Here is a 54,230-nt window from a genome sequence, read left to right on the forward strand (position 1 = left end):
GATCTTTCATAGGGTGGGCTCATGGCGGTGACGGACGACGCGATCAGCAAGATCAAGCAGATGATCCAGCAGGGCGAGCTGCGCCCCGGCGACCGGCTCCCGCCGGAGCAGGAGCTCGCCGAGCGGCTCGGCCTCTCGCGCTCGTCGATGCGCGAGGCGGTGAAGGCGCTCGAGGCGATGCGCATCCTCGACGTGCGGCGCGGCGACGGCACCTACGTCACGAGCCTGCAGCCGAGCCTGCTGCTCGAGGCGATGTCGTTCGTGCTCGACTTCCACGAGTCGCACGCGGTGCTCGAGGTCTTCGAGGTGCGGCGCATCGTCGAGCCCGCCTCCGCCGCCCTCGCCGCGCGCCGGGCGACGCCCGAGCAGGTCGCCGCGATGCGCGAGCACCTCACCGCGGTGCACGGCGAGACCCCGAGCGACGAGCTCGTGGAGCACGACGTCGCCTTCCATCGGATGATCGCGGCCGCGACGGGCAACGACTACCTCGTCAGCCTGCTCGAGACGATCTCGAGCCAGACAGCCAGGGCGCGCGTGTGGCGCGCGCTCACGCAGGACAACGCGGTGCCGCGCACGCTGCAGGAGCACGAGCGCATCCTCGACGCGATCGCCGCCGGCGACGCCGATGTGGCCCGCGCGGCGATGATCGTGCACATCGCGGGCGTCGAGCACTGGCTGCACGACGCCGCCGAGCGCGAGAGCGAGGCGCTCGCGCAGGCCGACGAGGCGTAGCGGGCCGCGCCGTCGAGGCGCAGCCCGCCGCGCCTTCGGGCGTCAGTCGCCGCCGAAGCCGACGACGCCCTTCCGCAGCAGCGCGTTGCCGTACTTGCGCGCCTCGGCCGTGCGCACGACGCAGAACGCGCTCCGCGCCAGGTCGTAGAACGCGAAGCGCTCGACCTGCGCCAGCCGCCCCTCCGGGCAACGGGCGGCCGCGCGCAGTTCCGCGCCGACCTCGACGCCCTCGCCCGGCTCCGCCTCCATGAGCAGCACCGACGGCCCCTCGTACTCGTCGTACGGCACGACCGAGCGGATGGCCTCGAGCACGCGCGGGGCCGATGCCTGCACCGTCACGACCGGCTGGCCGGCGGCGTACGAGGGGTAGTGGGCGTCGGCGACGAGCACGCGGTCGCCGTGCCCCATGTGGTCGAGCAGGCGCAGCAGCTCGCCGTCGAGCAGCGGATCGATCCCGTTCAGCATGGTTCCTCCAGTCGGTACACGCGGCGGGCCGTCCCCGCCTCGATCGCGCGGCGCTCGTCCTCCGACAGCGCCGAGAGCACCCCGTCGATGGGCGCCATGAGCGGGCCGAGCCCGTCGGCGAGCAGCGGCATCGGCCAGTCGGAGCCCAGCAGCATCCGCCCCGGCCCGAACGCGTCGAGCGCCGTGCGCCAGGCGTCGGCGAACGCATCCGCCGGCAGGCCGCGGCCCGCGTGGTGCAGGCCCGAGACCTTCGCGACGGTCGTCGGCACGGCCGCGAACGCGCGCACCCCGGCTCGCCACGCGTCGCGCGCGCCGGCATCGACCGGCGGCTTGCCGAGGTGGTCGAGCACGACGACGAGCCCGTCGACCTCGGCGGCGGCGCGGGTCGCGGCGGCGAGCTGGTGCGGCCAAGCGTCGGGCACGTCGAGCGGCAGCTCGCGCTCGGCGAGCAGCGCGAGCGTGCGCCGCACCTCGGGCCGGTCGAGCAGGTGCGGGTCGGGCTGGTCGTGGATGAGCGCGCGCACGCCGACGAGCGGGCGGCCGCGCAGCTGGTCGAGCCGCTCCTGCGCGCGCTCAGGGTCCTCGAGCGGCACCCAGCCGACGGCGCCCGCGATCCAGTCGTGCGCCTCCGCGAGTGCGAGGAGGTGCTCGGTGTCGGCGTCGGTGTCGGCCGCCTGCACGAGCACCGCGGCGTCGAAGCCCGCGGCGCCGATCGCCGCTCGGCCCTCCGCGGCGTCGAAGCCGCGGTCGATGGGCGCGAGCGACGCGTCGAGCCACCCGTAGCCCTCGACCGTCGGCCAGAGGTGCAGGTGCGCGTCGATCCTCACGCGCACTCCGCGGGGATGAGGCCCGCGTCGGCGAGCTCGGCCCACACCGCATCGGGAACGGGGGTCGCGGCGCGCGCGCCGGTCTCGGCCATCTGGGCGGGGCGGCTCGCGCTCACGGCGCGCGCGACCACCGTCGGCATGCGCAGCGGGAAGGCGATCGCCGCCGTCGGCAGGTCGACGCCGTGCGCCTCGCACACGTCGGCGATCGCGTGCGCGCGTGCGAGCAGCTCGCGGTCGGCGGCGCCGTAGTCGTAGCGGGCGTCGGATGCGGGCCGCGGCTTCGCGAGCAGGCCGGAGTTGAAGATCGACACGGCGATGGCCTCCACGCCGTGCGCCGCGCAGGCGGGCACGACCCGCTCGATCGCGGAGTGGTCGAGCAGCGTGATGCGGCTCGAGACCATCAGCACGTCGGCGAGCCCGCTCGTGGCGGCCGCCTCGAGCGCCGTGAGCGACTTCGAGCCGATGCCCACCGCATCCGCCATGCCCTCGCGCCGCAGCGCCGCGAGCGCGGCCAGCCCGGCGTCGAGCGCCGCCCGCTCGCCCTCGGGCGCCACGTCGGGGTCGTGGAGGTAGAGCACGTCGACGCGGTCGAGGCCGAGCCGCTCGAGCGACTCGTCGAGGCTGCGGCGCACCCCCGCCTCGGAGGCGTCGTAGCGGCGCTCGTGCGTGCGCGGCACCGCGAAGTCGTGCGCCATGTCGTCGCCGTCGGCGCCGCCCGGCACGGGCTCGAGCAGCCGGCCGACCTTCGTCGAGACGATGAACTCGTCGCGCGGCTTCGAGCGCAGGAAGGCGCCGAGGCGCCGCTCCGACAGGCCGAGCCCGTAGTGCGGCGCCGTGTCGAAGTGGCGGATGCCCGCGTCCCACGCCGCCTGGAGGGTCGCCTCCGCGTCGGCGTCGCTGAGCGCGCGGTAGAGGTTGCCGACCGTGGCGGCGCCGAAGGCGAGCGGGTGGTCGGCCAGGATCGACATGCCCCTACCCTGCCGCAGTCGCGACTCGGTGCGCACCCGTCCACGTGTAGTCGCGCACCGACTCGGCGAGCATCTCGGCGCCGGCGCCCGGGGTGAGCGGCGCGCGGTAGGCGCCGCCCTCGATGACGGTGGGCGTCACGAAGTGCTCGTGCAGGTGGTCGACGAACTCGATCACCCTGCCCTCGCGCGTGCCGGAGACGGCGATGAAGTCGAGCATCGACAGGTGCTGCACGGCCTCGCACAGGCCCACGCCGCCCGCGTGCGGGCACACGGGCAGCCCGAACTTCGCCGCGAGCAGCAGGATCGCGACGTTCTCGTTCACGCCGCCGACGCGGGTCGCGTCGATCTGCACGTAGCTGATGGCGTCGGCCTGCATGAGCTGCTTGAAGACGACGCGGTTCTGCACGTGCTCGCCGGTAGCGACCGGGATGGGCGCGATGCCGCGGGCGATGGCCGCGTGGCCGAGCACGTCGTCGGGGCTCGTCGGCTCCTCGACCCAGTGGGGCCGGAACTCGGCGAGCGCCTGCACCCAGTCGATCGCCGCCTGCACGTCCCAGCGCTGGTTCGCGTCGATCGCGATCGGGAAGTCGGGCCCGCACACCTCGCGCGCGATGCGGAAGCGGCGGATGTCGTCGTCGAGGTCGGCGCCGACCTTGAGCTTGATCTGGGTGAAGCCGTCGGCCATCGCCTCGCGGCACAGCCGCGCGAGCTTCTCGTCGGAGTAGCCGAGCCACCCGGGCGTGGTCGTGTAGGCCGGGAAGCCGCTCTCGAGCAGCTGCGCCTCGCGCTCGGCCTTCCCGGGCTCGGCGGCGCGCAGGATCGCGAGCGCCTCGTCGCGCGTGAGCGCGTCGCTGAGGTAGCGGAAGTCGACGAGCGAGACGAGCTCCTCGGGGCTCATGCGGGCGAGCAGCTGCCACAGCGGCATGCCGGCGCGCTTGGCCTTCAGGTCCCACAGCGCGTTGACGACGGCGCCGATCGCCATGTGCATGACGCCCTTCTCGGGCCCGAGCCAGCGCAGCTGCGAGTCGCCGATCAGCTCGGCCGAGGCGGCGCCCATGTCGTCGAGCAGCGGCTCGACCTCGCGCCCCACGATGTGCTCGGCGACCGCGCCGATCGCGGCGAGCTGCACGTCGTTGCCGCGGCCGATGGTGAAGACGAAGCCGTGCCCCTCGTGGCCGTCGCCGGCGTCGGTGCGCACCACGAGGTAGGCGGCCGAGTAGTCGGGATCGGGGTTCATCGCGTCGGAGCCGTCGAGGCTCTGCGAGGTGGGGAAACGGACGTCCGAGACGTCGACGCTGACGATGGTGCTCATGGCGGGGCTCCTCTGACTGGCCATTGCAGACTATAGATCGGATGTTTGGACGGCAAGTGCTGTCGCCGAGCGGCACGATCGCCTAGGATCGCTCCGAGACTTCGGATGTTCGACATCCGACCGCGCGATGACGACGGAAGGAGCGCACATGCGTCTGGCACGACTGGGAGCAGCCGGCGAGGAGGTGCCCGTCGCCCTCGTCGACGAGCGGGCCTACGACCTGCGGTCGATCGCGGCCGACATCGACGGCGCCTTCCTCGAGCACGGCCTCGATCGCGCCCGCGCGGCGCTGGAGGCCGGCGAGCTGCCGGAGCTGCCCCGCGACGGCCTGCGCGTCGGCGCCCCGGTCGCCCGCCCCGGCGCCGTGGTGTGCGTCGGCATGAACTACGCGGCCCACGCCGCCGAGTCGGGCAGCGAGCCGCCGACGCAGCCGGTCATCTTCCTGAAGCACCCCAACACCGTCGGCGGCCCCGACGACGACGTGCCTCTCGCCGCGCACGCGCAGAAGATGGACTGGGAGGTCGAGCTCGCGCTCGTCATCGGCCGCCCCGCGTGGAACCTCGGCTCGCGGGAGGAGGCGGCCGCGTGCATCGCCGGCGCCACCGTCGCCGACGACCTCTCCGAGCGCACGTGGCAGCTCGAGGTCTCGGGCGGCCAGTGGTCGAAGGGCAAGTGCGCGCCCGGCTCGACGCCGCTCGGGCCCGAGCTCGTCACCGCCGACGAGCTCGACCTGGGCCGCCTGCACCTGACGAGCCGCGTCAACGGCGAGCCGCGACAGGACTCCTCGACCGCCGACCTCATCTTCGACGCCGCGACCGTCGTGCAGGACCTCAGCCGCTACATGCGCCTCGACCCGGGCGACGTCGTGCTCACCGGCACGCCCGAGGGCGTGGCGCTCTCCGGCCGCTTCCCCTACCTCGTCGACGGCGACGTCGTCGAGGTGGCGATCGACGGCATCGGCACGCAGCGCCACCGCATGGTCGCCGAGGCGTCGGCATGAGCGAGTTCGACGGTCTCGTCGCGATCGTCACCGGCGGCGGCAGCGGCATCGGCGCCGCGATCGCCGACGAGCTCGCCGACCGCGGCGCGCGCGTCGCCGTGCTCGACCTGCGCCCCGGCGACGCGCACCTCGGCGTCGAGTGCGACATCGCCGACGACGCCTCCGTGCGCGCGGCGGTCGCGCGGGTCGCCGACGAGCTCGGCGGCATCGACGTGCTGATCAACAACGCGGGCATCGGGGCGACCGGCGCGATCGACGACAACGACGAGGCCGAGTGGCACCGCGTGTGGGATGTCAACGTCGTCGGCATCATGCGCGTCACCCGTGCGGCGCTGCCGCACCTGCGCGCCTCGACGGCGGCCGCGATCGTCAACACCTCGTCGATCGGCGCCACCGCGGGGCTGCCGCAGCGCGCCCTCTACTCCGCGTCGAAGGGCGCCGTGCTCTCGCTCACCCGCGCGATGGCCGCCGACCACCTGCGCGAGGGCATCCGCGTCAACGCGGTCAGCCCCGGCACCGCCGACACCCCCTGGGTGGGGCGCCTGCTCGCCGCGGCGCCCGACCCGGCGCACGAGCGCGCCCAGCTCGAGGCGCGGCAGCCGCACGGGCGGCTCGTCGCACCCGCCGAGATCGCGCACGCCGTCGCCTACCTCGCGAGCCCTCGGGCCGGCTCGACGACCGGCGTCAGCCTCGCCGTCGACGGCGGCATGCAGGAGCTGCGCCTGCGCAAGGACTGAGCGGCGTCAGGACGCGAGCGACGGCGACGCCTCGAAGACCGCGGCCGCGTCGTCGGTCGCCGGATGCGCGAGGGCGGCCCAGAGCACGTCGGGGGCGGCCGTGAAGGTGGGCACGCCCGCCTCCGCGAGCGCCACGATGTCGTCGGGGGTGCGCAGGCTCGCCGCGAGCACCTCGGTCGCAGAGTCGCCGCACGCGGCCTGCATGCGCGCGATGTCGCCGACCGCGTCGAAGCCGGCATCGCGCATCCGCCCCAGGTACGCCGCGATGTAGCGGATGCCGCACGAGGCGGCGGCGAGCGCCTGCGCGGGCGTGAAGACCGCCGTCAGCAGCACGGGCGCGCCCTCGCGCGCCAGCCGGGCGGCGACGCCGAAGCCGACGCGCGTCGCGGGCACCTTCACCACCGCGAGCTCGCCGAGCGCGAGGATCTCGCGGGCGCGCCGCTCGAGGGCCGCCTCGTCGTCGCCCCAGGCCTGGAAGAAGATCTCGCGCGCGCCCTCGCCGGCCCACCGGGCGTAGAGCTCGGGGATGTCGGCGACGGTGCGGCCCGCGCGCTCGAGGATCGTCGGGTTGGTCGTCACGCCGTGCACGAGCGAGCCGGAGAGCAGGGGCGACACGGCGTCGACGTCGGCCGAGTCGACGTACAGGCGGGGCGCGGGCATGGGTGCTCCTCACGAGCGCTGGGGATGGTGCCCGGCAGGACGTCACGGGTCGCCGCTAATGTAATGACAGGCGCGCGCGGACGTCAATGAGGATCGCGCGAGGATGCGAGGAGCAGTGACCGACGTGCAGGATCTCGACGCAGAGCGGGCAGGCGTGCTGGTGGTCGGCTCGATCACCGCCGATGTGACGACCTTCTCGAGCCGGCTGCCGCGGCCGGGCGAGACGTTCCTCGGGGACGCGTTCACGCTCGTGCTCGGCGGCAAGGGCGCCAACCAGGCGGTCGCCGCGGGCCGGGCGGGCGCCGACGCGCAGATGGTCGGATGCGTCGGCGACGACCTGTTCCGCGACCTCGTGCGCGAGGGGCTGCGCGACGCGGGCGTCGACATCCGCCACGTGCGCGTCGTGCCCGACCAGACCGGCATCGCGCACATCCGCGTCGACGCGAGCGGCGAGAACGACATCGTCATGGTGCCGCTCGCGAACGCGCACCTCGACGAGGCGCAGATCGACCGCGCCTTCGCCGAGCTCGGCCCGAGCACGCGCGTGATGCTCACGCAGCTCGAGATCCCCTTCCAGCTCACGATGCACGCGATCCGCCGCGCGCACGAGGCCGGCCTCACCGTCGTGCTCGACCCCGCGCCCGCGCACGAGCTGCCCGACGAGATCTGGCCGCTCGTCGACCTCGTCACGCCCAACGAGACCGAGGCGACGCTGCTCACCGGCACCGACGTCGACTCCCGTGAGGCGGCCGTCGCCGCCGGGCGCTGGTTCGTCGACCGCGGCGTGGGCGCCGCCCTCATCACGATGGCGGGCGCCGGCAGCGTGCTCGTCGACGCCGACGGCGTGAGCGACCACGCGCCCATCCGCGTCGAGGTCGTCGACACGACCGCCGCGGGCGACGCCTTCGCGGGCTTCCTCGCCGCCGCGCTCGCCGCCGGGCTCTCGCGCGACGAGGCCATCCGCCGGGCCGGGGCCGCCGGCGCGCTCGCCGTCACCAAGCGCGGCGCCTCCCCCAGCCTGCCCACCGCCGCCGAGGTCGACGCCTTGCTCGCGTCGCAGCTCGAGCCGGCGACCGAGTCCGCGAGAGAGGACGCCTGATGCGCAAGAGCGCCACGACCATCCACCCCCAGCTGAGCCGCATCATCTCGGAGCTCGGCCACTACGACGAGCTCTTCGTCACCGACGCGGGCCTGCCCATCCCGCAGGACGCCGAGCGCGTCGACCTCGCCTACCGCAAGGGCGAGCCGCCGTTCCTCGACGTGCTCGACACGATCCTCGCCGAGATCGTCGTCGAGGGCGCCGTGATGCCCGCCGAGGTCGCCGAGGCGAGCCCGCACGTGCTCGCGGCGGTGCGCGAGCGGCTCGAGCCCTTCGGCATCGACGTGCAGCTCATCCCCCACGTCGACTACAAGCGCCGCTCGCACGGCGCGCGCGCCTTCGTGCGCTCGGGCGAGTACACGCCCTACGCCAACGTCGCGCTCATCGCGGGCGTCGACTACTGACGATGGCCGTCGACGCCGCCCCGAGACGTCGCCGCAGCACCGCCTCGCTGCCGTCGATCACGATCGACCGCCGCTCGGCGCTGCCGATGTACGACCAGCTGCGCCGGCAGATCCTCGAGACGATCTCCGATGAGGGGCTCGAGCCGGGCGACCTGCTGCCGGGCGAGCTGCGCATGTGCGAGCTCTACGGCGTCTCGCGCACGGTCGTGCGCCAGGCGCTCGGCCAGCTCGAGCACGACGGCATCATCACGCGCGTGAAGGGCAAGGGCACCTTCGTCGCGCCGCAGAAGACCACCGAGACGCTCGCGAGCGGCCTCGCGGGCCTCTTCGAGGAGGTCGCCGCGCGCGGCGGCCACGTGCACAGCGAGGTGCTGCGGCTCGAGCGCGAGCCCGCCGACGAGCGCGTCGCCGAGCAGCTGCGCTGCGCCCCCGGCACCGTCGTGGTGGCGCTCGAGCGGCTGCGCTTCGTCGACGGCGAGCCCTGGTCGCTCTCGACCACGTGGATGCCCGAGCACATCGGCGCGCACATCTTCGGCGCCGACCTCGCCGAGGGCTCCCTCTACGCGCTGCTCGCCGACCGCGGCATCCGCGCCGCGAGCGGCGTGCGCTCGGTCGAGGCGTCGGTGACGGATGCGCGCGAGGGCCAGCTGCTCGGCATCGGCCCCGGCAAGCCCGTGCTGCTGCTGCGCAGCGCCATGGTCGACGCGGCGGATCGGCCGATCGAGTACTTCCAGGCGCTGCACCGCGGCGACCGCACGCGCTTCGAGTTCCACCTCACGGCCGACGACGCGCGCGGACCGGTGTTCCTGACGCGCTGAGGCACGGCGACGCCGGGCCGACCCGAGGACGCCTGGCGCAAACCTGTAATGACAGGTAGAGTCGTGGCGCGCCCGACGGAGCGCGCCATCGACCGAGGAGACGCCGTGCCCGACTTCGCCACGCCCCCCATCAGCCCCTTCGCCATCCGCTTCGACGCCGAGGCGGCGACCCTCTCGCCCGAGGGCCCCACGCTCGAGCGGCGCATGAGCGACCTCGAGGGCCTCTTCGCCGACCACGACGCGTGGCAGGCGGCCGTCGCCGACGGCGACCCGATCGTCTACCGCGTGCAGTCGTCGCCCGTGCCGGAGGCCGACCGCGAGCTGCCGCAGTCGATCACGACCATCGAGCCCGGCGCGACCGCAGGCGAGTGCTGGATGACGAAGGGCCACCAGCACCCGAACCACCAGGGCGAGATCTACCTCGCCCTGCACGGCACGGGGGGCCTGCTCATGTTCGACGGCGACCGCGTCGAGTGGCTCGACATGACGCCCGGCACCATCGGCTACATCCCGCCGGGCTGGGCGCACCGCTCGGTCAACGTCGGCGACGAGCCCTACTCGTTCCTCGCCGTCTACCCGGGCGGCGCCGGCCACGACTACGGCTGGGTGCTCGAGCACGGCATGGGCAACCGCATCCACCGCACCGGCGACGGCTTCGAGCTGCGCCCCTACAGCGCCTGACCCATGCTGATCGCGCACGACCTCGGCACGACCGGCAACAAGGCCTCCCTGCACGACGACGACGGCCGGCTGCGCGCATCCGTCACGGTCGCCTACCCCGTGCGCTTCGCCGACGGCGGCATCGCCGAGCAGGATCCGCGCGACTGGGAGCGGGCGGTCGTCGAGGCGACCCGCTCGCTGCTCGAGCGCACCGGCACCGACCCCGCGACGGTCACCGGCCTCGTCGTCAGCGGCCAGATGATGGGCGCCGTGCTGCTCGACGAGCACTACGAGCCGGTGCGCCCGGCGATCATCTGGGCCGACACGCGCGCGCAGGCGCAGACCGAGCAGCTCGTCGACCGGCTCGGCGAGCGCGAGGCGTACGCGCTCCTCGGCCACCGGCTGAACCCGACGTACTCGATCGCCAAGGTCATGTGGGTGCGCGACCACGAGCCCGACGTCTACGACCGCGTGCGGTGGTTCTGCGTGGCGAAGGACTTCGTCGTGCACCGCCTCACGGGGCGTCTCGCGACCGAGCCGAGCGACGCATCCGCCACCAACGCCTTCGACCAGCAGGCGGGCACCTGGTCGCGCGCCGTCATCGACGCGGCCGGGCTCGACATCTCGATCTTCCCCGACATCGTGGCCTCGACCGAGGTCGTCGGCACGCTCACCGACGACGCCGCGGCCGCGACGGGGCTCCCGAAGGGCACCCGCGTCGTGATGGGCGGCGGCGACGGCCCGATCGCCGCCGTCGGCGCCGGCGTCGTCGCGCCCGAGGACGGCGCGTACGTGTGCCTCGGCACGTCGTCGTGGATCTCGTTCTCGGCCGAGCAGCCGGTGCTCGACCCGAGCATGCGCACCTTCACCTTCGACCACGTCGTGCCCGGCCAGTACGTGCCGACCGCCACCATGCAGGCGGCGGGCGCGTCGGTGACCTGGATCAACGAGGTGCTCTCGCCCGAGCCCGACGGGCGCTCGCTCTCGGAGCTCGTCGCGCAGGCCGACACCGACGACGCGGCCACCGGCGGCCTCTACTTCCTCCCCTACCTCCTCGGCGAGCGCGCCCCGCGCTGGAACCCCGACGCGCGCGGCGCCTTCGTCGGCATCGGCAGGCACCACGGCAGGGCGCACCTCGTGCGCGCCGTGCTCGAGGGCGTCGCCTTCAACCTCGCCGTCTGCATCGACGCGTTCCGCGAGTCGGGGTCGACGATCGACCGCATCGACGCGGTCGGCGGCGGCGCCGCGAGCGACGCCTGGCTGCAGATCATGGCGGATGTGTGGGGCGTGCCCGTGCGCCGCCGCTCGGTGGTCGAGGAGGCCAACAGCCTCGGCGCAGCCGTGGTGGGTGCGGTGGGCCTGGGGCTCGTCGACTCCTTCGCGGCGGCCCGCGACCTGTCGGAGGTCACCGCCGAGTTCGTGCCCGACGCCGGGCGCCACGACCAGTACCGGCAGCGGCTCGGGCGCTTCGATGAGGCCTACGCGGCCCTCGAGCCGTGGTTCGGCGCGCACTGATGGCGACGATCCTCGCGACGAGCCGCTCCTTCGGCGACGGCAGCCGCGACCTCGTCGGCGAGCTCGAGCGCGCCGGCCACACCGTGCTGCGCGGGCCGAGCGACCACGGGCTCGACGCGCTGCGCGAGGCGCTCGCGACCGCCGACGCGTGGATCGCCGGCACCGGCCCCGTGACGGCCGAGCTCCTCGACGCCGCGCCGCGGCTGCGCGTGGTCGCCCGCTACGGCGTCGGCACGGAGGCGGTCGACGTCGCCGCGGCGACCGCGCGCGGCATCCTCGTCACCAACACCCCGGGCGCGAACTCCGACGCGGTCGCCGACCACGCGGTCGCCCTCATGCTCGCCGCGCTGCGCTCGATCGCGCACGGCGACCGGCAGGTGCGGCGCGGTGACTGGCGCGCGGTGCGCGGGCGCGAGCTCGGCGCCCTGACGGTCGGCATCGTGGGCTTCGGCCGCATCGGCCGGGGCGTCGCGCGCCGGCTCGGCGGCTTCGGCTCGCGCATCGTCGCGACCGATCCCATGCTCACCGACGAGCAGGTGCGGGACGGTGGCGCCGAGCCGCTCGACCTGGAGGCCATGGCCCGGGAGTGCGACCTCATCACCCTCCACGCACCCGGCGGCCAGACGCTCGTCGACGGCGACTGGCTCGCCGGGGTCGCGCGGCCGCTCGTGCTCGTGAACACCGCGCGCGCCGACCTCGTCGACGAGGCCGCGCTCGCCGAGGCGCTCCGCGACGGGCGCGTCGCCGCCTTCGCGGCAGACACGCTCGCCGGCGACACGGCGGCCACCGCCTCCCCGCTGCTCGCCGACGACCTCGCCGACCGCGTCACCGTCACGCCGCACCTCGGGGCGCAGACCGTCGAGGCGGTCGACGGCATGGGCTCGATCGCCGTCGCCAACGCGCTCGCCGCGCTCGAGGGCATCGCCCCGCCGAACCCCGTGAACGACCCCGACCCCGCCGCGCTCGCCGCGCGGCGCCGAGAGGAGCAGGCATGAGCGTCCATGCCCCCACCGACCGCCTCGAAGCCGTGCGCAGCGCCGGCGTGCTCGCCGTGCTGCGCGCGCCCGACGCCGAGCGCGCGGTGCAGGCCGCCGATGCCCTCGTCCGCGGCGGCGTCACCGGCATCGAGGTCACGTACTCGACGCCCGACGCGGCGGCCGTCATCGCCGAGCTGCGGCGCCGCCACGGCGACACCGCGCTCATCGGCGCCGGCACCGTCACGACCCCGGCGCAGGCCGAGGAGTCGGCCGCTGCCGGGGCGCAGTTCCTCGTCGCCCCCGGCACGCTGCCCGACCTCGCGCGGGCGATGCTCGGCACGGGGCTGACGACCATGACGGGCGCCATGACGCCCACCGAGGTCATGGGCGCGATGGCGCTCGGCGTCGACGTCGTGAAGGTCTTCCCCGCCTCGCTCGGCGGCCCGGGGTTCCTCAAGGCGCTCCGCGAGCCGTTCGCCGACGCGGTGCTCATGCCCACGGGCGGCGTCACCGCCGAGAACCTCGCCGCGTTCCTCGCCGCCGGGGCGATCGCGGTGGGGGCGGGCGGCGACCTGCTGGCCCGCGACGCCCTCGCGGCGCAGGACTGGGACGCGATCGAGGCGCGCGCCCGCGACTACGCGTCGGCGCTCGAGGCGGCGAGGCGCGCATGAGCGGCCGCATGGGGTTCGTCGGCGTCTCGACCCGGTCGTCGTCGATCATGGCGATCTTCCCCGTCTGGGCCGACATCCTCGGGCTCCCCACGCGCGAGCTCGACGGGCACGACCTCCCGCTCGACGCGAGCCGCGAGCAGTACCGCGCGCTCGTGGAGGCCATCCGCGACGACCCCGAGCACCGGGGGGCGCTCGTGACGACGCACAAGATGGCGCTCTACGCGGCCGCCCACGACCTCTTCGACGAGCTCGACGACTTCGCGCGCGCGTGCGGCGAGGTCTCGAGCATCGCCAAGCGCGACGGGCGACTGCTCGGGCACGCGAAGGATCCGATCACCGCCGGCCTCGCGCTCGACGAGTTCCTGGCCCCGGATGCGTTCGGCGGCGTCCGCGACGCCGTCGTGCTCGGGGCGGGCGGTGCGGGCCTGGCCCTCACCTGGCGCCTCGCCGAGCGCGACGACCGGCCGCGGCGCATCCTCGTCACCGACACGAGCCGCGAGCGGCGCGACCACCTGGCCGCCGTGCACGCCTCGCGCGGCACCGACCCGGCGCTCCTGACCCTGCTCGAGGCCGCGCCCGACGCGACCCGCGCGGCGCTCGCCGAGGCGCCGGAGGGCAGCCTCGTCGTGAACGCGTCCGGGCTCGGGAAGGACCGGCCGGGCTCGCCCGTGCCCGACGGAGCGGTCTTCCCGCGGCGGGCGGTCGTCTGGGAGTTCAACTACCGCGGCAGCCTCGAGTTCCTGCACCAGGCGCGCGCGCAGCAGGCCGAGCGCGAGCTGACGGTGGTCGACGGCTGGCGCTACTTCATCCACGGCTGGACCCAGGTGATCGGCGAGGTCTTCGCGATCGAGATGACGCCGGCGCTCGTCGAGCGCCTCGCGGTCGCCGCCGAGCCGTTCCGCGCATGACCGTCGTCCGCACCGTGCTCGGCGACGTCGAGCCGGCGGCCCTCGGCGCGGTCGACGCGCACGAGCACCTCTTCCAGGTCTCGCCGCTCCTGCCGGGCGACGAGCTCGACGACCCGGAGCGCTCCCGCCAGGAGGCGGCGAGCCTGCGCGGCAGCGGCTTCGCAGCGATGATCGACGCGACGCCCATCGGGCTCGGGCGCCGGCCGGCCGAGGTCGCGGCCATCAGCGCGGCGACCGGCCTCGGCGTCGTCGCGAGCACGGGCATCCACCGCGAGGCCCACTACGGCGCCGAGCACCCGCTGCGCGGCTGGGACGCCGAGCGCCGCGCCGCGGCGTTCGTGCGCGATCTCGTGGAGGGGATGCCCGAGCACGACGGGCCGGACGCGGGCCCCGCGCTCCACGAGGGCGAGCCCGTGCGCGCCGGCCTCATCAAGACCGGCATCGGCTACTGGTCGATCGCGCCCTTCGAGCGCGCCACGCTCGTGGCGGCCGCGATCGCGCACGCGGAGACGAGCGCGGCGATCATGGTGCACCTCGAGCACGGCAGCGCGGGCCACGAGGTGCTCGACCTGCTCGAGCGCCTCGGCGTCGCACCGGCGCGCGTCATGCTCGCGCACGCCGACCGGCTCATCGACCCCGGCCACCACGCCGAGCTGCTCGCGCGCGGCTGCGCGCTCGGCTACGACGGCATGGCGCGGTGGCGCGACCGCAGCGACCACGAGCTGCTCGAGCTCACCGCGGCGGTCGTCGAGCGCGGCTTCGACCGCATCCTGCTCGGCGGCGACGTCGCCCGCGCGTCGCGCTACGTCGCCTACGGCGGCATGCCCGGCCTCGCCTACCTCGGCGCGCGCTACCTGCCGCGGCTGCGCGAGCGCATCGGCGACGAGGCCGTCGAGCGGATGCTCGTGGCCCACCCGCGCGCGCTGCTGGCGATCCGCGGCTGAGCCGCTCCCGCGGCCCGCGCGGCCCGCGCACGCGGAAGCCCCCGGCCTGGCGGCCGGGGGCTCCTGCGTCTGCGGTCGTGGACGACCGTCAGCCGATCACTCGTAGAGGACGGCTGCGATCTCCGGGTCCTCGAGGTTCTCGGCGTCGTACCAGTACGAGCCGGTGTCGGTGAAGTCCTCGAGCTCCTCGCCGTTGATGGCGGCGACGGCGTTCTCGACCACCGTGCGGCCGATGCCGATCGGGTCCTGCGTGATCGCGCCGGCCATGACGCCGTTGCGGATCGCGTCGACCTGGGCGGCGCCCGAGTCGAAGCCGATGATGGTGAGCTCGCCGGCCGGCAGGCCCAGCTCGGTCACGGCGTTCACGATGCCGATCGCCGAGCCCTCGTTCGTGCCGTAGAGGCCGACGAGGTCGGGGTGCGCGGCGATCATCGCCTTGGCGATGTCGGCCGAGCGGAGGTGGTCGCCATCGCCGTACTGGATGTCGACGATCTCGATGTCCGGGTAGTTCGCCTCGATCTCCTCGACGAAGCCGTCGCGGCGCTCGACACCGGTCGAGTTGATCTGGCTGTGGCCGACGATGCCGACCTGGCCCTCGCCGCCGATCAGCTCGGCCATGTTCTGCGCGGCGAGCGCGCCCGCGGCCATCGAGTCGGTCGCGGCCAGGTTCTGGCCGTACTCGCTCTCGCAGCCGGCGTCGAACTCGACGATGGGGATGCCGGCGCTCTCGGCCGCCTCGTAGAGCGGGATGCACGCCTGCGGGTCGAGCGCGGCGTAGCCGATCGCGTCGGGGCCGCGGTCGATCGCCGCCTGCAGCATCTGCAGCTGCGCGTCGATCTCGGTCTCGGCGGCGGGGCCCTCGAAGGTGACCTCGACGCCGAGCTCCTCAGCGGCCTCCTCGGCACCCGTGCGCACGGCCTGCCAGAACTGGTGCTGGAAGCCCTTCGACACCAGCGCGATCTGCAGCGTCTCGCCGTCGCCGCCCGCCTCGGGCTCGCCCGACGTTGCCGGGGCGCCTCCGCCCGAGCAGCCGGCGAGCGCGAGCGCGAACGTGGCCGCGCCGGCGACGAGCGCCGTCCTCTTGCTGAACCTCATGGAAACTCCGTTGTCTCTGCGCCGATCGCTCGGCGTCCTGTCACTGCTGGCTGTGCCTGGTGCTGGCCGCCCGGCTGGGCGGTCGGGGTGGTGCCGGAGTGCTCCGGCGACGCGAGGCGGCTGGCACGGCCGCCGCGCGGGGCTTGGGGTCAGAGCCCTCTGCGATTGCGGAGGGAGTCTGCGAAGACGGCGATCGCGATGACCACGCCGACGACGACGTTCTGCCACTCGGTCTGGATCGACATGATGCGCAGGCCGTTGATCAGCACGCTCATGATGAGCGCGCCGATGAGCGTGCCGACGATCGAGCCGCGGCCGCCGAGCAGCGACGTGCCGCCGATGATCACGGCCGCGATGGCCTGCAGCTCGTAGCCGACGCCGAGCTGCGGCTGGGCCGAGTCGAGGCGGGCGGCGAGCACGACGCCGGCGATGCCGGTGAACACGCCCGCGACGGTGTAGATCGTGACGAGCCAGCGGTTCGTGTTGACGCCCGAGAGCCGCGTCGCCTCCTCGTTCGAGCCGATCGCCACGGTGTAGCGGCCGAAGACGGTCTTGCTGAGCAGGAAGTAGGCGACCGCCGCGAGGATGAACATGATGAGCACGGCGTTCGGCAGGCTCGGGATGAGCGTGCCGAGGGCGATGTTCTTGAAGCCGGGCACGCCCGAGAAGTAGATCGGGCGGACGCCCGAGATCACGAGCGCGAGGCCCTGCGCCACCATCATCATCGCGAGCGTCGCGATGAACGGCGGCAGCTTCAGGTACGCGACGTTGAGGCCGTTGATGAGGCCCATGAGCGCACCGGTCGCGATGCCGGCGAGCACGCCGAAGATGAGCGGCAGGCCGAGGTTCACGGCCACGATGCCGGTCATCACCGCCGCGAGCGTCATGCCCGTGCCGATCGAGAGGTCGATGCCGCCGGTCGTGATGACGAAGGTCGTGCCGAGCGCGAGGATGCCGATCACCGCGGTCGCGAGCAGGATGCCCGAGATGTTCGACCAGGTGAAGAAGTTGTTGCTCGCGATCGAGAAGAACAGCAGCAGCACGACGAGCGTGCCGAAGGCCAGGCCCTGCTGGAGGCCCTTCCGCCAGAGCGCGGCCCGGGCGCCGCGCTCCTTGGCGACGGCCTCGTCGGAGGGCGCGTCGGCGGGGCTCTGGGTCGTCTGGCTCATGCTGCTCCCTGCTCATCGGCGACCAGGTGGGTCGCGAACTCCATGATCTTGGCCTGGCTGGCGTCCTCGTTGGCCAGGGTGCCGGTGACCCGGCCGTTCGCCATCACGACGATGCGGTGCGCGAGGCGCAGCACCTCCGGCAGCTCGCTCGAGATGACGATGATCGACTTGCCGTCCTCGGCGAGCTTCTGGAGGAGGCGGTAGATCTCCTCCTTCGCGCCGACGTCGATGCCGCGCGTCGGCTCGTCGAAGATGAGGATGTCGCAGTCGCGCGCGAGCCACTTGGCGATGACGACCTTCTGCTGGTTGCCGCCCGAGAGCAGCTTCACGACCTGCTCGGTGGAGGGCGTCCTCGTGCGGAGGTCCTTGACGTAGCGCTCGGCCGTCGTGCGCGCCTTGCCCTGCTGCACGACGCCGAGCGGGCCCGTGAAGGTGCCCATCGAGGCGAGCGCGGTGTTGAAGGTCACGCTCTGCTCGAGCATGAGGCCGAGCCGCTTGCGGTCCTCCGAGAGGTATCCGATGCCGTGCCGCACCGCATCCGCGGGCTGCTTGATCGACACCTGCCGGCCGTTGACCTCGATGGTGCCGGCGCTGCGCGGGTCGGCGCCGATGATGGCGCGCGCGGTCTCGGTGCGGCCGGCGCCCATGAGCCCGGCGAAGCCGAGGATCTCGCCGCGGTGCAGCTCGAAGCTCACGTCGCGCAGCAGCTGCCGCGTCGACAGGCCCGTCACGCGCAGCACGACCTCGTCGCGCAGGTGCTCGCTCGCCTTCGGCCGCGCCCCCTCGTCGAGGTGGCGGCCGACCATCATCTCGATGATCGTGGGGACGTCGATCTCGTCGCGCTCGAGGGTGCCGATGTACTCGCCGTCGCGCAGCACGGTGACGCGGTCGGCGAGGCGCTTCAGCTCCTCCATGCGGTGCGAGATGTAGACGATGCCGGTGCCCTTGGCCTTCAGGCTCTCGATGAGGCCGATGAGCGTCTCGACCTCGGTGTCGGTCAGCGCGCTCGTCGGCTCGTCCATGATCAGCACCCGGGCGTCGAACGAGAGCGCCTTGGCGATCTCGACCATCTGCTGCTTGGCGACGGTCAGGTCGCCAACGCGCTGCTTGGCGTCGAGCTTGATGCCGAGGTCGTCGAGCAGCTGCTGGGCCTTGCGGTTGAGGCCGCGCTCGTCGAGGAACGGCCCCTTGCGCGGCTCGCGGCCGATGTAGATGTTCTGCGCGACCGTCAGGTCGGGCATCAGGTTCATCTCCTGGTGGATGATGCTGATGCCGAGCGCCTGCGCGGCCGCGGGGCCGGGGATCTCGACCTCCTGGCCGTCGACGCGGATCGAGCCCGTGTCGCGCTGGTAGATGCCCGAGAGGATCTTCATGAGCGTCGACTTGCCGGCGCCGTTCTCGCCGACCAGCACGAGCACCTCGCCGGAGTGCAGGCTGAACTGCACCTCGTGGAGCGCCCGGACGCCCGGGAAGCTCTTGCTGATGCCCTCGACCTCGAGGAGCGCTGCTGTCACGTCGTACCTGCTTCGTTGGAGGACTCTGCTGACTTCCGACTGCCGGAAAGATCCGACCTATGATGCCCACACTGGCGCATCCACCGCAAGTTGTATCTGAATGTATCTAACGCCGCGCCGTCGCGCTACTTCCGCTCCATCACGAGCGGATAACGGTTCGATCACGGCGTCCCGCCGCGCGGCATCGCCGTCGGCGCGGAACGGCCGGTCGGAAGACATCCGACCGGCCGCCTCCGGCGACGTGGCGCTGTGCCGGCTCAGAGCGCGACGTCGCCGCAGAGGTGCACCTCGAGCCCCATGCCCGCGAACATGGCGGCCTTCGCCGCGAGGGCGCGGTCGGCGGCCTCGGCGTCGGGAGCGTACGCCACCTGGATGTGGTTCGACTTGTGCCGGGCCATCAGCTGGTCGCGGCTGACGCCGTGCAGCACCGCGTGCATGATCGGCCACTGGTGGTCGGTCGAGTCGAGGCGGCGCTGGGTCTCCTCCTCGGGGAGCTCGACCACGTGCGCGCGGCCGATGTCAGCGTGGAGCGCGCCGTCCATGACGAACACCCGCGACCAGACGATCTCGCCCGGCTTCGAGACGCCCGAGAGCGTGCCGCCGCCCTTCGGGAAGAACATCGGCACCTGCCGCATCGAGTACGAGCGGTCGTAGCCGCCGTTGTGGCTCGCGGGCACCGACCCCGAGATCTCGAAGACCCAGACGAACTCGCCGTCGTACTCCTCGCCCCAGCGGATGTCGTGCAGCGTCGTGGCCGGGTCGAAGCCCATCGCGGTCCAGACCCGGTTGGTGACGAGCGCATCCACCGCCACGCCCTCGTCGACCTCGTTGAAGTGCGGCAGCGGCGCCCCGGCCCACAGCTCGCGCTCGCCGTCGCGCGAGCGCACCGGCGGGCGCTCGACGTTGTTGAGGAGGCCCTCCGCGAGGTCGGAGGCGGCGCACTGGTCCTTGAGTCCCTGCTGGTACTGGATGCCGATCGCGTCGACGCCGTAGTCGTCGCCGATGCGGAGCGCCGCGATGTACATGCGCATCTGGCTGAGCACCTGCTCGCGCGTGAGCTCGGTCGCATCGTCCTGGCCCCAGTGGAAGGTGAGCCCCGCCTGCTCGAGCCACGCGAGCGCGGCCTCGGCCTCGCCGTCGGGCACGAGCGCCATCTCGGCGAGCAGCGCGCTCTGCGAGAGGCGCTCCTTGTAGATGCCGGTGGGGTTCAGCATCTCGTCGTCGATGATGGCGTTGTACATGCCCATGCAGCCCTCGTCGAAGATGCCGATGACCGCGTGGTCGTCGCGCAGCTGCTCGGCCAGGGCCGTGCCGAGGCGGGCCTCGTCGCTGTCGGGGACGGCGCCGAGGTCGCGCACGTGCGACGTGTCGTGGTCGATGGTGCCGGTCTCGAGCCACTGGCCGAGCTTCGTGCGCGCCCACTCGTCGGTGAAGTCGCGGCTCCACAGGATCGAGTGCTCGATCTCGGCCTTCGTGAGGCTCGCCGTCAGGTTGAGCAGGCCCACGAGCCCGGGGTACTGGCCCTCCCAGTTGGCGACGATGAGGATGGGCCCGCGGTGGGCGCGGAGCCCTGCGAGCACGTGGTGGCTGTACTGCCAGACGGCGTCGACGACCACGACCGGCGCGTCCTTCGGCACCGCCCGGAAGACCTCGATGCCGCGCGCCTGCGAGTCGATGAAGCCGTGCCCCGTCTCGGGGTCGACGCCGTGGGCGCGCTCGGTCTCCCAGCCGTGCGAGGCGAATGCCTCCCGCACCTGCTCCTCGAACGCCTGCTGCGCGGGCCAGCACGTGGTGTTGGCGGCGAGCCGCAGGTCGCCGGAGGCGACGGTGTAGACGGTGGTGGGCGCGGCCTCCGGCCAGGTGCGGCGCTCGGGGATGGCGTAGGCGGTGGTCATGTCGGTCCTCTCAGTGGGCGTCGGTGCGACGCGAGTCGATGAGTGCGTGGGCGATGTCGCGGGTGGCGGGGTAGAGGTCGCGGTACAGGCGGTACAGGCGGCCGTAGGCGGCGTGCCGGCCCTGGTCGGGCTCGACGATGTGCGACGGCGGGTTCCAGTCGTCGATGTCGGGCGTCCCGACGAGGCCGGCGGCGAGGAACGCGGCGCCGAAGCTCGCCCCCACGGTCACGCTCGGCAGCACCTGGGGCAGGCCCGTGACGTCCGAGACGATCTGGGTCCAGAGGCCGCCGGTCGTGCCGCCGCCGACCGCGACGACCCGCTCGATGCGCGTGCCGGCCTCGCGCATGACCTCGATGTTGTGGCGCACGCCGAAGGCGGTGGCCTCGAGCGCGGCGCGGTACAGGTCGCCGGCGGTCGTCTCGAGGCTGAGGCCGACGACGACGCCCCGGGCGTCAGGATCCTGCACGGGCGTGCGCTCGCCGGCGAAGTACGGCAGCATCAGCAGGCCGCGCGCACCGAGCCCGCTCTCGGCCGCCTCGCGCGTGAGCGTCGCGTAGTCGCTCCCGGCGACGAGGTCGCGGATCCAGGTCGTGATCGCGCCGGAGGTGGCCATGCCGCCGGCGAGCGAGTAGGAGCCGGCGCCGACGCCCCGCGTCGTCCACATGCCCGGGGCGCTCGGCCGCGCATCCGTCGTCGCGATGAGGAACATCGTCGTCCCGTACATGAGCATGAGGTCGCCGCTGCGGGTGGCGCCCGCGCTCACCGCCTCGGTCCAGGCGTCGATCGTGCCGAGCGCGACGGGGATGCCCTCGGGCAGGCCCGTCTCGCGCGCCGCCTCGGCCGTGACGACCCCGGCGGCCTCGGCCGGCAGCGCGAGCCGCGGCTGGGCGATGCCGGGGGCGACGGCCTCCCACGCGCGGTCGTCCCAGGTCGCGGCGTCGAGGTCGTAGAGCGGCCAGCACTGGCTCGCCGAGTGGTGGTCGAGCAGCAGCTCGCCCGTGAGGCGGAGCGCGAGGAACGACGCGGGCATGGCGAGCGACTCGGCCCGCGCGTAGGCCTCGGGCTCGTGCTCGCGGATCCAGGCGATCTTCGGCCCCGCGGCCTGCGAGGTGAGGGCGCTGCCGCCGAGGGCGACGATCGCCTCGGCGCCGAGCTCGGCGGTGATGCGCTCGATCTGCTCGCCGGCCCGCGAGTCGACGCCGTAGAGGATGGCCGGGCGCACGGGCGCGCCGGCGCCGTCGAGCAGCGCGACGCACGGCCCCATGCCGCTCACGCCCACCGCGACCGGCTCGGCGTCGGGCACCGCGGCGAGCAGCTCGCGCACGATCGAGACGAGCTCGCTCCACCACCGCTCGGCATCCATCTCGACGTGGCCGGGTGCGGGCCGGTCGACGGTGTGCTCGCGGACGGCGGTCGCGAGCACGACGCCCGAGCCGTCGACGAGCACGCCCTTCGTGCTGGACGTGCCGACGTCGACCCCGAGGGTGGCGCTGATCATGTGCGAGCTCCTTCGATCCGCGCTCTAGCGTGCCAGAGATCGGATGTTCGCGCATCCATGCAGCCGGCGCGCGCGGCTCTCGCCCGTCGAGTCGGAGGGCGGCGCTCCATGTAGACGAGCGAAGGTCGGATGGTTCGCCGTCGCGTGGCGACTCGTCTTGTCGCGGCGCCGATCGCGCCGCTCGGCTAGAGCCAGAGGGTGCGGGGCTCCGCGGCCTCGACGGGACGATCGCGCTCCCACGGCGCCGGGATCGGGAAGTAGTGCTCGAGGAACTCGCGCACCGCGCGGGTGCGCTCCTCCACCGAGATCTCGGGGAACGAGCCGTCGTTGAGGCAGAACATGTCCTGGTCGCGCTTGCGCAGCAGCCGCTCCATGGCCGGCAGCGCCTTCCGCAGCGTCGTCTCGATGTACTGCACCTTCGCGGCGGTCTGCTGCACCGCCCGGCCCGTCACGAGCGCGTAGTAGTGGTACAGCGAGTTCGTCACCGAGATGTCGGTCGCCGAGCGGAAGCGCGCGGCCGTCGTGCGCCGGAAGTCCTCGGGGAACTCCGCCTCGAGCTCGGCCATGACGCTGCGGCGCAGCGGCGCCGCGCAGTGCTCGAGATGCCGCGTCGTCACCGCGCCGAAGCGCTCCCGCAGGAGCCGGCGGTTCGAGCGCGCCGCGTTGTCGTGGCCCGAGCGCTCCGGGTGGGTCTCCCCCAGCCCGATGCGGGTGGTCGCCTCGACGAACTTCGTGATGCCGCCGGGCGAGAAGAACAGGTCGGGCTTGAGCGCGCGCCCGAAGAACATGTCGTCGTTGGAGTAGAGGAAGTGCTCGCTCAGGCCCTCGATGCGGTGCAGCTGCGCCTCGACCGCGTGCGAGTTGTGGGTCGGCAGCACCGACGGGTCGGCGAACATCGCCTCAGCCGGCACGAGCGTCACCCGCGGGTGCTCGGCGAGCCACGCCGGCGCCGGCGAGTCGGTGGCGATGAAGATGCGGCGGATCCACGGCGCGTACATGTGCACCGAGCGCAGCGCGTACTTCAGCTCGTCGATCTGCCGGAAGCGCGCCTCGGAGTCGTCGCCCTCCCCCACGACGTACGCCTGCATCCGCTTCGCCCGCTCGCGCTGGAAGTCGTCGCTCGAGCCGTCGACCCAGGAGAAGACGATGTCGATGTCGAAGGTGACGTCGCTCGCGAGCGGCTCCCACATGTCCTGGATCGTCTGCCACTCGCGGCCGTAGCGCACCACGGTGGCGTCGATCGCCTCGTGGCGCGGCATGGTCGCGCGCATGACGGCGTTGGGCAGCGGCGCCACGATCGTGTCGTCGCCGAAGCGCCACAGCTCGAGCTGCACGGCGGTCTCGCGGCCGTACCGCAGGCGCCCGGCGGGCTCGACGCGCGGCCGGTACACGCGCATCGCGGATGCCTTGCGGTGCCCGGCGAGGCGGCCGTCGGCGAGCAGCACGGGGCCGTGGTGCGCGGCCTTCGCCGGCGCGATCGCCTCGGCGTAGAAGGGCTCGTCGGCGAAGGCGCCCGCGAGGACCGCCGCGAGCTGCTTGCGGCGCGCGCGGTCGACGGCGACGATCGGCCGGCCGTCGTCGTCGCGCACGAGCAGGAACGGGATGTCGGCCGCGTCGAGCGCCGCGCCGAGCGCGAGGAGGTCCTCCACCATCGACTCGTGCGGCGTGCTGTGGCCGTTCGCGAGCGCGTACCGGCCCTTGCGCACCACCACGTCGTCGCGGTCGAACCGGTCGAAGCGCCCGCCCGAGGGCACGAGCACGAGCTCGGGCGCGTCGGAGACGCGGATGCCGGGCTCTGCGTGGGGGTCGGAGCGCGAGAACGCGCTCGCGGCACCGGGGCCGTGCTCTCGCTCGCTGCTCACGTCTGGAAGGGCTCCTGCCTCTGGGGGACGCCTCCATGGTACTGCCGGGGCTCCTGGCCCCATCGGGCGCCGTTCGACCTGCATACACGCCGCGTTCACGCCACGTTCTCGGGCACGTGCTGGGCTAGCGTTCCAGCAGTGCCCGACGCTGCGCACGAACCGAGAGATCGGATGGGACGACCCGTGACACACCGCACGGCCGAGCACCCCCGGCCGGACCACTTCCTCCTCCACATCTCCGACACGCACCTGCTCGCCGGCGGCGGCAGCCTCTACGGCAGGGTGCCGAGCGAGCAGCACCTGCGGCGGCTCTTCGCCGAGTTCGAGGCATCCGGCGCCCGTCCCGACGCGATCGTCTTCACCGGCGACCTCGCCGACCACGGCGAGCCCGACGCCTACCGGCGGCTCCGCGCGATCGTCGACCCCGTCGCGGCCGACCTCGGCGCGCGCGTCGTGTGGGTGATGGGCAACCACGACGACCGGCGCGCGTTCCGCGCCGAGCTGCTCGACGAGCCCGCCTCCGACGCGCCCGTCGACTCGGTCGTCGAGCTCGACGGCCTCCGCATCATCACCCTCGACTCCACCGTGCCGGGCTTCCACCACGGCGCCGTCTCCCCCGCGCAGCGCGCGTGGCTCGCCGAGGTGCTCGCGACGCGCGCGCCGCACGGCACGATCCTCGCGATGCACCACCCGCCGGTGCCGAGCGTGCTCGACCTCGCCGTGTCGGTCGAGCTGCGCGACCAGGCCAGCCTCGCCGAGGTGCTCGCCGGCTCCGACGTGCGGGCGATCCTCGCGGGGCACCTGCACTACTCCTCGACGGCGACCTTCGCCGGCATCCCCGTCTCGGTCGCATCCGCCACCTGCTACACCCAGGACCTCAACGTGCCGGTCGGCGGCACCCGCGGCCGCGACGGGGCGCGCGCCTTCAACCTCGTGCACGTCTACCCGACGACGGTGCTGCACTCGGTCGTGCCGCTCGGGGAGTTCCCGGCGCTCGACTGGATCGACTCCGTCGAGACCGAGCGGCGGCTCGCCGACGCGGGGTTCCGCATCGCGCCCGCGACGCGATCGGCCGGCCAGCTCGTCGACGCCTGAGGCGGCGACCGTCGGCCGGGCGCCGTGCTCAGGCCAGCCGCGCCTCGATCGTCACCGCGTCGGTGACGGTCACCTGCACGTCGTCGACGCGGATGCCCTCCGGCAGCTCCGAGGCGAGGTCGATGCGCCGCCCCTCGAACCGCTCGATGCGGCCGCGGGCGGCGCTCAGCATCGCCGCGACGAGCGGGTTGCCGCTGTCGACGTGGATGTCGGTCAGCGTCACGCCCATGCGGTCGTCGATCGAGGCGCTCGCCGAGCCGCGCACCGAGGCGCCGAGCAGCCCCTTCCGCACCTTGCCGTCGAGCGTCAGCCGCAGGTCGCGCGGCCCCGTCGCCTCGACGTCGATGTCGAGCCGCGACACCGAGATGCCCCGCTCGGCGAGCGCCGACTCGGCGAGCCCCAGCACGGCGCGGCCCAGCTGCTCCTTCGGCACCGAGACGCGCGCGTGCCCGTGCAGCGGCCGGGCGGCGCTCGGCCGCCCGAGCTCGACCGCGAGCTCGCGGTTGTCGGTCTCGATCCAGGCGAAGGGCACGTCGGCGAGGCTCGCCTCGAGCGTCACCTCGGCGCCCGAGACGCGCATCGGGTCGCTGTGCACGCGCAGGTCGCGCAGCACGGCCGGCTCGCGCGCGACGGTCGCCCCCTGCGGCTCGAGCCGCACGCGGTCGCGGTCGTGCTCGCCCGCGAGCACGAAGCCCGTGAGGTCGAGGTGCAGCCGCACGACGTCGGCGCCGTCGAGCTCGGCCTCGATGCCGGAGGTGCACGCGATGCCCGCCGGCTCCGCCGCGATCACGAGGGTGCGGATGCGCTTGGCGAGCTGGGCGCCGTCGGTCGGTCGGGGCGCGCGCCCCAGGAGGATGCTGTCAGCCACCCCGCGAGCCTACGCCGGATCGCCCGTCAGTCCAGTCGGAGCGCGGCGCGCATGCCCTGCTCGGCGCGCCGCATGACGGTCGCGTGCTGCGCGGCGAGCACGCGGTGCAGCACGGGGCTCGCGAGGCGCAGCAGGGGCTTCCGCGCCTCGACCTCCTGCGCGAAGGCCACCCGGGTGCCCACGCCCTCGGGCCGCACGCGCCAGGCGCTCCAGCCGTCGAGGTCGCCGCGGATCCTCGCGCGCAGCTCGTCGTCGGCGCGCGCCTCCTCGGCGATGGAGATGCGGATGCGGTACCCGGCCGGAGCGCGCACCTCGAGGTCGGCGGCGCGGGCCCGGGCTGCCGGCGCGGCGCCGAGCACGCGCACCCCGGGCCACCAGCGCCCGTAGCCCGGGACGTCCTCGAGCAGCGCGAGCACCGCATCCGCCCCCGTGTCGAGGTGCCAGGCGTGGTCGAAGCGGTAGCGGGTGCGCATCGGCCCATCCTGCCCCTGGCGCCTGTGCGCGGCCCGGCGTACCGTCGCGGCCATGAGCAGCCTCGTCGTGCACTTCGAGATCCACGCCAGCGAGCCGCAGCGGCTCATCGACTTCTACTCGCAGCTGCTCGACTGGCGCTTCGAGCGGTTCGGCGAGGTGCCGTACTGGACGATCGCGACCGGCGAGGGCTCGCGCTCGCTCACGGAGCCCGGCAGCGGCATCAACGGCGGGCTCACGCAGCGGGAGGGGCCGGCGCCCGCGCCCGGGTCGCCGGTCAACGGCGCCAACCTCGTCGTCGCCGTCGACGACGCCGACACGACCTACGCGCGGGGCCTCGAGCTCGGCGGCACCGGCGCGCTGCCGCCGACCGACATGCCGCAGGTCGGGAGGCTCGCGTACCTCGCAGACCCCGACGGCAACGTCTTCGGCCTCATCTCGACGACGCTCTCCGACGGCACCTCGGTGATGGGCGACGAGGCGCAGCCCGACCTCGAGCGGCCGGTGCACGGCGAGAGCGTGGCGCTCGACCCGATGAACTCGACGCCGGAGCCGTAGCGCGCTCGGTCGCCGGGGCTACGCCCCGACGGCCTCTTGGTCTCGCGACGCCGGCCGGGAGGGCCGGCTCCTCGACCCGCTCGGTCGCCGGGGCTACGCCCCGACGGCCTCGCGAAACGCATCGACGAGCATGTCGAGGTCGCGCTCCTCGATGACGATCGGCGGCGCGAGGCGCACCGTCTGGCCGTGGGTGTCCTTCGCGAGGATGCCCCGCTCGAGCAGCCGCAGGCACACCTGGCGGGCGGTGCCGACGGCCGGATCGATGTCGATCCCGGCCCACAGCCCCACACCGCGCACCGCGGTGACCCCGTGGCCGACGAGCTCGCCGAGGCCCGCGTGCAGGCGGGCGCCGAGCTCGCGGGCCCGCGCCTGCATCTCGCCCTCGCCGAGCATCCGCACGACCTCGAGGCCGACGGCCGCCGCGAGCGGGTTGCCGCCGAAGGTCGAGCCGTGCGAGCCCGGCGTGAGGACGCCCAGCACGTCCTCGTCGGCGACCACGGCCGACACCGGCACGACGCCGCCGCCGAGCGCCTTGCCGAGCAGGTAGACGTCCGGCACGACGCCCTCGTTGTCGCACTGGAACGTCGCGCCCGTGCGGCCGAGCCCCGACTGGATCTCGTCGGCGATCATGAGCACGCGCTCGCGCGCGGTGATCTCGCGCACGCGCTGCAGGTAGCCGGCCGGCGGCACGTTGATGCCCGCCTCGCCCTGGATGGGCTCGAGCAGCACCGCGGCCGTGTTCGGCGTGATCGCGGCCTCGAGCGCCTCCGCGTCGCCGAACGGCACCCGCACGAAGCCGGGCGTGAACGGCGCGTAGCCGGTCGTCGCCTCCGGGTCGTCGGAGAACGACACGATCGTCGTGGTGCGGCCGTGGAAGTTGCCCTCCATCACGATGATCTCGGCCTGACCCGCGGGCACGCCCTTCACCTGGTACGCCCAGCGGCGGGCCACCTTGATGCCCGACTCGACCGCCTCGGCGCCCGTGTTCATCGGCAGCACCATGTCCTTGCCGGCGAGCGCGGCGAGCGCCTCGACGAACGGCCCGAGCGCCGCGGAGTGGAACGCGCGGCTCGTGAGCGTGACGCGGTCGAGCTGCGCGTGCGCGGCGTCGAGCAGGCGGCGGTTGCCGTGGCCGAAGTTCACCGCCGAGTAGGCGGCGAGGCAGTCGAGGTAGCGGCGGCCGTCGACGTCGGTCACCCACGCGCCCTCCGCCGTCTCCACGACGACCGGGAGCGGGTGGTAGTTGTGCGCGGCGTGCGCCTCGACCTGCTCGATCGCCCGCTCGGTCGCGGCCGACAGGGCCGTGCCCGTCGACGCATCCGTCGTCGTCTCCGTCGTCATCGTCGCCTCCGTCATCGTCGCAGCTCCAGGGTGCAGCACTTGATCCCGCCGCCGCCGCGCAGCAGCTCGTTCAGGTCGAGGCCGATCGTCTCGTAGCCGCGCTCGGCGAGCTGGCGCGCGAAGCCCTCGGCGCGCTCGGCGATCACCATGGTGCGGCCGTCGCCGAACGAGTTGAGGCCCAGCACGGATGCGTCGGCCTCGTCGACGAGGATGGCGTCGGGGTAGCGGCGCTCGAGCTCGGCCCTGCTCGCGTCGTCGAACGCGCTCGGCAGGTAGGCGATGCTCGTCTCGTCGAGGATGGCCATCGCCGTGTCGAGGTGGTAGAACGCCGGGTCGACGAGGCGCAGGCTCACGACCTCGCGGTCGAAGATGCCGCGCACCTCGTCGTGCGACTCGAGGCTGGTGCGGAAGCCGTGGCCGGCGAGGATCGTGCCGTTGGAGAGCAGGAAGTCGCCCTCGCCCTCGTTGATGTGCTTCGGCTCGTGCACCTCGAAGCCCTGCTCGGCGAACCAGCGCATGTAGGCGGGGCCTTCGGGCACGCGCTGCTCGTAGGTGAACAGCGCGCCGTAGGCCTTGCCGTCGAGCGTGAGCCCGCCGTTGGCCGCGTAGACCATGTCGTTGAGGCCCTCGACGGGCTCGATCTGGTGCACGTCGAAGCCGAGGCGCTCGTAGGCGTCGACGAGCGTCTGCCACTGCGCGACCGCGAGGTCGGCGCTCGTGGGCTGGTCGGGATCCATCCAGGGATTGATGCGGTAGGTGACGTCGAAGTGCGCCGGACGGCACATCAGCACGGTCTTCTGGGCGGCCGTGCGGGACGCGTCGGAGGGGGTCGCGGTCTCGGGGCGCGCGTGGGTCATCTCATGCTGCATGCCATCCAGGGTCGCAAACAATCGACGCATCAGTGGGGGTCAGCACGCATGTTTCTTGCGATCTGGCCGATCGTGACCGTAGAATCCTGCATATGGATCGGATCGACCACGGCATCATCGATCAGCTGCGCCTCAATGCCCGGGCCGGCTACGCCGACATCGGCGCCGAGGTCGGCCTCTCCGCCTCCGCCGTCAAGCGCCGCATCGACAAGCTCGTGGCTGACGGCGTGATCCGCGGCTTCACCGTGCAGGTCGACCCGGCCGTCGAGGGCCTCGCCACCGAAGCCTACGTCGAGCTCTTCTGCCGCGGCACCGTGTCGCCGAGCGACCTCAAGCGCATCCTCTCGGGCGTGCCCGAGATCGTCGAGGCCGGCACCGTCACGGGCGAGGCCGACGCGATCGTGATCATGCGCGCGCGCGACGTCATCGCCCTCGAGGAGGCGCTCGAGAAGGTGCGCGCCGCCGCGACCGTCGACCACACCCGCTCGGCGATCGTGCTCTCGAAGCTCATCACCCGCAACGCGGGCTGAGGGCTCCGCCCGGCCGGGCTCGGCGCGGCCTAGCCTGGTCGCATGCGCGTCATCACCGTCTCGGCGATCTGCTTCGAGCGCGCCGACGGCGCCGTGCTCACGGTGCGGAAGCGCGGCACCAGCGCCTGGATGCTGCCCGGCGGCAAGCCCGAGCCCGGCGAGACCGCGGCCGAGTGCGCCGTGCGCGAGGTGCGGGAGGAGCTGGGCGTCGAGATCGCGCTCGAGCGCATCGAGCCGATGGGCGACTTCGAGACGCGCGCCGCCAATGAGGCCGGCTTCGCCCTGCGCGCGAGCGTCTTCCGCACGCGCGATGCGATCGAGCCGAGGGCGCAGGCCGAGATCGAGGCGGTGCGGTGGATCGTGCCCGCGATCGGCGTCGAGGACGAGGCGGAGGCGCCGCTCAACCGCGAGCACGTCTTCCCGCTGCTGCTCGCCGAGCTCGCCGCGGCCGAGCGCTAGGAGCGCGATCGGCGCCGGGGACGGAGAACGGGGCCCGACCGATGGTCGAGCCCCGTATCGGACGGCCGCCTCACAGCGCGCCGCGCATCTGCCCCTCCAGAAAAGACTGGGCTCCCTCTGCATCCCGTCGCCGCAGCGCCGAGACCCTGTCATGGCCCGAATTTCCCCTCGCGGGGCCCCAGCCGGGCCGTGCGTTCACCGTACGCGCGCTCCCTAGGAGCCGTCGATGGGGAGAACTACCCATCCCTGTATGCGACCGCGCCGCTCGAGCGCCGAGGCGTGTAGTCGCGCCAGGTGTCCCGGTAGTGCGCGTAGCCCGAGCGCATCGAGACGAGGGCCCACACGAGCCCGACGACGACGCCGGCCGCCACGGCCCATCCGACCTCCGCAACGACGTCGACGAGCGCGCCGGCCAGCAGCCCGTAGACGCACGCGTTCACCACCATGATGAGCACGGGCGAGCTGCCGAACAGGTGGCTGAAGACGCTGCGGCGCCGCAGGAACGAGTAGGTGCGCTCCATGCCGGCCTCGTCGTCGGTGACCGCCGCGAGGAAGACCTCGCGCACGTGCGGGTCGAGGTCGACGTAGGCGCCGCGCAGCCGGTTCATCGCGACGACGTACATCATCTCCTCCTCGGCGACGTTGACGACCCGCAGCTGCGTCATGAGCCCGATGACGCAGAGGAACGCCAGGATCGCGAGCATCGCGGGCGAGAACCAGCCCGAGAAGCGCGACACCTGGCCGAGCAGGCCCATCGTCACGAGCCCCGCCGAGACGAGCGTCAGGAAGATCGTGATGCGGGTGAGCACCTCGCTCTGCGCCGTGCCGCGGGCGGCGAGCAGCCCCCAGTGCTCGGTGGCGAGGATCTGCGCGCGGCGCCCGAGGGCCGCGTCGGACTCCGGCGCTGCTGCAGTGCCTCCGTCGGCCATGGCTCATTGTCCAGCCGCGCGCCCGGCGGCACCAGGGGTCGCCTCAGGGGTCGCGTCAGCGCTTGGCGCGCGGGCTGCGCCAGTGCAGCATCCAGTCGCCGGCGATCTCGGCGAGCGTGGTCGGCAGCAGGTTGTAGGCGCCGTTGCGCGCGGCGACGAGCACCGAGCTGCGCGTCTCGGTCGTGACGCGCGCGAGGCGGTGCGAGAGCTGCTTGAAGCGGTCGGTGCGGCGGATGCGCTCGCTGTCGTAGGCGCGCAGGGCCTGCTCGAGCGGATGGTCCTGCAGCAGGATGCCGAGCGTCGCGGCGTCCTCGAGGGTGAGGCTGCCGCCCTGGCCGAGCGTCGGCAGCATCGCGTGCGCGGCGTCGCCGAGCAGCACCACGCCGGGCCGGTGGAAGGACTTCAGGGGTGTGGGGAGCCAGTGCAGGTCGCGTCGCATCACCGAGGCCTGCGGGGTGGCGGCGATGTGGTCGCGCACCTCGGGCGCCCACGTGTCGAACCGCTCGCGCGCCGCCTCGAGCTCGTCGCGCGACGTGCGTCCCATCCGGGCGTGCGCCATGCCCCACCAGTAGACGCGGCCGCCGTCGATCGGCACCATGCCGAACTCGGCGCCGCTGCCGACGTACTGCCGCATCCCGCTCGGCGAGTCGGCCTCCGCCTGCACGACGCCGTACCAGCAGGTGGCGCCCGAGTAGTCGGTCGCCGCCTTCGGCCAGAGCGCCTTCCGCACGGCGGAGTCGATGCCGTCCGCGCCGATCACGAGGTCGGCCTCGATCGTCTCGAAGCGCGACTCGCGCGACTCGCGCACCTGCTGCTTGGTGGCGCGGCGCTCGGCGCGCCGGTCGATGGGGTCGTCACCGGGCTCGAGGGCCCGCTGGAGCCGCCGGCCGAGGCGGATGCCGCGCGCGCGGTCCTGCCGCTGCTGCCGCTCGAGCCTCGCGTCGGTGGCGTCGGGATCGGCCGCGCCGTGCTCGATCGTGACCGACGGGCGCGCGCCGGAGGACGCATCCGTCACCCCCACGACGCGCATGCCGGTCTCGACCTCGCGGCCGCCGCCGACGATGTCGAGCAGGGTCGAGCGGTGCAGCGCGTGCAGCGCGCTCGAGTCGAAGGTCGAGCCCTGCTGCAGCGGCGAGCCCTGATCGGTGAAGACGCCCTCGGGCATCGAGCGCACGGCGCGGTCGCGCACCTCGTCGCCCACGCCGAGCTCGTCGAGCGCCTCGAGGCCGTTGCTCGCGATCGCGATGCCCGCACCTGTCGTGCGTGGCCGCTCGGCCGCCTCGAGCACCCGCACCTGCCAGCCGGCGGCCTCGAGGCCGCGGGCGGCGGCGAGCCCGCCGAGTCCTGCACCGACGATGATGGCGGTCTGCGTCATGCCCCCGAGGCTAACCCGTGCCGCCTCAGTCCTGCTGGGGCGCGTCGTGCTCGCCGGCCCGCTGCGAGACGCGGCGGTCCCAGACGAGCCACTTCTCGTCGATCGCCTGCTCGATGTCGACCCCCGTGGCCTCCGCGAGCGCGAGCAGCATGCCCACCGCATCCGCGAGCTCGAGCGCGAAGCGGCGATCGATCTCCTCCGGGCTGTGGCCCTTGTCGCGCTGCCGCCCGGTCTTCGCGAGCCATGCCTGCACGACCTCGCCGACCTCCTCCTGCAGCTTGAGCACGAGCCAGTCCGCGTCGCGCTCGAAGCCGTAGACCTCGGCGTAGCGGAGCGAGATCGCATCGATCTGCTGGGCGAGGGCGCGCATCTCCATGCGGGCCATGCTCGCACGCGGCCCTAGATTGTGAGCATGGACTCCGCTTTCGACGACCTCCTCCAGCACAACCGGGACTTCGCCGCCACCTTCGCCCTGCAGGGCTTCGACGGCGTCGCGAAGTCGGGCGTCGCGATGGTCACCTGCATGGACTCGCGGATCGACCCGCTCGGCATGATCGGGCTCGAGCCCGGCGACGCGAAGATCCTGCGCAACCCCGGCGGGCGCGCCACCGAGCGCACGCTCGTCGCGCTCGTGCTGGGCGTCAACCTGCTGAACGTCGACCGCATCCTGCTCGTGCAGCACACGCGCTGCGCGATGGCCTCGAAGTCGGAGCGCGAGCTGCTCGTCGACATCTCGCAGGCCGCGGGCGTCGACGCCTCGTGGCTCGACCTCGGCGCGATCGAGCACCAGCGCCTGTCGATCATCCAGGACGTGCACCGCGTGCGGTCGCACCCGCTCATCGGCGAGCGCGCCCAGATCGGCGGCTTCCTCTACGACGTCGACACGGGGCTGCTCGAGCAGGTCGCCTGACGCGGCCCGCCCCTGGCCTGATCGCTCCGCCGGGCCTGGCACCGGACCGGCCGAGCGTTCAGGATGGGGTCATGGTGAACCCCTTCGAGCAGGTGCCCCTCGACCGGCTGCGCGAGCGCACGAGCATCAAGTGGCGCTTCTTCGAGCCCGACGTGCTGCCGCTGTGGGTGGCCGAGATGGATGTGCTGCCGGCTGAGCCCATCACTCGCGCCGTGCACGACGCGATGCTGCGCGGCGACACCGGCTACCCGTGGGGCACGGGCTACGCGGAGGCGTTCGGCCGCTTCGCCGCCGACCGCTGGGGCGCCTCGGTCGAGGTCTCGCGCACCGCGCTCGTGAGCGACGTCATGATGGGCGCGTTCGAGCTCATCCGCCTCCTGACGCCGCCCGGCGGCGCGGTGATCGTGACGAGCCCGGTGTACCCGCCGTTCCACGCCTACTCGGCGCACGCCGAGCGGCGGGTGGTCGAGGCGCCGCTCGGCGACGACCTGCGGCTCGACCTGAGCGGGATCGAGGATGCGTGCGCCCGGGTCGGCGACGCGGGCGCGGTGCTGCTGCTGTGCAACCCGCACAACCCGACCGGCACCGTGCACACCCGGGCAGAGCTCGAGGCGCTCGCGCAGGTCGCCGCGCGCTACGGGGTGCGCGTCATCTCCGACGAGGTGCACGCGCCGCTGCTGTTCGACGCGACGTTCACGCCCTACTGGGAGGTCGACCCGCACGGCTTCTCGCTCACGAGCGCGTCGAAGGCCTGGAACCTCGCCGGGCTGCGCACCGCCCTCATCGTCGGCGGCGCCGAGACCGGCGCGGACCTCGGCGAGATCGCGGAGGTCGTGAGCCACGGGCCGTCGCACCTCGCGTCCATCGCGCACGTCGCCGCGTTCGACGAGGGCCGCGGCTGGCTCGACGAGGTGCTCGCGGGGCTGCGCGGCAACCGGGCGCTGCTCGCGCGCCTGCTGGCCGAGCACGCGCCGTCGATCCGCTGGCGACCGGGCGAGGCGACGTTCCTCGCGTGGCTCGACTGCCGGGGCACGCGCGTCGCCGAGCCGGGATCGGTCGCCGACCCGGGCTACGTGGGGCTCTCGACCGGGCCGGCCAAGGCGTTCCTGGAGCAGGCGCGCGTCGGGCTGAACGCCGGCGAGGCCTTCGGCGCCGGCGGCGAGAACCACGTGCGCCTCAACCTCGGCACCCGCCCGGACGTGCTCGAGGAGGCGGTGCGGCGGATGGGCCGGGTCGCGTAGCGCTCCCGGGACCCCTTCGACCGAACGGGACCCGGTGCACCGGGTCCCGTCGGGTCGATCGGGTCCCGCTGGCGAGCGGGCGCTACGGCGCCGCCGCGATCAGGTCGACCATGCGCTCCTCGAAGCCCGGCTCGACCTCCATCACGACGCGGTGGCGGGCGCCCTCGCGCTCGGGCCACTCGCCCCACGCGCCCTCGAGCGTCGTCGCGGTGCGGCCGCGCGAGGGCCCGTCGCCGCAGTCGACCGTCACGTCGACGATCGGCGAGAGCGTCGTGCGCACGAGCCCCGTCGCGACCGCGAGCGCGAGCGCGTCGTGGTTGCCCGACGCGCGCTGCCCCGTGTAGCCCTCGTAGTAGTGCAGGTAGAAGTCGAGGATCCGGTCGCAGAACTGCCCCGCCGCTCCCCCGGCTGCGAGCCGCTCGCGGTGCGCGTCGGTGATGAGCGACGTCATCGTCACGTCGAGCCCGACCATCGTCAGCTCCCACGGCGCGTCGAAGACCACCTGCGCCGCCTCCGGGTCGTGCCAGATGTTGGCCTCCGCCGTCTCCGACACGTTGCCGGGGGCGAGGGCGGCGCCGCCCATCACGGTCACCTGGCGGATGCGCTCCGGCAGCGTCGGGTCGGCGTCGAGCGCCGCCGCGAGGTTGGTGAGCGGCCCGACGGCGACGATCTCGAGGGCGCCGGCGTGCTCGTGGCTGAGCCGCAGCAGCAGCTCGACCGCGCTCTCGGCCGCGAGCTCCGGCACGTGCCCCGTGTCGGCGCATCCGCCCAGCCCGTCGGCGCCGTGCACCTCGGGCGAGAAGACCGCTCGCGCGCCGTTCCGCGGGCCGGCGGCGCCGACCGCGATGGGCACGTCGCCGTGCCCGACGAGCCGCAGCACCTCGGAGGTGTTGCGGGCGCCCTGCGCCACGTCGACGTTGCCCCACACGACCGTGCACCCGACGAGCTCGATCTCGTTCGAGAGCGCGGCGGTCAGCAGGGCGAGGGCGTCGTCGATGCCCGTGTCGACGTCGAGGAGCACGCGGGTCACGGGTCCGAGCCTAGGCCGGGCGAGCCTCCCGGGCCCCGAGCACGCGAGGACGACACTGGTCGCCATGATGGGCATGCCGGATGTGCCGCAGCGCGACCGCGCGCGGCTCCGGGCGGCGTGGGCCGAGGCGCTGGGCACCGCGCCGCGCGCCTTCGACGGCGACGGCGTCACGCCCATCGAGCGCGTCGACCTCGACTCGGTGGTGGTGGTCGAGCTCGGCACCGCGATGGTCGTCGCCGGGCCGGCCGCGGCGCTCGCCGCCACGCGGTCGCTCGGCCGCGCGGCGCTGCGTGACGCGGCCGCGATCGCCGAGGCGCTGCCGGGCTCGCGCGCGATCGCCTCGGCGCACCTGCTCTTCACGGGCACGCGCCCCGCGCATCCGCCCCACGAGGTCGTGCCGGCGACCGACCGCGACCTCGTGCTCGTGCGGGAGGCCGTCGCGCTCGAGCAGTGGGAGGAGTCGGGCGTGGAGCCGATGGAGCGGCACTGGGCCGTGCGCGACGGCGCGCAGCCGCTCGCGGTCGCCGGCTACCAGCGGTGGCGCTCGACGATCGCGCACATCGGCGTCGTCGCCGCCGCCGCGCACCGCGGACGGGGCCTCGGCGGCTCAGCCGCAGCCGCGGCGGTGGCCGCCGCGATCGACGCGGGGCTCGTCGCGCAGTGGCGCTGCCGGGTGGGCAACCCCGCCTCGCTGCGGATCGCCGACGCGCTGGGCTTCACGCGCGTCGGGGTGCAGGCGGCAGTGGCGCTGCCGCCCGGCGTCAGCTGACGCAGAGGCAGAACGGATGCCCGGCGGGGTCGAGGAAGACGCGGAAGGTCTCGCCGGGCTGGTGCTCGTGCTTCGTCGCGCCGAGCGCGAGCGTCGCCGCCTCGGCCTCCTCGAGGTCGTCGACGACCACGTCGAGGTGCATCTGCTGGGGGTGCTGCTGCCCCGGCCAGTCGGGCGCCGCGTAGCCCTCGACCTGCTGGAAGCAGATGCACTGGCCCTCGGGGCCGCGGATCTCGACCCAGTCGTCGGCCTCCGAGACGGTGTAGTCGAGCAGGGCGCCGTAGAAGCGCCCGAGGGCGGCGGCGTCGGGGCAGTCGATGACGACGGAGGGGTAGCGTGCGATGGCCATGCGGGCGACGCTACGCCCGGCGGCCGACATCCGGAACCCCGGATGCGCGAGGCCCGAGCGCGGGTCAGAACCCGTGCACGAGCGGGAAGATCGGCAGCGCCTCCTGGTGGTGCGCGTGCACGATCACGAGCCACACGACCGCGTCGAACAGCAGGTGCACGGTCACGACGTAGAAGAGGTTCTTCGTCCAGGAGAAGATCGCGCCCTGCACGAGCGCGAACGGGATCGTCAGCAGCGGCCCCCACGACTGGTAGCCGAGCTCCCACAGGAACGAGACGAAGATCGCCGCCTGCAGCAGGTTGGCGAGCCACGGCCGGAAGTGCCGCATCAGGAGCGTGTAGACGGTGCAGATGAAGAACAGCTCGTCCCACAGCCCCACGGCGTTGACGCCCACGAACAGCCGCGCCACCTCGTGCGCCTCGTCCACCGCGGGCCAGTTGCGGTAGACGCCCGAGGTGAGGAAGTAGAACGGCAGGATCAGGTAGGCGAGGAAGATGACCGCCACCAGGTACGTCCACATGCGGCGCGTCCAGCGCCCGCCGGCCCACGGGAAGCGGATCGCGTGGTCCTGGAAGCCCCAGCGTGTGATGACGTACGGGATGAGCACGGCGCCGCCGAGCGCGACCGTGAAGCGCGCGATGCCCTCGTTCGTGATGTCGGCGTGCAGCGAGATGAAGCTGATCCACGTGAGCGCGATGGCGATGAGCGCGAGGTCCTGCCCGAGCCTGCGGGAGCGGCCCGCGCGGTCGGTGAGGATGCCGCCGACCACGCCCGCGACGAGCGGCAGGTAGCCCCAGTCGGTGAGCACCCAGAACAGCAGCACCGCGCCGAGCGAGACGAGCGCCGCGGGCACGATGGCGATCGGATGCGTCGGGGCGCCCTCGGCGGCGATCGTCAGCGAGCGCGGCCACGGCGCGGGCCGCGGCGCGGGGGTGCTCTCTGCGGCGATCGTCACTCGACCAGCCTACGGAAGGGGGCCTGGTCATCCGCACGGATGATCCGCATCCGCCCCAGGATGCAAAGGCGGCCGCATCCCGCCCGCGGCGGCCCCGGCGCTGCTCGGATGGGGCCATGCACAGCGACCGACTCGACGCGCAGCGTCTCACCCACACCTACGGCACCGGCGACGCGGCAGCGCCCGCGCTCGCCGACGTCTCGATCACCATCGGCGCGCACGGCCCGGAGGCCGTCGCCATCATGGGTCCCTCGGGCTCCGGCAAGTCGACCCTCCTGCACGTGCTCGCCGGCATCGTCGCCCCCGACGACGGCCGCGTCGCGTGGCGCGGCCGTGACCTGGCGACCATGCGCGACGGCGAGCGCACCCGGCTGCGCCGCAGCGACTTCGGCTTCGTCTTCCAGTCGGGGCAGCTGCTGCCCGAGCTGCCCGCGATCGAGAACGTCGCGCTGCCGCTCATGCTCGGCGGGGGCTCCCGCACCGGCGCCGAGGCGGCGGCCGGCGCGCTGCTGCACCGGCTCGGCCTCGGCGACATGCTCACGCGCCGGCCGGGCGAGCTCTCGGGCGGGCAGGCGCAGCGGGTCGCGATCGCCCGCGCGCTCGTCGGCAGCCCCGGCATCGTCTTCGCCGACGAGCCGACGGGCGCGCTCGACCGCTCCACGGGCGACGCGGTGATGAGCCTCCTCATCGGCGCGACGCTCGGCCACGGCGCCTCGCTCGTCGTCGTGACGCACGACCCCGAGGTGGCCGCGATGTGCTCGCGCGTCGTGCGGCTGCAGGACGGCCGGATCGTCAGCGACGAGCCGGCGGCGACGGCAGGGGCGTCGCGATGAGCGCGCTGCGGCTCTGGCTGCGGCTCGCCCGCGCCACGGGGCCCCGCGCGACCGACGTGCTGAGCGCGACGGCCTTCGCCTTCGCGACCGCGGCGCTCCTCGCGGTGCTCGGCGGCGTCGAGGCGTTCCGGATGCGCCTCGAGACGGGCGTCGTGGATGCGTCGTCGGGCGCGTTCGTGCTCACCCTCGCCTTCGTGGCGGCCGCGCTGCTGCTGCCGGCGGTCTGGACGCTCGCGCAGGCGGCCGTGCGGCTCGCGGTCGCCCGGCGCGACGACCGCCTCGCCGCCCTGCGGCTCGCGGGCGCGACGCGCGGCCAGGTGACCGCGCTCGCCGTGCTCGACGCCCTCGCGCAAGCGGTCGTCGGCGTGCTCGTGGGGGCGATGCTCGCGCTCGCCGTGACGCCCGGGCTCGCGCGCATCGAGTTCCAGGGGCAGCCGTTCGGCCCCACCGAGCTGCTGCCGCCCGTGTGGGTGTGGGCTGCGGCCGGCGGCGCGGTCGTCGCGATCGCCGTGGGCGCCGCGCTCGCGTCGCTGCGCCGCGTGCACGTGACCCCGCTCGGCGTCGCGCAGCGGGTGCGGCCCCGGCGGCTGTCGCTCTGGCGGGCCGCCGCGTTCGTGCTCGCCGCCGCCGCCTACGTCGTCGTGGTGGTGCTCGACCTGGTGCCGAAGGAGACGGCGGTGTCGATCGCGCTCGTGTCGATCGTGGTGCTCGCGTACACGCTGCTCGGGCCGCTCGTCATCCAGGGCGTCGCGTGGCTCGTCGCGAAGGGGGCCCGCAGCCCCGCGACGCTGCTCGCCGCGCGCCGCGTGGTCGACGACCCGCGCGGAGCGTTCAACATCGTCGGCGCGATGGCGATCGCCGTGATGGCCGGCGGCTTCGCGTCGCTCGCGCCGGCGATGGCCGGCGGCACCGACCAGCTGAGCGCCGACATGGCGACCGGCGCGGCGCTCACGATCGCGATCGCGGGCGTGCTCGGCGCGGTGCTCGCGGGCATCGCCCAGTCGGCGAAGGTGCTCGACCAGCGACGCGAGCACCAGGCGATGCACCGGATGGGCGTCGACCTGCCCGTCATGCGCGCTGCGATCGTGCAGCAGGTGGCGCTGCCGCTCGTCATCGGCGTCGGCGGGGCCGCCGGGGCGGCGCTGCTGCTGATCCTGCCGACCTTCATGCTCTGGATGTCGAGCCCCGGGTCGGTGCTCACGTGGGCGCTGCTCACGCTCGGCGCGGCCGCGGTGACGCTCGCGGTGACGTCGGCGGCGCTGCCGCTCGTGCGCCGGGTGGCGACGGAGGCGGCGCCGGCCTGAGCTGCGCGGCTACCGGGGCAGGAGCGGCAGCACGTCCTCCGAGAGCTGCTCGAGGAAGCGCCGCTGGTCGTGCCCCGGCCCGTGCAGCACCAGGTGGGTGAAGCCCAGGTCGACGTAGTGGGCGATCGCGCCCGCGACCGCCGACGCATCCGACCCCACGATCCAGCGCTTCGCCACCTGCTCGATGGGCAGCTCGTCGGCGAGGCGCTGCATCTCGATCGGGTCGTGCACCGCGTGCTTCTGCTCCTGCGTGAGCGAGAGCGCGCCCCAGAAGCGGGTGTGCTCGAGCGCAGCGTCGGCGTCGCGGTCGTACGACACCTTGATCTCGATCATCCGGTCGACCTCGGCCGAGGCGCGCCCGGCCTTCTCGAGCCCCTCCTCGAGGTTCGCGACGATCGTGTCGCGGTAGTACTCGTCGCCCTTGCCGGAGGTGCAGATGTGCCCGTCGGCGAACCGCGCGGCGTAGCGGGTCGTCGCGGGGCCGCCGCCGGCGACGTAGATGGGGATGCGCGAGCCCGCGTCGGCGGGATCCGGCCGGTCGTAGATCGTCGCCCCGTGGGTCGCGTAGTACTCGCCCTCGAAGTCGACCCGCTCCTCGGCCCACAGCTGCCGGATGAGGCGCACCGACTCGCGCAGCCGCGCGAAGCGCTCCTTCAGCTCGGGGAACTCGACGCCGATCGCCTGCTCGTTGAGCGCCTCGCCGGTGCCGACGCCGAGGATGAGGCGGCCCGGGTGCACCTGCCCGAGCGTCGCGAACTGCTGCGCGACGACCGCCGGGTGGTAGCGCAGCGTGGGCGTGAGCACCGAGGTGCCGAGCACGATCGACGAGGTGCGCTCGAGCGCCATGCCGAGCCAGGCGACCGCGTTCGGCGCGTGGCCGCCCTCGTGCCGCCAGGGCTGCAGGTGGTCGCTGATGAACGCGCTGTCGAGCCCGACCCGCTCCGCGAGCTGCACGAGGTCGAGCAGCTCGGCGGGCGAGAACTGCTCGGCGCTGGCCTTGTATCCGTACCGCATGGAGCCAGTCAAGCACCGGCTCCTGCGCGTCACACGCGCAGCGCCTGCAGCACCTTGTCGGGGTTGCCGAAGCGGTGCGCGGTGATCGACACCGCCTGCTCGCGCACGAACGGCAGCAGCTCGATGCGGCCCTCGGTCGTGACGGGGCCGTCGTAGACCGCGATGCGAGCATTGCCGGCGAGCGCGTCGCGCAGCCCCGGGTCGGTGCCGATGAGGCGGATGCGCCGCACCGGCTCGGTCACGCGCATGAGTCCGAGCGCATCCTCGCTCTGCACCGGCTCGAGCGCCTCGCCCGAGCGGATGCGCTCGTGGAAGGCGGCGTCCGACTCCTCGACGACCTCCTCGATGCGCACGTGCGGCAGCGCGTGGCGCGAGAGCCGCACGATGCCGCTCGGCACCTCCACGGCGCTCGAGATGCGCACGACGGCGCGCGTGCGGGCGGCGGCGGCGAGCAGGCGCACGAGGTCGACGACCTGGCCGTCCTCGGCGAGGCGCAGCAGCACCTCGGCCGGCCGGTAGCGGAGCACGTTGCGCTCGACGCCGAGCGCCGAGACGTCGCGGGAGAGGCCGAACTCCTCCTCCCACCACGTCTGGTCGCTGTTGGCCCCGGCGCGCACGCGGTCGAACTCGACGAAGTCGAGCGCGGGCGTCGCCGCCTCGATGAGCTCGGCGACCCGCTTGTCGAGCCCGTGCAGGCGCACCGACTTCTTGGGCTCCGACGGCACAGGCTCCCAGTCGACGAGCGTCGCGAGGTAGTTGGGGCCGCCGGCCTTGGCGCCGGGCCCGACCTGCGAGAGCTTCCAGCCGCCGAACGGCTGCCGCCGCACGATCGCGCCCGTGATGCCGCGGTTGACGTAGAGGTTGCCGGCCTGCACCTCGGCGAGCCAGTGCGCGACCTCGTCGGGGTCGAGCGAGTGGATGCCGGCGGTGAGCCCGAACTCGGTGGCGTTCTGCACCTCGATCGCCTCGTCGAGCGTGTCGACCTCGATGAGCGACAGGTGCGGGCCGAAGAGCTCGGTGAGGTGCGTGCTCGCGCCCGGGAGCACCGCGTCGCGGATGCCGGGCGACCAGAGCCGGCCCGACGCATCCAGCCGCCGCGGCTCGAGCAGCCACTCCTCGTCGTGCTCGAGGGTGGTGAGCGCCTCGAGCAGCGCGCCGGACGCCGGCTCGATGAGCGGGCCGATGTGCGTGCGCGCGTCGAGCGGCGAGCCCACGCGCAGCGTCGACGCGGCGTCGACGAGCTGCCGGCGGAACCGCTCGCTGTCGCCCGCGGTGTCGACGAGGATGACGACGGATGCGGCCGAGCACTTCTGCCCGGCGTGCAGGAAGGCGCTGCGCACGATGTCGGCCGCCGCCTGCTCGAGGTCGGCCGAGGGCGTGACGATGATCGAGTTCTTGCCGCTCGTCTCGGCGACGATCGGCAGGTCGCTGCGCCAGGAGGTGAAGAGCTCTGCCGTCTTCGAGGAGCCGGTGAGGATGAGCCTGCCGACGGCCGGGTGCGAGACGAGCCGCTGCGACACGTCGCCCTCGGGCACGTCGCACAGCACGAGCACCTCGCGCGGCACGCCCGCCTCCCACAGCGCCTCGCACAGCACCGCCGCCGAGCGCCGAGCCTGGGGCGCGGGCTTCAGGATGACGGCCGAGCCGGTCGCGAGCGCCGCGGTCACGCCGCCGCACGGGATCGCGACGGGGAAGTTCCACGGCGGCGTCACCACGGTGAGGTGCACGGGCTTCGGGCGCGCGTCGTCGAGCTGCTCGAGCAGCGGCGCCTGCTCGGCGTAGTAGCGGGCGAAGTCGACCGCCTCCGACACCTCGGGGTCGGCCTCGGCGAGCGTCTTGCCCGTCTCGGCCATCATCACCTCGATGAGGCGGCCCCGGTACACACCGAGGGTCTCGGCCGCGTCGCGCAGCACCTCGGCCCGACGCTCCGCACCCAGCGCCGCCCATCCGTCGGAGGCCTGCGCCGCCTTGTCGATGCGGCGCTCGAGCGTCGGCCAGTCCTCGATGCGGTTGAGCTCGAGGGTGCGCACGCCGAGCTGCGAGTCGGCGGCGCGCTGCACGATCTGCCGCGCCCACGCGCGGTTGGCGGCGAGCGACGGGTCGCTGTCGGGCTCGTTCTCGAAGCCGTCCGGGTGCGCGACCGAGACGGCGAGGTCGCCCAGGCGGTCCTGGGTGCGGGTGGGCCGCGGCGCACCCGCGGCGTCCTCGGTGCGCTGCAGCTCGAGCGACGCGAGGAAGCGGTCGCGCTCGCGCTGGAACACGGCTGGGTCGTCGAGCGAGAACATGCTCGACATGAAGTTCTCGCCGGAGGCGTTCTCCTCGAGCCGGCGGATCAGGTAGGCGACGGCGGCGTCGAACTGGTCGGGCCGCACGACGGGCGTGTAGAGGATGAGGCTCGGGAAGTCCTCGCGCACGGCGGCGCGGTGCTCGGCGGCCATGCCGAGCAGCATCTCGGCGTCCATGCGCTGGTGGGTGCCGTGATGGCGGGCGAGCTCGGCCGCGTAGGCGAGGTCGAAGAGGTTGTGGCTCGCGACGCCGAGCCGCACGGCGAACGCGTTGTCGGGCAGGAGCGCCTCCTGCAGCACGCGCTTGTAGTTGGCGTCGCTCGCGGCCTTCGAACCGACGACCGCGAGCGGCCAGCCGTGCAGGGCGGCGTCGACCCGCTCCATGGCGAGGTTCGCGCCCTTCACGAGCCGCACCTTGATGCCCGCCCCGCCGTTCGCGCGGCGCTCCTTCGCGAACGCCGCGAGCCGGCGGTAGGCGGCGAGCGCATCCGGCAGGTACGCCTGGAGCACGATGCCGGCCTCGAGCCGGGCGAGCTCGGGCCGGGTGAGGAGGCGCTCGAAGACCGCGATCGTGAGGTCGAGGTCGCGGTACTCCTCCATGTCGAGGTTGATGAACTTCGGCGGGCTCGACTCGGCGGCGAGCCGGTAGAGCGGCAGCAGGCGGTCGACGACCTGGTCGACGGTCTCGTCGAACGCCCACAGCTGCAGCTGCGGCGCGACGCCCGACACCTTGATCGACACGTAGTCGACGTCGTCGCGGCGCAGCAGCGCGGTCGTGCCCTCGAGCCGGCTCGCGGCCTCCTCCTCGCCGAGCACCGCCTCGCCGAGCAGGTTGATGTTGAGGCGGGTGCCGTCCTCGCGCAGCTTCGCGAGCGGCCGGGCGAGCCGGCCCGGCGTCGCGTCGATGACGAGGTGCGAGACCATCTCGCGCATCGCCCGCTTCACGAGCGGGATGATGAGCTTCGGCGTCACGATGCCGAAGCCGCCGCCGACCGTGATGCCGAGCTTGAGGTACCAGTCGAGGAAGCCGGGGATGTCGCGGCTGAGCGCCTCGAAGTTGCGGGCGCTCACCTTCGGGTCCTCGGGCCGCACGACCTTGTCGACGAAGCCGATGGCGAAGTCGAGGCCGGCCGGGTCCTGCAGCAGGCCGGCGAGCCGCTCGGCGGCCCGGTCGGGCTTCGCGGCGCCCGGCCGGTCGAGCCAGCGGCGCACGCGCTCGATCGCCGCGAGCGCGAGCGCGTCGTCGGTGGCCGGGTCGGTCAGCTCGACCGGTGCCGGCGCGGGGGCCGCCGCGACCGGGTTGGGCACGGCCTCGGGCGCAGGTGCTGGCGGCTCGGGGGCAGGCGTCGGCGCGGCTGCAGGCGCAGGTGCAGGCGTCGGCTCCGGTGCGGGGGCGGATGCGACGGGCTCGGGAGCGGGCCCGGGCTCGACGGCCGGGGCGGGCGCGGGTGCCGCGAGCTCCTGCTCGAGGTCGACCGCCGACATCGCCTCGGTGGGCGGCAGCTGCGGCTCGGCGGCCCGGGCGCGCGCAGAGACGGCGGCGGCGAGCCCGCCCAGGCGCGGCTGGTCCTGCGGCGGCAGCTGCGGCTCGGGGGTCACCGCGTGGTGCTCGCGCGCCACGGCGTCCTCGGCGTCGGTCGGTCGGGGGTGCACGGCACGCCGCGTGAGCGGGGCCGGCGGGGCCGTGTCGGCCGGCTCGACCACGCGGGCATCCTCGGGCACCGGCGCCTGCGCGACGGCGGCCAGCTCCGACTGCAGCTCGGCGACGTCCATCTGCACGGTCGGCACGTCGGCGACCTCCTGCGACAGCGACCAGCCGCTCGCGGGCGGCTCCTCGGGCGAGCGCGCGAGCCCCGGCGCCTCGACCGGCACGTACGGGTTGACCGCGGCCGCGAACGTCGCGTCGTCGACCTCGAACGCCGGCCCCGAGTCGGGCAGCGGCGGCGCCTGCAGCGGCGCGTCCTCGTCGGCGTCCTGCTCGTCGACGACCTGGATCGGCTCGGTCAGCCCGAGCCCGGCGCCGTCCGGCACGATCGGCTCGTCGTCGTCGGACGCGAGCTGCCGCTGCGCCTCCGCGCGCTCGATGCCCTCGGCGATGAGGGCGTCGAAGTCGTCGTCCCTGGGCTGGTCGGTCATGCCGCATATCGTATGCGCGCGCGGACGGCGGGCCGCGGCGCCGGGCGGTGCACGGGGCCTCGCCGCCGGGGAGCCACGTGTGGTTGGGTTGGCCTCGGCAGGGTCGAGTCCGGCGCCGACCGCGTGCGTCGGCGCCCCAGCGAAGGAGCAGCAGTGCCGAGCGTCGCCATCATCGGCGGGGGCCACAACGGCCTCACCGCCGCCGCCTACCTGGCCCGCGCGGGCGTCGACGTCACGGTGCTCGAGCGGCTGCCGCACGTGGGCGGCGCTGCCGTCTCCGCGCAGGCGTTCGACGGGCTCGACGCCAACCTGTCGCGCTACAGCTACCTCGTCAGCCTCATGCCCGAGCAGATCATCCGCGACCTCGGCCTCGACGTGCGGCTCGCCCGCCGCCGCTACTCCTCCTACACGCCCGTGCCCGGCGGCGACCGCGGGCTGCTGGTCGACGCGGGCGACGAGGCGGCCACGCGCGCGTCGTTCGCGGCGGTCGGCGCCGCCGACGACGCCGACGGGTTCGCGGCGTTCTACGACCGCACCACGCGGCTCGCCGCGGCCCTGTTCCCGACGCTGACGCAGCCGCTGCCCACGCGGCAGGCCGCGCGCGAGGCCGCGGGCGCCGCATCCGCGTGGTCCGAGATCGTCGACGCCCCCATCGCCGACGCGATCGAGGCGGCCGTCGGCCACGACCTCGTGCGCGGCGTGATCGCGACCGATGCGCTCATCGGCACGTTCGCGGCGCTCGACGACCCGGGGCTCGAGCAGAACCGCTGCCTGCTGTACCACGTCATCGGCGGCGGCACCGGCGACTGGGACGTGCCGATCGGCGGCATGGGGCAGGTCTCCGGCAGCCTCGAGGCCGCGGCGCGCGCGGCCGGCGCGAAGATCCTCACCGGCGTCACCGTCACCCGCGTCACGCCCGACGCCGAGGTCACGTGGGAGGAGCGCGTCGGCGGGCTCCCGACCGGCTCGCCCGGGCTCGCGATCGGCACGCAGCTGACCGCCGAGTTCGACCTCGTGCTCTCGGCGGTCGCACCGCACGTGCTCTCGGCGCTGCTCGGCGAGGCGGGCGTCGCCACCCCGCGGCCCGAGGGCGCGCAGGTGAAGGTCAACATGCTGCTGTCGCGCCTGCCGCGGCTGCGCGACGACGTCGCGCCGGAGGCGGCCTTCGGCGGCACCTTCCACATCAACGAGACCTACACGCAGCTGCAGCGCGCGTACGCGGAGGCCGCGGACGGCCGCATCCCGCAGCCGCTGCCGTGCGAGATCTACTGCCACTCGCTCACCGACCCGACGATCCTGGGCGACGACCTGCGCGCATCCGGCGCCCAGACGCTCACCGTCTTCGGCCTGCACGTGCCCGACCGGCTGCTCACGCCCGAGACGAACGACGGGATGCGCGTGGCGCTCGAGGAGGCGGTGGTCGCGTCGCTCGACTCGGTGCTCGCCGAGCCGATCCGGCCGCTGCTGCTCGACGGCGCGGCGGGGCCCGCGATCGAGACGAGGACGACCCTCGACATCGAGGAGGCGCTCGCGATGCCGGGCGGCAACATCTTCCACGGGCCGCTGTCGTGGCCGTGGCTCGAGCACGAGCCGACCTCGGTCGCCGAGGCGTGGGGCGTCGCGACGGGGCACGCGCGGATCCTCATGGCCGGCTCGGGCGCGCGCCGCGGCGGCGCCGTCTCAGGGCTCGGCGGCCACAACGCCGCGCACGCGGCGCTCGAGCTGCTGCGCCCGTAGGCGCGCGGCGGACTAGCGCGGGATGCGTCCGGCCCAGTCGGAGGCGTGGCTCGCGCGGGCCGGCGGCAGCGCGTTGAGCTTGGCCCAGTCGGCGACGCGCTGGTCGAGCTCGGGCAGGTCGACGACGATGCCGGCGGCCTCGAGCACCTCGACGACGCGCGCGGTCTTCGCCGTGCCGACGCCCTTCTCGATGAAGCGGCCCTGCACGACGCCGCGCGCGTGCAGCTCGCCGTCGACGACGAAGCGCTGCTGCAGGTAGATGGCGCGGTCGTCGGCGCCGAGCACGGCGGTCTCGATGTCGAAGCGCTGCCAGAGGTCGAGGCTGCGGCGGTAGACCATCGACGACTGCCCGACCACCGCGTAGATGCCCGCCTTCGAGAGCACCGCCGACATGCCGGTGCGGTTCGTCATGTCGACGCGCGCGAGATCCATGTAGGAGGGGTAGCGGCCGTTGTTCATGTGCCCGAGCAGGTCGATGTCGGTCGGCAGCACCACGAACGACGTCTTCGCGACGTCGCCGATGCCGAGCTCCGGCTTGCCACGGCTCTTCACGGTCATGGCGAGCAGCCACTGCAACCACATGTTCACGGGGATCCATCCTGCCCGACCCCGTCGGCGCATCCGCTCGCCCTTGGCGCTCCCCCACAGCGCCGCGCGTCGCCGGCCGCCGGCGGCTGGGAGAATCGTCGGATGCACCGAGTGCTGCTCTACTACCGCTTCACGCCCATCGCCGACCCCGAGGCGGTGCGGCTGTGGCAGCACGCGCTGTGCACGTCGCTCGGCCTCACCGGGCGCATCATCATCTCGGAGCACGGCATCAACGGCACCGTGGGCGGACCGGTGGAGGCGTGCAAGCGGTACGCGCGGGCGACCCGGGAGTACTCGGGGTTCCGCGGGATGGACATCAAGTGGTCGGCCGGCACGGGCGAGGACTTCCCGCGGCTGACGGTGAAGGTGCGCGACGAGATCGTCACCTTCGGCTCCCCCGACGAGCTCGCGGTCGACGCCGACGGGGTCGTCGGCGGCGGCCGGCACCTGAAGCCCGGCGAGCTGCACCAGCTCGTCGCCGAGCGCGACGACGTCGTGCTCTTCGACGGCCGCAACCGCTTCGAGGCCGAGATCGGGCGCTTCCGGGGCGCGGTCGTGCCCGACGTCGACACCACCCGCGACTTCGTGGCGCTGCTCGACTCGGGCGCCTACGACCACTTGAAGCACAAGCCGGTCGTCACCTACTGCACCGGCGGCGTGCGGTGCGAGGTGCTCTCGTCGCTCATGCGCTCGCGCGGCTTCGAGGAGGTGTACCAGCTCGAGGGCGGCATCGTGCGCTACGGCGAGACGTTCGGCAACCAGGGCCTCTGGGAGGGCTCGCTGTACGTCTTCGACGAGCGGCGGACGATGGACTTCGGCTCGGGCGCCGCCGTGCTCGGCACGTGCGGCCGCTGCGGCGCGCCGACCGGCGGGATGGGCAACTGCGCCGTCTGGTCGTGCCGCAAGCAGGTGCCGACGTGCGAGGCGTGCGAGCCCGCGTGCGCGGCGCACGTCGACGCCGCCTGATCCGACTGATCCGACGGATACGCTGACCGCATGGGCGACGGCGCGATCAGCATCCGACAGGCGACGACCGCTGACGCCGAGGCCCTGCTGCCGCTCCTCGCCGCCCACCGCCACGCCGACGAGGAGGACGAGAAGGTCGACCGCTACCGCGAGCGCCTCGTCGCCCTCGTCGAGAACCCGGCGCACCACATCGTCGTCGCCGAGCAGGACGGCGAGCTGCTCGGCTACGCCGCCGCCCAGGACTACGGGCCCGCCCCGCACCGCGACTGGTCGATCGCCCGCATGCACGACCTGTGGGTGTCGCCGGATGCGCGCGGCCGGGGGGCGGGCACGGCGCTGTTCGAGGCGGTGCGGGAGTGGGCCGAGCACCACACGAAGGTGCGGGTGCTCGAGTGGCAGTCGCTCGAGGTCGCGAAGGCGTTCTACGCGAAGCTCGGCCTCTCGGGCGAGCGCGTCGACGAGGCCGACCCGCGCGAGCTGTACGAGATCGAGGTGCACCTGCCCGCGAGGGAGTGACCCGCGGGGTCGCCCCGCGCCTCTCGGGTCAGGCGGCCTCGACCGCGTCGATGGCGGCCCGCAGCCGGCGTGCGGCGTCCTCGGCCACGGGGCGCAGCTGCTCGTTGCCGGTGACCTGCAGCATCATGAGCGGGTCGAGCGCCTCGACCGTCGTGCTGCCCTCGGCCGACGCGCGCACGACGACGTTGCACGGCAGCAGCAGCCCGATGGACTCCTCGGCCTGGAGCGCCTGGTGCGCGAGCGGCGGGTTGCACGCCCCGAGGATGACCTGTTGGGGGATCTCGACGTCGAGCTTCTGCCGCAGGGTCGCGGCCATGTCGATCTCGGTCAGCACGCCGAACCCCTGGGCGGAGAGCGCGTCGCGGGCAGCGCTGAGCGCCTGGTCGAACGGCTGGCGGACGGTGGTGCTGATGCTGTAGCTCATGCTTCGCTCTCCTTCGATCCGGATCCGCAGCGCTCCGCTGCGATGGACGCAACGATACCCCTGGGGGTATGGTGCGTCCATGTCGGAGATCACGCTCATCCACATCGGCGACCTCCACGGCCACCTGCTGCCGCGGCCGAACCTGCGCTCCGGTGCCGCGGCCCGCAGCGAGGGCGGCCTCGCCAGGATGGCCGCGCTCATCGATCGCATCCGCGCTGAGCGCCCGGACAGCCTGCTCGTCAACACCGGCGACACCATCCAGGGCGGCGCCGAGGCGCTCTTCACCCGCGGCCGGGCGCTGGTCGACGCGGTCGACCGGCTGGGCGTCGACCTCTACGCCCCAGGGAACTGGGACTACCTGTACGGCAAGGAGCGCTTCCTCGAGCTGTTCGGCGAGGGGACCGGACCGCGCGGCGTCGGCCACCGCTGGGGTGCGCTCGCCGCCAACGCCTACCACGACGGCTCCGACTCGCTGCTGCTGCCACCGCGGCGGGTGCTCGAGGTCGGCGGCCTGCGGGTCGGCGTCGTCGGGCTCTCGAGCGAGCGCGCGATCAACGCGCTCGGGCCCTGGGTGACGCGCGGCATCCGGTTCACCGCGGACGCCGCGGAGATCCCCGCGCACGTGCGGGCGCTGCGGGAGCAGGAGCGGGTCGACCTCGTGGTGCTGATCTCGGAGTTCGGGCTCGCGAAGAACATCCTGATCGCCGAGCGGAATCCCGGGATCGACGTCGTGCTCTCCTCGGACATGCACGAGGAGACGCACGAGCCGGTCGTGACGTCGACCGGTGCCCTGGTCTCGGAGGCGGGCCAGGACGGCACGCGCGTCGCGCAGCTCGACCTCCGCGTGGAGGCCGGCCGCATCGCGGACTGGAGCTACCGCCTCCACGCAGTGGACGACAGCGTGCCGGAGGACCCGGCGATGGCCGCCGCGATCCGCGAGGTGCGCGAGCCGTTCGTGGCCGGCCCCGGGTTCCTGCCCCACACCGACCCGATGAGCGGGGCGCGCCTGGAGCGGCCGATCGACCAGGTGGTCGGTCGCACGACCATCGCCCTGCACCGCTCCGAGCCGAGCCATCCGGAGGCCGCGCCCGACGCGCGCGCCGCGGTCGTCTCGGGGACGTCCCACGACTTCCTCTCGGCCGCGCTGCGGCACGCGGCGGGTGCCGACATCGGCCACATGCGGGGCTTCCGCTACGGCACGCACATCGCGCCCGGGGACATCCGCCTCGAGGACCTCTTCCACCTCATGCCGGTCGGCGCGCAGCTCGCCCGCGGCCTCGTCACGGGCGCCCAGGTGCTCCAGCAGCTCCAGGCGGGCGCCGACGGCGCCCTCGACCCGGATCCGTTCCGCTGGACCGGCGGCTGGCTGCACGCACACGCAGGGCTGCGCTACGCGCTCGATCCCGGCGCCGCGGCCGGTTCGAAGGTGTCGCGCGTCGAGGTCCGGCGAGCCGGCGGCGAGGAGTGGACGCCGCTCGAGCCGGACGCCGCCTACAGCGTGGCCGGCTACTGGTTCGCCGAGGCGCCGCAGCAGGTCGGAGGCCTGGCCTGCACCGACATCGAGGTGCTGCGCACCGCCGACGGGCGGCCGCGCGACGTCACCGAGCACGTCGTCGACGTGCTCCGGGAGCACCCGGTCGAGCCCGAGCCGGAGCGCATCGCGCTGCAGGCGCCGCTGCCGCCGAGGACAGGGCCGAACGCCGAGATCCAGCCGCTGCGCGGCGGTGCGAGCGCGCGCTGATCCGGGTCTAGCCGCTGGTCACCGGCTGCAGGAGCCGGGCGAGCGCATCGCGGCCCCCGGCGGCGTACGCGACCCACGCCGGCGCATCCGGGTTGCGCTCCGCCTGCGCCGTCCAGCGCTCGAGCGCTGCCCGCACCAGCTCGTCCGCGTCATCGGGCGCGACGCCCGCCGGGAGCCCGCGACGCACCTCGGCCAGCGCCGAGACGGCGCCCTCGTGGTACTTCGCCGCGACGTGCGGCCGGCCGTCGCGCGAGATCGCGCACATCGACCGGTCGCCCGCCGCGAGGGCGAGCCGCTCGAGGGCCTCGCGCTCGAGGGCGCGGACCGCGTCGCGGTCGATGGTGGTCGTCTGCTGCACCGGATCCTCCTGCTGTCGGGACTGGTCCTCAGAATACCCCCGGGGGTATACTCGTGCCAACCCCTGCAGCGCGCGACACCCGAGCGCCTCGACCCCGGAGGAAGCCCGTGGCACTGCTCGCCGCCCCGATCGGCCTCGTCGTCGGCCTGCTCCTCGGCGCGCTCGGCGGCGGCGGCTCGATCCTCGCCGTGCCGGCGCTCATCCTGCTCCTCGGCATGGCGCCGCAGGAGGCGACCGCCGGCTCGCTCATCATCGTCGGGCTCGCCGCGATCATCGGGATGCTGCCTGCGATGCGCGCGGGACGGGTGCGCCTCGGGCAGGGGGCCGTCTTCGGCCTCCTCGGCACGGGCGGCGCCGTCCTCGGCGCGCTGCTGTCGACATCGGTGCCCGAGGGGGTGCTGCTGCTCGCCTTCGCCGTGCTCATGCTCGTGGTCGCCGCGCTCATGACGGCGCGGCGGCGCAGCGCGGCCCGTGCCGAGGCGGCGGGTGCCGCGCCGGAGCCGGCACGGCCGCCCATGGTGTCGCTGCGCCCCTTCCGCTGCGACTGCCGCGCCGTCGGCGTGCTCGTCGCGGCCGCGGCCGGCGTGGGGCTCCTGACCGGCTTCTTCGGCGTCGGCGGCGGCTTCGCGATCGTGCCGGCGCTCGTGCTCGCGCTCGGCCTGCCGATGCCGGTGGCGGTCGGCACCTCGCTGCTCGTGATCGCCATCAACAGCGCCGTCGCGCTCGGCTCGCGGCTGACGCTCGACCTCACGCTCGACTGGGGCGTCGTGGCCCTCGCGGCCGGGGCCGCGGTCGTGGGGTCGCTGCTCGGCTCGCGCATCACCGCGCGGGTGCGGCCCGAGCGGCTCAGCCTGGCGTTCACGGTGCTGCTCGTGGTCGTCGCGCTCGCGACCGCCGCCCCGGTGCTCGTCGCGGCCGCCTGAGCGGGCGGGCGGTCAGACCCGGCCGGTGACCTTGTCGATCGCCATGCGCAGGATCACGCGCTCGGCGGCGTCGGGCGGCGCGAGCTCCGACGGGTTGCCGTAGCGGTTCTGCAGCTCGACGTAGAAGGCGCCCGTCGGGTCGTCCTCGACGCCCGCGAGGTGCCCGCGCAGCTCGACGTACTTGAGCGGCTGCGCCGGGTCGACGATCGACAGGCTCATCGTGGGGTTCGCCTGCAGGTTGCGGTACTTCTGGCGCGTGCGGGTGTGCGTGAAGCGCACCTCGTCGCCGGAGACCAGGAACCACATCGGGTTCGACTGCACGGAGCCGTCGGGCCGCACGGTCGCGAGGTGCGCGAAGAGCGGCGCGTCGGTCAGGTAGCGGTACTGCTCGGGGATCGAAGCCATGCCCTCCACCATTGCACGGCTCGCCCGCCCCGCGGTGGGCGCTGCGTGCCTACGCGGCCGGACCCGGCCCATCCGCCGTCTCGCCGAGCCCGTCGAGGCGCCACACGGTGGTGCCTGCCGCGAGCGACACGGTCGTGATCGAGCAGTTCGGCAGGATGACGTCGGGCGTGAGCTCGGGCACGAGCTGGCGCAGCAGCGACGTGATGAACCCGCCGTGCGAGACCACGAGCACGTGCACCTCGTCGGCCGCGGGCCGCTCGAGGGCGCCCGCCGCGCGCACGACGTGCTCGAGCGCGGCGTCGGCGCGCATCACGGTCGCCGCGGCCTCCTCGGCCTGGCCGGTCGGGTCGAGCTGCGCGATCGTGTCGAAGAGCCCGCGCCAGCCGACCTGCTCGGCGATCGCCCGCAGCGCGCTCAGCTCGCGGTCGACCTCGAAGCCGTGCTCGACGATCACCTCGCGCCAGACGTCGGCGGAGGGCCGCTCCTCGTGGGCGCCGAAGTGCCACTCGCGCAGCAGCTCGAGGTGCTCGAGCGGCGGCTTCGGGTCGAGCGCGGCGAGGATGCCGTCGGCCGTCGTGCGGGTGCGCTGCAGGTCGGAGGAGAAGGCGAGGTCGAAGCGCTCGGCCGCCAGGTGCTGCGCGACGGCCTCGATCTGCCGGTGGCCGCGCTCAGTGATCGGCGAGTCGGACCAGCCCTGCATCAGGTGGTTGATGTTGTGCTCGGTCTCGGCGTGGCGCACGAGGCGCAGGCGCACCGCGCGCCCCTCCGCGAGCGCGGCGAGCTCCTCGGGCAGGTACTGCTCGGGGGCGTCGTCGGCGCCGGTGTCCTGGGCCTGGTCGTTCATCGCTTCCCCATCTTCTCGAGCATCGCGTTGTAAGCGGTGAGCTCGGCGTCGCCGTCGCGAGCGGCCGCGCGGTCGGTGCGCACCTGCTCCTTCTTGTCGCTGCGCGACCACAGCACGACCGTGATGATCGCGAGGATCACGGTCGGGATCTCGCCGATCGACCAGGCGATGCCGCCGCCGACCCGCTGATCCTCGAGCGCGTCGACGCCGTTGCCCATCGCGCCGAACCAGTCGGCCAGCAGCAGCGCCTCGCCCTCCATGAGCGTGAGGCCGAAGAACGCGTGGAACACCATCGCGCCGAGCAGCAGCACGAGGCGCAGCGCGTACGGCGGCTTGGCCGGGCCGGGGTCGACGCCGATGATCGCCTGCACGAACAGGTAGCCGGAGCCGACGAAGTGCACGACCATCCACACGTGGCCGAGGTGGTCGGTCATCGCCCACGCGAAGATGCCCGTGTAGTAGAAGACCCACAGGCTCGACACGAAGATGAGCGCCGCCACGAGCGGCGAGCCGACGACCTGCATGTACTTCGAGTGCACGATCGCGAGCAGCCACTCGCGGCCGCCCATCGTGCCGTCGCGGCGCTTGGCGATCGCGCGCATCGCGAGCGTGATGGGGGCGCCGGGCACGAGCAGCACGGGCACCGCCATGCCGAGCAGCATGTGCACGAGCATGTG

General features: G+C 73.9%; 55 protein-coding genes (1 of these 55 running past the window's edge). 26 read left to right on the plus strand and 29 right to left on the minus strand.

Annotated elements, in window-relative coordinates:
* The first annotated feature begins 21 nt into the window (after nt 1-21).
* The gene (locus AC1RNL_RS05675; RefSeq protein WP_146354452.1) at nt 22-732 is read left to right on the plus strand and encodes a FadR/GntR family transcriptional regulator; all 711 of its coding nucleotides are present in this window, start codon (nt 22-24) and stop codon (nt 730-732) included.
* A 42-nt stretch (nt 733-774) separates the two neighbouring features.
* Here the strand turns inward: AC1RNL_RS05675 and AC1RNL_RS05680 are convergent, their stop codons facing one another.
* From AC1RNL_RS05680 to AC1RNL_RS05695, 4 genes are read right to left on the minus strand one after another with little or no spacing between them, the layout of a single operon-like run.
* Nucleotides 775-1,197 (minus strand): RbsD/FucU family protein, encoded by a 423-nt coding sequence (locus AC1RNL_RS05680; protein WP_146354454.1) that lies wholly within the window; start codon nt 1,195-1,197, stop codon nt 775-777.
* Nucleotides 1,191-2,024, minus strand: a complete 834-nt coding sequence (locus AC1RNL_RS05685) for an amidohydrolase family protein (RefSeq protein ID WP_492934686.1) — start codon at nt 2,022-2,024, stop codon at nt 1,191-1,193. The genes AC1RNL_RS05680 and AC1RNL_RS05685 overlap by 7 nt, the downstream gene beginning before the upstream one ends.
* Complete coding sequence (locus AC1RNL_RS05690; protein WP_492934687.1) at nt 2,021-2,992, minus strand: aldo/keto reductase; 972 nt, start codon at nt 2,990-2,992, stop codon at nt 2,021-2,023. The genes AC1RNL_RS05685 and AC1RNL_RS05690 overlap by 4 nt, the downstream gene beginning before the upstream one ends.
* Before the next feature lie 4 nt (nt 2,993-2,996).
* A complete protein-coding gene (locus AC1RNL_RS05695) occupies nt 2,997-4,304 on the minus strand; it encodes an L-fuconate dehydratase (RefSeq protein WP_492934688.1) in 1,308 nt (435 codons plus the stop codon).
* 148 nt (nt 4,305-4,452) lie between these two features.
* Here AC1RNL_RS05695 and AC1RNL_RS05700 point away from each other — a divergent pair, with 148 nt between their 5' ends.
* Nucleotides 4,453-5,304, plus strand: a complete 852-nt coding sequence (locus AC1RNL_RS05700; RefSeq protein WP_364193100.1) for a fumarylacetoacetate hydrolase family protein — start codon at nt 4,453-4,455, stop codon at nt 5,302-5,304.
* Nucleotides 5,301-6,041 (plus strand): SDR family NAD(P)-dependent oxidoreductase, encoded by a 741-nt coding sequence (locus AC1RNL_RS05705; protein ID WP_246992966.1) that lies wholly within the window; start codon nt 5,301-5,303, stop codon nt 6,039-6,041. Before AC1RNL_RS05700 ends, AC1RNL_RS05705 begins: the two co-directional genes overlap by 4 nt.
* Before the next feature lie 6 nt (nt 6,042-6,047).
* Here the strand turns inward: AC1RNL_RS05705 and AC1RNL_RS05710 are convergent, their stop codons facing one another.
* Nucleotides 6,048-6,701 (minus strand): transaldolase family protein, encoded by a 654-nt coding sequence (locus AC1RNL_RS05710; protein ID WP_146354465.1) that lies wholly within the window; start codon nt 6,699-6,701, stop codon nt 6,048-6,050.
* Nucleotides 6,702-6,816: 115 nt separating this feature from the next.
* On the opposite strand from AC1RNL_RS05710, the gene AC1RNL_RS05715 reads away from it, so the two are divergent.
* From AC1RNL_RS05715 to AC1RNL_RS05755, 9 genes are all read left to right on the plus strand, one after another.
* Nucleotides 6,817-7,800 carry a ribokinase gene (locus tag AC1RNL_RS05715; RefSeq protein ID WP_240671289.1) on the plus strand — a complete coding sequence of 328 codons (984 nt, stop codon included), beginning with the start codon at nt 6,817-6,819 and terminating at the stop codon, nt 7,798-7,800.
* Nucleotides 7,800-8,204, plus strand: a complete 405-nt coding sequence (gene rbsD, locus AC1RNL_RS05720; protein ID WP_146354469.1) for a D-ribose pyranase — start codon at nt 7,800-7,802, stop codon at nt 8,202-8,204. Before AC1RNL_RS05715 ends, rbsD begins: the two co-directional genes overlap by 1 nt.
* Before the next feature lie 2 nt (nt 8,205-8,206).
* Entirely contained in the window at nt 8,207-9,022 is an 816-nt protein-coding gene (locus AC1RNL_RS05725) for a GntR family transcriptional regulator (protein ID WP_492934689.1), read from the plus strand.
* Nucleotides 9,023-9,127: 105 nt separating this feature from the next.
* Entirely contained in the window at nt 9,128-9,703 is a 576-nt protein-coding gene (locus AC1RNL_RS05730; RefSeq protein WP_492934690.1) for a glucose-6-phosphate isomerase family protein, read from the plus strand.
* 3 nt (nt 9,704-9,706) lie between these two features.
* Nucleotides 9,707-11,197 (plus strand): xylulokinase, encoded by a 1,491-nt coding sequence (gene xylB, locus AC1RNL_RS05735; protein ID WP_492934691.1) that lies wholly within the window; start codon nt 9,707-9,709, stop codon nt 11,195-11,197.
* Nucleotides 11,197-12,192: an NAD(P)-dependent oxidoreductase gene (locus tag AC1RNL_RS05740; RefSeq protein WP_492934692.1), complete on the plus strand. Its 996-nt coding sequence runs from the start codon at nt 11,197-11,199 to the stop codon at nt 12,190-12,192. Before xylB ends, AC1RNL_RS05740 begins: the two co-directional genes overlap by 1 nt.
* The gene (locus AC1RNL_RS05745) at nt 12,189-12,845 is read left to right on the plus strand and encodes a bifunctional 4-hydroxy-2-oxoglutarate aldolase/2-dehydro-3-deoxy-phosphogluconate aldolase (protein WP_492934693.1); all 657 of its coding nucleotides are present in this window, start codon (nt 12,189-12,191) and stop codon (nt 12,843-12,845) included. The genes AC1RNL_RS05740 and AC1RNL_RS05745 overlap by 4 nt, the downstream gene beginning before the upstream one ends.
* Entirely contained in the window at nt 12,842-13,753 is a 912-nt protein-coding gene (locus AC1RNL_RS05750) for a shikimate dehydrogenase (protein ID WP_492934694.1), read from the plus strand. Before AC1RNL_RS05745 ends, AC1RNL_RS05750 begins: the two co-directional genes overlap by 4 nt.
* Entirely contained in the window at nt 13,750-14,697 is a 948-nt protein-coding gene (locus AC1RNL_RS05755; RefSeq protein WP_492934695.1) for a phosphotriesterase family protein, read from the plus strand. Before AC1RNL_RS05750 ends, AC1RNL_RS05755 begins: the two co-directional genes overlap by 4 nt.
* A gap of 96 nt (nt 14,698-14,793) precedes the next feature.
* On the opposite strand, the gene AC1RNL_RS05760 is transcribed toward AC1RNL_RS05755, so the two are convergent.
* The 6 genes from AC1RNL_RS05760 to AC1RNL_RS05785 all read right to left on the minus strand — a co-directional run bounded on the left by AC1RNL_RS05760 (nt 14,794) and on the right by AC1RNL_RS05785 (nt 23,730).
* The gene (locus AC1RNL_RS05760) at nt 14,794-15,792 is read right to left on the minus strand and encodes an ABC transporter substrate-binding protein (protein ID WP_492934696.1); all 999 of its coding nucleotides are present in this window, start codon (nt 15,790-15,792) and stop codon (nt 14,794-14,796) included.
* 149 nt (nt 15,793-15,941) lie between these two features.
* Nucleotides 15,942-16,961, minus strand: a complete 1,020-nt coding sequence (locus AC1RNL_RS05765) for an ABC transporter permease (RefSeq protein WP_492934697.1) — start codon at nt 16,959-16,961, stop codon at nt 15,942-15,944.
* Nucleotides 16,958-18,475 carry a sugar ABC transporter ATP-binding protein gene (locus tag AC1RNL_RS05770; protein WP_492934698.1) on the minus strand — a complete coding sequence of 506 codons (1,518 nt, stop codon included), beginning with the start codon at nt 18,473-18,475 and terminating at the stop codon, nt 16,958-16,960. Before AC1RNL_RS05770 ends, AC1RNL_RS05765 begins: the two co-directional genes overlap by 4 nt.
* A gap of 257 nt (nt 18,476-18,732) precedes the next feature.
* Nucleotides 18,733-20,370: a fucose isomerase gene (locus tag AC1RNL_RS05775; protein WP_492934699.1), complete on the minus strand. Its 1,638-nt coding sequence runs from the start codon at nt 20,368-20,370 to the stop codon at nt 18,733-18,735.
* 10 nt (nt 20,371-20,380) lie between these two features.
* Nucleotides 20,381-21,868, minus strand: a complete 1,488-nt coding sequence (locus AC1RNL_RS05780) for an FGGY-family carbohydrate kinase (protein WP_492934700.1) — start codon at nt 21,866-21,868, stop codon at nt 20,381-20,383.
* Nucleotides 21,869-22,053: 185 nt separating this feature from the next.
* Nucleotides 22,054-23,730: a stealth family protein gene (locus tag AC1RNL_RS05785; protein ID WP_492934701.1), complete on the minus strand. Its 1,677-nt coding sequence runs from the start codon at nt 23,728-23,730 to the stop codon at nt 22,054-22,056.
* Between the two features lie 183 nt (nt 23,731-23,913).
* Between AC1RNL_RS05785 and AC1RNL_RS05790 the strand changes: the two genes are divergently transcribed.
* Nucleotides 23,914-24,825, plus strand: a complete 912-nt coding sequence (locus AC1RNL_RS05790; protein WP_240671290.1) for a phosphodiesterase — start codon at nt 23,914-23,916, stop codon at nt 24,823-24,825.
* A 28-nt stretch (nt 24,826-24,853) separates the two neighbouring features.
* Here AC1RNL_RS05790 and AC1RNL_RS05795 read toward each other — a convergent pair whose 3' ends face one another.
* Both AC1RNL_RS05795 and AC1RNL_RS05800 read right to left on the minus strand, forming a co-directional pair.
* Entirely contained in the window at nt 24,854-25,693 is an 840-nt protein-coding gene (locus tag AC1RNL_RS05795) for an LmeA family phospholipid-binding protein (RefSeq protein ID WP_128189090.1), read from the minus strand.
* A gap of 26 nt (nt 25,694-25,719) precedes the next feature.
* Nucleotides 25,720-26,166 (minus strand): SRPBCC family protein, encoded by a 447-nt coding sequence (locus AC1RNL_RS05800; protein ID WP_164877080.1) that lies wholly within the window; start codon nt 26,164-26,166, stop codon nt 25,720-25,722.
* Nucleotides 26,167-26,218: 52 nt separating this feature from the next.
* On the opposite strand from AC1RNL_RS05800, the gene AC1RNL_RS05805 reads away from it, so the two are divergent.
* A complete protein-coding gene (locus AC1RNL_RS05805) occupies nt 26,219-26,722 on the plus strand; it encodes a VOC family protein (RefSeq protein ID WP_492934702.1) in 504 nt (167 codons plus the stop codon).
* Between the two features lie 93 nt (nt 26,723-26,815).
* Here the strand turns inward: AC1RNL_RS05805 and rocD are convergent, their stop codons facing one another.
* Nucleotides 26,816-28,063, minus strand: a complete 1,248-nt coding sequence (gene rocD / locus AC1RNL_RS05810; protein ID WP_492934703.1) for an ornithine--oxo-acid transaminase — start codon at nt 28,061-28,063, stop codon at nt 26,816-26,818.
* Nucleotides 28,064-28,074: 11 nt separating this feature from the next.
* Entirely contained in the window at nt 28,075-28,932 is an 858-nt protein-coding gene (gene ddaH / locus AC1RNL_RS05815) for a dimethylargininase (protein ID WP_492934704.1), read from the minus strand.
* A gap of 92 nt (nt 28,933-29,024) precedes the next feature.
* Here ddaH and AC1RNL_RS05820 point away from each other — a divergent pair, with 92 nt between their 5' ends.
* Together AC1RNL_RS05820 and AC1RNL_RS05825 are read left to right on the plus strand one after the other, a co-directional pair.
* Nucleotides 29,025-29,462, plus strand: coding sequence for an Lrp/AsnC family transcriptional regulator (locus AC1RNL_RS05820; protein ID WP_128189093.1), 438 nt, complete (start codon nt 29,025-29,027; stop codon nt 29,460-29,462).
* A gap of 42 nt (nt 29,463-29,504) precedes the next feature.
* Entirely contained in the window at nt 29,505-29,921 is a 417-nt protein-coding gene (locus tag AC1RNL_RS05825) for an NUDIX hydrolase (RefSeq protein WP_128189094.1), read from the plus strand.
* Nucleotides 29,922-30,157: 236 nt separating this feature from the next.
* Here AC1RNL_RS05825 and AC1RNL_RS05830 read toward each other — a convergent pair whose 3' ends face one another.
* The 3 genes from AC1RNL_RS05830 to AC1RNL_RS05840 are packed head-to-tail and all read right to left on the minus strand — an operon-like array spanning nt 30,158 to nt 32,601.
* Entirely contained in the window at nt 30,158-30,850 is a 693-nt protein-coding gene (locus AC1RNL_RS05830; RefSeq protein WP_146354503.1) for a hypothetical protein, read from the minus strand.
* 55 nt (nt 30,851-30,905) lie between these two features.
* Nucleotides 30,906-32,225: an FAD-dependent monooxygenase gene (locus AC1RNL_RS05835; protein ID WP_164877081.1), complete on the minus strand. Its 1,320-nt coding sequence runs from the start codon at nt 32,223-32,225 to the stop codon at nt 30,906-30,908.
* A gap of 25 nt (nt 32,226-32,250) precedes the next feature.
* Entirely contained in the window at nt 32,251-32,601 is a 351-nt protein-coding gene (locus AC1RNL_RS05840; RefSeq protein ID WP_205649614.1) for a nucleoside triphosphate pyrophosphohydrolase family protein, read from the minus strand.
* 36 nt (nt 32,602-32,637) lie between these two features.
* Here AC1RNL_RS05840 and AC1RNL_RS05845 point away from each other — a divergent pair, with 36 nt between their 5' ends.
* Nucleotides 32,638-33,135, plus strand: a complete 498-nt coding sequence (locus tag AC1RNL_RS05845) for a beta-class carbonic anhydrase (RefSeq protein ID WP_128189097.1) — start codon at nt 32,638-32,640, stop codon at nt 33,133-33,135.
* A gap of 71 nt (nt 33,136-33,206) precedes the next feature.
* The gene (locus AC1RNL_RS05850) at nt 33,207-34,376 is read left to right on the plus strand and encodes a MalY/PatB family protein (protein ID WP_310123023.1); all 1,170 of its coding nucleotides are present in this window, start codon (nt 33,207-33,209) and stop codon (nt 34,374-34,376) included.
* A gap of 82 nt (nt 34,377-34,458) precedes the next feature.
* Here AC1RNL_RS05850 and AC1RNL_RS05855 read toward each other — a convergent pair whose 3' ends face one another.
* Nucleotides 34,459-35,406, minus strand: a complete 948-nt coding sequence (locus AC1RNL_RS05855) for a nucleoside hydrolase (RefSeq protein ID WP_492934705.1) — start codon at nt 35,404-35,406, stop codon at nt 34,459-34,461.
* Nucleotides 35,407-35,470: 64 nt separating this feature from the next.
* Between AC1RNL_RS05855 and AC1RNL_RS05860 the strand changes: the two genes are divergently transcribed.
* Nucleotides 35,471-36,175: a GNAT family N-acetyltransferase gene (locus tag AC1RNL_RS05860; protein WP_492934706.1), complete on the plus strand. Its 705-nt coding sequence runs from the start codon at nt 35,471-35,473 to the stop codon at nt 36,173-36,175.
* On the opposite strand, the gene AC1RNL_RS05865 is transcribed toward AC1RNL_RS05860, so the two are convergent.
* The gene (locus tag AC1RNL_RS05865) at nt 36,168-36,524 is read right to left on the minus strand and encodes a VOC family protein (protein WP_492934707.1); all 357 of its coding nucleotides are present in this window, start codon (nt 36,522-36,524) and stop codon (nt 36,168-36,170) included. The genes AC1RNL_RS05860 and AC1RNL_RS05865 overlap by 8 nt on opposite strands.
* 64 nt (nt 36,525-36,588) lie before the next feature.
* Nucleotides 36,589-37,422, minus strand: a complete 834-nt coding sequence (locus AC1RNL_RS05870) for a CPBP family glutamic-type intramembrane protease (protein ID WP_492934770.1) — start codon at nt 37,420-37,422, stop codon at nt 36,589-36,591.
* 173 nt (nt 37,423-37,595) lie between these two features.
* Between AC1RNL_RS05870 and AC1RNL_RS05875 the strand changes: the two genes are divergently transcribed.
* Nucleotides 37,596-38,312: an ABC transporter ATP-binding protein gene (locus AC1RNL_RS05875; protein ID WP_246992922.1), complete on the plus strand. Its 717-nt coding sequence runs from the start codon at nt 37,596-37,598 to the stop codon at nt 38,310-38,312.
* Nucleotides 38,309-39,616, plus strand: a complete 1,308-nt coding sequence (locus AC1RNL_RS05880) for an FtsX-like permease family protein (protein ID WP_364193184.1) — start codon at nt 38,309-38,311, stop codon at nt 39,614-39,616. The genes AC1RNL_RS05875 and AC1RNL_RS05880 overlap by 4 nt, the downstream gene beginning before the upstream one ends.
* Before the next feature lie 9 nt (nt 39,617-39,625).
* On the opposite strand, the gene fgd is transcribed toward AC1RNL_RS05880, so the two are convergent.
* Together fgd and AC1RNL_RS05890 are read right to left on the minus strand one after the other, a co-directional pair.
* The gene (gene fgd, locus AC1RNL_RS05885) at nt 39,626-40,630 is read right to left on the minus strand and encodes a glucose-6-phosphate dehydrogenase (coenzyme-F420) (RefSeq protein WP_364193187.1); all 1,005 of its coding nucleotides are present in this window, start codon (nt 40,628-40,630) and stop codon (nt 39,626-39,628) included.
* 29 nt (nt 40,631-40,659) lie between these two features.
* The gene (locus AC1RNL_RS05890; RefSeq protein WP_492934708.1) at nt 40,660-45,051 is read right to left on the minus strand and encodes a proline dehydrogenase family protein; all 4,392 of its coding nucleotides are present in this window, start codon (nt 45,049-45,051) and stop codon (nt 40,660-40,662) included.
* A gap of 153 nt (nt 45,052-45,204) precedes the next feature.
* Here AC1RNL_RS05890 and AC1RNL_RS05895 point away from each other — a divergent pair, with 153 nt between their 5' ends.
* Entirely contained in the window at nt 45,205-46,788 is a 1,584-nt protein-coding gene (locus AC1RNL_RS05895; RefSeq protein WP_492934709.1) for a phytoene desaturase family protein, read from the plus strand.
* A gap of 12 nt (nt 46,789-46,800) precedes the next feature.
* Here the strand turns inward: AC1RNL_RS05895 and AC1RNL_RS05900 are convergent, their stop codons facing one another.
* The gene (locus AC1RNL_RS05900) at nt 46,801-47,370 is read right to left on the minus strand and encodes a thioesterase family protein (RefSeq protein ID WP_240671394.1); all 570 of its coding nucleotides are present in this window, start codon (nt 47,368-47,370) and stop codon (nt 46,801-46,803) included.
* 108 nt (nt 47,371-47,478) lie between these two features.
* Between AC1RNL_RS05900 and trhO the strand changes: the two genes are divergently transcribed.
* Both trhO and AC1RNL_RS05910 read left to right on the plus strand, forming a co-directional pair.
* Complete coding sequence (trhO, locus tag AC1RNL_RS05905) at nt 47,479-48,342, plus strand: oxygen-dependent tRNA uridine(34) hydroxylase TrhO (protein WP_492934710.1); 864 nt, start codon at nt 47,479-47,481, stop codon at nt 48,340-48,342.
* A gap of 30 nt (nt 48,343-48,372) precedes the next feature.
* Entirely contained in the window at nt 48,373-48,858 is a 486-nt protein-coding gene (locus AC1RNL_RS05910) for a GNAT family N-acetyltransferase (protein WP_128190262.1), read from the plus strand.
* Nucleotides 48,859-48,886: 28 nt separating this feature from the next.
* Here the strand turns inward: AC1RNL_RS05910 and AC1RNL_RS05915 are convergent, their stop codons facing one another.
* The gene (locus tag AC1RNL_RS05915) at nt 48,887-49,282 is read right to left on the minus strand and encodes a DUF302 domain-containing protein (protein ID WP_364193198.1); all 396 of its coding nucleotides are present in this window, start codon (nt 49,280-49,282) and stop codon (nt 48,887-48,889) included.
* A 79-nt stretch (nt 49,283-49,361) separates the two neighbouring features.
* Here AC1RNL_RS05915 and AC1RNL_RS05920 point away from each other — a divergent pair, with 79 nt between their 5' ends.
* Nucleotides 49,362-51,023: a bifunctional metallophosphatase/5'-nucleotidase gene (locus AC1RNL_RS05920; protein WP_492934711.1), complete on the plus strand. Its 1,662-nt coding sequence runs from the start codon at nt 49,362-49,364 to the stop codon at nt 51,021-51,023.
* A 7-nt stretch (nt 51,024-51,030) separates the two neighbouring features.
* Here AC1RNL_RS05920 and AC1RNL_RS05925 read toward each other — a convergent pair whose 3' ends face one another.
* Entirely contained in the window at nt 51,031-51,381 is a 351-nt protein-coding gene (locus AC1RNL_RS05925) for a hypothetical protein (RefSeq protein WP_492934712.1), read from the minus strand.
* A gap of 107 nt (nt 51,382-51,488) precedes the next feature.
* Between AC1RNL_RS05925 and AC1RNL_RS05930 the strand changes: the two genes are divergently transcribed.
* Entirely contained in the window at nt 51,489-52,304 is an 816-nt protein-coding gene (locus AC1RNL_RS05930; RefSeq protein WP_310123059.1) for a sulfite exporter TauE/SafE family protein, read from the plus strand.
* A 12-nt stretch (nt 52,305-52,316) separates the two neighbouring features.
* Here AC1RNL_RS05930 and AC1RNL_RS05935 read toward each other — a convergent pair whose 3' ends face one another.
* The 3 genes in view from AC1RNL_RS05935 to AC1RNL_RS05945 are tightly spaced (at most 49 nt apart) and all read right to left on the minus strand, a layout consistent with a single transcriptional unit that may run on beyond the window.
* Nucleotides 52,317-52,709, minus strand: a complete 393-nt coding sequence (locus AC1RNL_RS05935; protein WP_128190267.1) for a PPOX class F420-dependent oxidoreductase — start codon at nt 52,707-52,709, stop codon at nt 52,317-52,319.
* A 49-nt stretch (nt 52,710-52,758) separates the two neighbouring features.
* Complete coding sequence (locus AC1RNL_RS05940) at nt 52,759-53,553, minus strand: histidine phosphatase family protein (protein WP_492934713.1); 795 nt, start codon at nt 53,551-53,553, stop codon at nt 52,759-52,761.
* Nucleotides 53,550-54,230: the 3' portion of a bifunctional copper resistance protein CopD/cytochrome c oxidase assembly protein gene (locus AC1RNL_RS05945; RefSeq protein WP_492934714.1), read on the minus strand. It continues 1,308 nt past the right edge of the window; 681 of the gene's 1,989 nt are visible here — the last part of the coding sequence; its start codon lies off the right edge, out of view; it ends in the stop codon at nt 53,550-53,552. Before AC1RNL_RS05945 ends, AC1RNL_RS05940 begins: the two co-directional genes overlap by 4 nt.

Source organism: Agrococcus sp. GW821-FHT14H11 (assembly GCF_058803545.1).

What these genes read in the sequence shown, in the direction of transcription:
- AC1RNL_RS05675 (WP_146354452.1), top strand. Translation starts at nt 22, where the DNA reads ATGGCGGTGACGGACGACGCGATCAGCAAGATCAAGCAGATGATCCAG.
- AC1RNL_RS05680 (WP_146354454.1), bottom strand. Translation starts at nt 1,197, where the DNA reads ATGCTGAACGGGATCGATCCGCTGCTCGACGGCGAGCTGCTGCGCCTG.
- AC1RNL_RS05690 (WP_492934687.1), bottom strand. Translation starts at nt 2,992, where the DNA reads ATGTCGATCCTGGCCGACCACCCGCTCGCCTTCGGCGCCGCCACGGTC.
- AC1RNL_RS05695 (WP_492934688.1), bottom strand. Translation starts at nt 4,304, where the DNA reads ATGAGCACCATCGTCAGCGTCGACGTCTCGGACGTCCGTTTCCCCACC.
- AC1RNL_RS05700 (WP_364193100.1), top strand. Translation starts at nt 4,453, where the DNA reads ATGCGTCTGGCACGACTGGGAGCAGCCGGCGAGGAGGTGCCCGTCGCC.
- AC1RNL_RS05705 (WP_246992966.1), top strand. Translation starts at nt 5,301, where the DNA reads ATGAGCGAGTTCGACGGTCTCGTCGCGATCGTCACCGGCGGCGGCAGC.
- AC1RNL_RS05710 (WP_146354465.1), bottom strand. Translation starts at nt 6,701, where the DNA reads ATGCCCGCGCCCCGCCTGTACGTCGACTCGGCCGACGTCGACGCCGTG.
- rbsD (WP_146354469.1), top strand. Translation starts at nt 7,800, where the DNA reads ATGCGCAAGAGCGCCACGACCATCCACCCCCAGCTGAGCCGCATCATC.
- AC1RNL_RS05725 (WP_492934689.1), top strand. Translation starts at nt 8,207, where the DNA reads ATGGCCGTCGACGCCGCCCCGAGACGTCGCCGCAGCACCGCCTCGCTG.
- xylB (WP_492934691.1), top strand. Translation starts at nt 9,707, where the DNA reads ATGCTGATCGCGCACGACCTCGGCACGACCGGCAACAAGGCCTCCCTG.
- AC1RNL_RS05740 (WP_492934692.1), top strand. Translation starts at nt 11,197, where the DNA reads ATGGCGACGATCCTCGCGACGAGCCGCTCCTTCGGCGACGGCAGCCGC.
- AC1RNL_RS05745 (WP_492934693.1), top strand. Translation starts at nt 12,189, where the DNA reads ATGAGCGTCCATGCCCCCACCGACCGCCTCGAAGCCGTGCGCAGCGCC.
- AC1RNL_RS05750 (WP_492934694.1), top strand. Translation starts at nt 12,842, where the DNA reads ATGAGCGGCCGCATGGGGTTCGTCGGCGTCTCGACCCGGTCGTCGTCG.
- AC1RNL_RS05755 (WP_492934695.1), top strand. Translation starts at nt 13,750, where the DNA reads ATGACCGTCGTCCGCACCGTGCTCGGCGACGTCGAGCCGGCGGCCCTC.
- AC1RNL_RS05760 (WP_492934696.1), bottom strand. Translation starts at nt 15,792, where the DNA reads ATGAGGTTCAGCAAGAGGACGGCGCTCGTCGCCGGCGCGGCCACGTTC.
- AC1RNL_RS05765 (WP_492934697.1), bottom strand. Translation starts at nt 16,961, where the DNA reads ATGAGCCAGACGACCCAGAGCCCCGCCGACGCGCCCTCCGACGAGGCC.
- AC1RNL_RS05775 (WP_492934699.1), bottom strand. Translation starts at nt 20,370, where the DNA reads ATGACCACCGCCTACGCCATCCCCGAGCGCCGCACCTGGCCGGAGGCC.
- AC1RNL_RS05780 (WP_492934700.1), bottom strand. Translation starts at nt 21,868, where the DNA reads ATGATCAGCGCCACCCTCGGGGTCGACGTCGGCACGTCCAGCACGAAG.
- AC1RNL_RS05800 (WP_164877080.1), bottom strand. Translation starts at nt 26,166, where the DNA reads ATGCGCACCCGCTACCGCTTCGACCACGCCTGGCACCTCGACACGGGG.
- AC1RNL_RS05805 (WP_492934702.1), top strand. Translation starts at nt 26,219, where the DNA reads ATGAGCAGCCTCGTCGTGCACTTCGAGATCCACGCCAGCGAGCCGCAG.
- rocD (WP_492934703.1), bottom strand. Translation starts at nt 28,063, where the DNA reads ATGACGACGGAGACGACGACGGATGCGTCGACGGGCACGGCCCTGTCG.
- ddaH (WP_492934704.1), bottom strand. Translation starts at nt 28,932, where the DNA reads ATGCAGCATGAGATGACCCACGCGCGCCCCGAGACCGCGACCCCCTCC.
- AC1RNL_RS05820 (WP_128189093.1), top strand. Translation starts at nt 29,025, where the DNA reads ATGGATCGGATCGACCACGGCATCATCGATCAGCTGCGCCTCAATGCC.
- AC1RNL_RS05825 (WP_128189094.1), top strand. Translation starts at nt 29,505, where the DNA reads ATGCGCGTCATCACCGTCTCGGCGATCTGCTTCGAGCGCGCCGACGGC.
- AC1RNL_RS05830 (WP_146354503.1), bottom strand. Translation starts at nt 30,850, where the DNA reads ATGGCCGACGGAGGCACTGCAGCAGCGCCGGAGTCCGACGCGGCCCTC.
- AC1RNL_RS05835 (WP_164877081.1), bottom strand. Translation starts at nt 32,225, where the DNA reads ATGACGCAGACCGCCATCATCGTCGGTGCAGGACTCGGCGGGCTCGCC.
- AC1RNL_RS05840 (WP_205649614.1), bottom strand. Translation starts at nt 32,601, where the DNA reads ATGGAGATGCGCGCCCTCGCCCAGCAGATCGATGCGATCTCGCTCCGC.
- AC1RNL_RS05845 (WP_128189097.1), top strand. Translation starts at nt 32,638, where the DNA reads ATGGACTCCGCTTTCGACGACCTCCTCCAGCACAACCGGGACTTCGCC.
- AC1RNL_RS05850 (WP_310123023.1), top strand. Translation starts at nt 33,207, where the DNA reads ATGGTGAACCCCTTCGAGCAGGTGCCCCTCGACCGGCTGCGCGAGCGC.
- AC1RNL_RS05860 (WP_492934706.1), top strand. Translation starts at nt 35,471, where the DNA reads ATGATGGGCATGCCGGATGTGCCGCAGCGCGACCGCGCGCGGCTCCGG.
- AC1RNL_RS05865 (WP_492934707.1), bottom strand. Translation starts at nt 36,524, where the DNA reads ATGGCCATCGCACGCTACCCCTCCGTCGTCATCGACTGCCCCGACGCC.
- AC1RNL_RS05875 (WP_246992922.1), top strand. Translation starts at nt 37,596, where the DNA reads ATGCACAGCGACCGACTCGACGCGCAGCGTCTCACCCACACCTACGGC.
- AC1RNL_RS05880 (WP_364193184.1), top strand. Translation starts at nt 38,309, where the DNA reads ATGAGCGCGCTGCGGCTCTGGCTGCGGCTCGCCCGCGCCACGGGGCCC.
- fgd (WP_364193187.1), bottom strand. Translation starts at nt 40,630, where the DNA reads ATGCGGTACGGATACAAGGCCAGCGCCGAGCAGTTCTCGCCCGCCGAG.
- AC1RNL_RS05890 (WP_492934708.1), bottom strand. Translation starts at nt 45,051, where the DNA reads ATGACCGACCAGCCCAGGGACGACGACTTCGACGCCCTCATCGCCGAG.
- AC1RNL_RS05900 (WP_240671394.1), bottom strand. Translation starts at nt 47,370, where the DNA reads ATGTGGTTGCAGTGGCTGCTCGCCATGACCGTGAAGAGCCGTGGCAAG.
- trhO (WP_492934710.1), top strand. Translation starts at nt 47,479, where the DNA reads ATGCACCGAGTGCTGCTCTACTACCGCTTCACGCCCATCGCCGACCCC.
- AC1RNL_RS05910 (WP_128190262.1), top strand. Translation starts at nt 48,373, where the DNA reads ATGGGCGACGGCGCGATCAGCATCCGACAGGCGACGACCGCTGACGCC.
- AC1RNL_RS05915 (WP_364193198.1), bottom strand. Translation starts at nt 49,282, where the DNA reads ATGAGCTACAGCATCAGCACCACCGTCCGCCAGCCGTTCGACCAGGCG.
- AC1RNL_RS05920 (WP_492934711.1), top strand. Translation starts at nt 49,362, where the DNA reads ATGTCGGAGATCACGCTCATCCACATCGGCGACCTCCACGGCCACCTG.
- AC1RNL_RS05935 (WP_128190267.1), bottom strand. Translation starts at nt 52,709, where the DNA reads ATGGCTTCGATCCCCGAGCAGTACCGCTACCTGACCGACGCGCCGCTC.
- AC1RNL_RS05940 (WP_492934713.1), bottom strand. Translation starts at nt 53,553, where the DNA reads ATGAACGACCAGGCCCAGGACACCGGCGCCGACGACGCCCCCGAGCAG.